This window comes from Streptomyces sp. NPDC008121 (assembly GCF_042957155.1).
Taxonomy (GTDB): Bacteria; Actinomycetota; Actinomycetes; order Streptomycetales; family Streptomycetaceae; genus Streptomyces.
This window is the reverse complement of record NZ_JBIBHT010000001.1, coordinates 710,667-768,337: the sequence shown is the minus strand read 5'-3', so window position 1 is coordinate 768,337 and position 57,671 is coordinate 710,667. Positions and strand designations below refer to the sequence as shown.

The following is a 57,671-nucleotide window of genomic DNA, read 5'->3' as shown; positions in this document are numbered from 1 at the left end:
CGGGTGCTGAACACCCTCAGCGGGGCGGGAGCTTCGCAGGGCAAGGTGGGTGCGGGCAAGATCGTGGACCTGCAGGTTGCGGGCCAGGGTGGGGTGCCGGCAACCGGCGTGTCCGCGATCGTCATGAACGTGACGGTCACGAACCCGACGGCCTCGACGTACGTGTCGGTCTACCCGTACGGGACCCCGCGTCCGGCGACCTCGAACCTCAACGTGGCCGCCAGCAGTACGGTCGCCAACCAAGTCATCGTCCCGGTCCGGGACGGCAAGGTGACGTTGTACAACCACTCTGGTGCAGTGGACCTCCTCGCCGACGTGGCGGGGTACTACACCGAGTAGGCCCTCAGTTGCCGATTGCTTAGGGGCGGCCCATCGTTCTTCCACGGTGGGCCGCCCCTTTGCCATAGGGCTAGGACGCTGTGTTCACAGCGTGGCAGTCGCGCACTGCCTGGTCGAAGCCGCCTGGGTTTGCAACCGGTCAGGGTTGACCTCGACCACGGTCATGCGCGCCCGGTGCCCGGCCGTCGGGCGAGTGTGCTCGGCGGAGGCCGCCCACATCGACGCCATCGCGCATGCTCACTCCGCCGACTTGCCGTTCTCGTCCAGCGGCACGAGCCGGCCCACATCTGCTTCCTGCCGGACGCTCAGGACGACGCCGCCGCCCTCCGTGACATCAGCGACCTGTTGCCGGACCCGAAGAAGCCGGCCAGCGCTGACGACAAGATCTTCTACGACATGCCCCTGCGGGCATCGCCTCAGCGTGGATGAGCCTCGTAGCCCTGGCGGCTGGCCGCCCATCGGACAGGCGGGCCGACGAATGGGCCGCCGAGTATGCCGCTCTTGCGGACCGCGCCCGTTCACACGCATCGCCTACCTGGCCAGGCTTTCCACCGGCGCCGTCCAGCTCGGGCGGCTGCCCTGCGGGCCAGAGTTCGTGATGACATGATCTGCGACACCGCGATCTTCGCCATTCATACGCGCCGGCGCGGAGCCTGACCGACGGGGGATAGCGGCTCATACAATCTGCCGTTCGTCCGTCAGCATGCTTCTTGTGCGGCCACTGGAAGCCTCGGTGTCCCCATGCCCCTTCCAGGCGGGCCATGCCACACCCCGAAACCGCGAGCCCCCTAAGTCTCCCGTCATCAGGACTCGCCCTGCCCCACCCGGCCTCCCCTCTGCCCGGTGGGGCCTTCCACGTTCCGCGGCTATTTCACTATCCGCCAGGATTCGCAACCCTCACTCGTGAACAGCCCATCACTCAGAGGCCGATCCGTATCGCGTGCTTCCACTTCCCCCGACCAGTCCCCCCCAACAGCGCCCCGAGCACCGGGCCGGAGCCCGCGCCCTGGTGCGCCCGAGGGAGGTCCGCGTCTCGGAAGCCGGGATGCCCTGTGCACCAGGTAGGGGATCCGGCCTGTGCATCTCGGCGGCTCAGCTTCTACGCCCACCCGGCTGAACCCGCCACCGTGCCGCTCTCGTAGGGTCGCCGGCAGCCCGCGCCGATATGGCGTGCGTGGGTGAGGCCTGGCGCCCAGATGCCCTCTGCGGGCAGTACCGTCGGGTCGCTACCCTCCCGTAGGCTGCGGCCGGCCTCGTCCAGGAGCAGGTGCTCGATGGCGTCCCCGACGGAGGACGAGGTGTCGCGGTCGGCTGACCGCTGCGCTCACGGTCTAGCCGAGATGCCCGACGAGGTGCGCAACGCTCACGGCCCAAAGGCGAGATCCCTGCCGCCGCTGGCCTTGATCAACCAGGCAAGGGAACCGCTGCCGAACGGCCAGCCGTCGGTGGTCACCTGAACCCAGGCGCCTCCCGATCTATCGGTTCCTGCATCCCACCACCACCAGCTGCGCTCGTCACCGGCCCCTTCCCCGGTTGGGTCGAAGCAGTGGAGCCAGTCCGACAGCGTCCACGGCCCCGCGCTGGCGGCTGCCCTTTCCCCCGGCGCCATCGCCTCCCACTGCCGCATCCATGCCTCGGCATCGAAGGGCTCGTCAGGTTCCGGCTCTACCGGCTCGGGTGCGCACCGCTGGATGAACCACGTCGGTAGCAGCTGCGGCCACCGTTCGAATGCAGGCCAGTCGTCTGTCCGTTCGACCACGCGCGTCAGCACCGTACGCGCATTGTCGATGACCTGGTCAGGATCCTCGGCAGTGAACCGGGCCCGTACCAGAAATGGCCGCTGCCGGCCGTCCTCAGTCCCCGGTCCGGACCGAAGGCGCCGTAGCTCACTCTCCACTATCTCCACGGCGAAGAAGTGTGCACCACCACGGGCCTTGCCACATCTGCATGTCAGCCCACCATAGATCCCGATCTTGATGGCGTGGCTCCAGCCAGGCCGGCTCCGTCAGATCGCCCCGCCCATGCCAGCGACAATGAGACGGCAGTCCGACAGCACTCTCTGTCATTGATCCTGAGTGGGCGCGCCGAGCCTCACCCCGCGAGGAGCCGGTTGCGCCACCACCCCTCTACGCCCAGAAAACTTACGGGGATTGTGAGTTTCGGACGCAGCACGCTCCGGCGGTCGAATTCGGCGTCGAGACGTGCGATGACCCGGCCGAGGTCGGCCCGCGCGCCGTGTGGAAGCCACAGCAGTACAGCCTGCAGAAGGTCTCTTGCCAGAATCGGATTGCAGCAGTCGCAGCCGACCTCGGGTTCCGGCAGCACACGGCCAGGCTGTCTCAGGTACCGCTGGCAGTCTGCAAGGGCCGTAGCGACAGCGCCAGGCCAGAGCCGGTCATCCTCTACCCGGCGGATGGCTGCACGGGTCAGCCCCGAGACTCCACGGATGCGACGGACCGGCGCACCTCGTCCTGGCTGCCGACGCGACGCGCGCAGCTCCTTCGGCCGCCTACGCGGCATGACCCTTTCTGGCGATCATCATGGCGACTATCGTGCCATGGACGGGCGCTCGACGCCGGGGCCGCCCGGCCGGTCCAGGCGCGATGGGTGATCCGGGGGGAGCCGGTCCAGCCGGTGGCGGGGTAGGGGCGGCCCGTCTTTCGTGGGCCAGGCCACAGACGGGCCGGTCGAACTCCGTGCTCTCGTCACGCAGAACGTCGAGGGCGTCGGCGATCGCCGTGCACTCATGCTTGCTTGGCTTACTCGCGTACAACCTTTCGGGCCGAGGGCTCGTCCAACTGTTCGCAAGTGACTGGCCAGAGCGAGGGAAACGCACGCATGACGCGTCGATGGGGACAGATGACGGCGGGGGTGGCGGCGGTTGTGCTGCTTGCCTCCCTGAGCACCACGGCGGCGCAAGCGGTGCCCGCGGCGGATCCGGTGGACGTACGGGTCTACGGGGGCGTCGACCGTTCGAACGTTGCCCCCGGCGCAAAGGTCGGCCTGCGGGCCACTGCTGGTACGCAGGGCAAGGGGACGATCCCGCACCTCGGCCTGACGATCACGCTGCCCGAGGGTGTCAGCTTCGACGGCAACATCGACGATGCGACCAGCGGCAGCTGCGTGGCGGTCGCCAACGGCCGGACCCTCACCTGCACGGGAGAGAAGAGCGGCCCGACGGAGTCGCTTTCGGTCTATGTGCGTGTGAAGTTCGCTGCGGACCTGGCACATGACACCGAGCTGGACTTCACGGTCACCGCGGACATCGGTGACACCGTCGATCCCCGGCCGGAGAACAACAGCGCGACGGCCAAGGCCGCCGTGCGGGCACCGGCGGACCTCGGGCTCACCTGGACCGGGCCGTCCGGGCCGGTCGCCCCCGGCGAGAAAGTGCCGACGAAGCTCGTCGTCACCAACCACGGCCCCGCTACCGTCACCTACTTCCCCCTCGTCATCGACCTGAACTGGGACCTCACCCGACCCGACGGTTACGACAAGAGCTGCTGGGCCGCCCCCTCCACCCTCACCTGTGACGCGGTGGGCGAGCTGAAGCCGGGCGAGAGCCGCACGTTCCCGTTCGTCTGGGAGTTCCCTCAGAAGACCCCGGGGGCGACTCACACCATCGGCGCCCGTCTCGGCAGGTCTGACACGCCCGATGCGAACGCGGCGAACGACGAGGCCGCACTCATCCTGAAGATCGGCACGGCCCCGGGCCCCAAGCCCACCAAGCCGACCCCGACCGCGAAGCCGAGCCCCGAGCCCACCGGGACGCCCACCCCGAGCGCCTCCGCTACGACGACCGCGGCTCCCGGTCCGACCACCCCCGTCGGGCCCGGCGGTTCCGGCGGGGCGCTGGCAGCGACCGGCGCGGACTCGGTCACCACGGCCGCGGGCGCGGCCGTCGCGCTGACCCTGGCCGGCGGAACGCTCCTGGTCGCCCGCCGACGCTTCCGGCACCGCATCTGAGCACCCCCCGCCGGACGGCCGAGGCCGTGCCGCCGTTGCCGGTGATTAAGCGACGCTTCCGGTACCCGGGGCGTCGTCGGCTCGATGACCGGTGGGTTCTCGAGGGCCTAGGGGCGGCGTGGCTCGCTTTGCCGACGACGAGAAGCAGTTGGGCCGAAGTTGCGCGCAGGCTCTGGCGCGGACGGGTAGGGGCCGGAGCCGGCGCCGCAGTATGTGTCCGGCTCCGGATTTCGCCCTCTCGCTTCCGCCGCCAGGGCCACCCGCATCTGTGGCCGCGTTCTTCAGACGATCGAACATCAGCCCCCGTAAAGCGGCGCGCTGACGTCGGCAGGCGGTTCAACCAACCCCCCATCCGGTCGGGCCGGATGGAAGGTCCAGTAGGTGCTAACACGGACCGTTCTCGCTGAGGGCCCCTCACACGCGGTCAAGGTGAATGGGCAGGGCTCCAGGGCGTCTGGAACGATGTGCCCGTTCATGTTGATGATGCAATGGTGGCAGTGAGCAGGAGCGGCGTGGAGTGGACGGGTGCGGTCAGCCAGCGTCTCCGGTGCTGTGTCTGCGGGGGGTCGACCGAGGGCGCCGATGACTACGTGCTTGTCGAACTGACGGCGCAGTTCTCTGACGCCCGCCAATGTCTGGGTGCGCATGCGAAGCACCTGAGCGCCGTCCTTGCGGAAGGGTTCTCCGTGGAGTTCACCAGATGTAGGGCTGCTGTCATGAGCTAGCGCGCTCTTGGTCCGCAGCCAGGGTGGAGGCCCTCATTTCGTTCTGAGCGTGTTGGGTACCGAGAAGGCGCTGTCACGGAGCAGGGCGAAAGGACGTCGGCCCGCGTCTGGCGAGGCGTAGCAGGGCCTGGGTATGGTGTGTTCACTGGGTGCCAGGAGCGCGAACCTTGGTCTTTCGCTCTGGCGTGTCATGGCCGCCGCCCCTGAGTCGCGGTTGATCTGGGCCAGTCCGATCAGCGCGCCCCGTAGGGTGGTCTGATGTTCGATCGCTTGGAGATCAAGGTGTCGCCGCCGGGACCCCGGTTCGCGGCTCAGGTGCGGTTCTGGGTCAACGGCGAGGACATCGTCGAAGAGGCAGTCGACGAGGGCGGCCGCGGGCCGTACGCCGCCGAGGTGCTGCCGGCGGGGCGGCCCAGCCCACTCCGGGCCACCGGAGAGGCCCGCCGCCTGGAGCTGGGGGAACCCGAGTGCGCTGGCGGGTGCTGCGGCTTCCTGACCGTGGTCGTGCAGCGGTTCGGCGAGATCGTGCAGTGGTCGGACTGGGAGGTCCCATCGCCGGCGCACATCCCCGCGCCGTGCCCCCGCCCGCCGGAGCTCCACTTCGACGCCGTTCAATACGACACCGAAGTGGCCCGTGCTGAGGCGGACCGCTGGTGGCGGGTGTACTCGTAAGCCCAGTGCCGCGCGCCCTGCCCGACTGGGGAAACCGAGCGCGGCGCCCCCTACGCCGACCGCGAGGCGCCGGCGATTCGCAGGCACGGCAGGGCGGAAACCGGCACTGCCAACGGGTGGGGCGGCTTCAGGTGCCGGTCTGGAGTAGGTGGTGGGCTTCCAGGGGCCGGTTTGGGCGTCAGTTGTGATCACTGGGCCTCGGTGTGCTCACGAGAGGGAGCGTCAGCGTATGGACCAGCGCGGCTTGGACCGCTGGCTCGCGCGTCAGGGACATGTAGGCGCTCCGGAAAGACGTTCGCTGTCTGCCGTCTAGTCTCGCCTCTTGAGGGGGGATTTTGGAAAAGCCGATCTTGCTTGAGTCCATCAGATACTCCGCCGTGTGCCAGGGGTGCGGTGCCGAGGCGGAGTGGTGCGGTGTTCAGGCGCTGGTGGGCGAGGCACTGCGGTGGGATGTTGAGTCGACGTGCCCGGCCTGCGGGTTTGCCCTGGCTGTGTGTGACGGTGACCTGCCGGAGGAACTGCGTGGCCGACTGCTCTCCGAGCACGGGCGGGCAAGGTTGCGGATAGCACCGCCGACGCGGAACGCCGCCATCATGCGGGTGCTGCGGGCGGAACTCGGCATCGGCCTGGACGGCGTCCAGGCCGTGCTGGAGCAGGTCTTGACCGGGCAGTACTCAGGAACCCTGCCTGAGATGGAGCTCCTGGCGCGGAAGCTGCGGGCATCGGGCATCGAAGCGGCCGCTTCACGGACGGTGGATTGAGTGCGCCTGCCGGGTGGAACGGCTGGGTTCGGCCAGGACGCCCGCCGCCCGCTACACGCTGCATGAGCACCCGGCCGTACGAGAGACCGCCGCCGCGCTCGCCCGCCGATGTGGACGCCGGCACCGGCCTGCGCGAGTGCCCGCTCCCGGAAGATGTGCGCGAGCTCGCCGGTGATGTCCCGATCGCGGGCGGGGCGGGCGCGTTCGCCGCGCCCGCCGAGGTGCCGGCGAACGACCCTGCGTCCAGCCCGGTCACGTCCTGGCGAGAAGGGCTACGGCTCATCGATGGCCTCGGCCGTGGACCGCAAGGCCTCATGTGCTGGGTGCAGCGCACCACACGTCGCGGCGGACGCGGAGAGCAACGGAGGGAGCGCAGCGGCGTTGAGATCGGTGACAGACCCCTGCGCTGAGAGGTCATCTCATGTGGTGACTGCCTGTGGGGAATCCGCGACGAAGCGGGCCATCTGCCGCAGGCGGTGCCAGTACTCAGGGTGGTCCACTTCATCGAGTACAGGTATGACCTGGTCCAAGCGGTCGATGCAGCGAAGCAGACCGCTTCGACCTCGCGCTTCAAGCTGGCCGCCGTTCTTGATCCAGATAAAGACGAAGCCTGCGGTGTCCGAGTCCAGCATCACCAGGTCGAAGCCGGCCCGGTCCGCGCCAGCCAATCGCGGAGGAAAGGGCAATTGCATGAACTCTTCGAACAGGCGTGCAACGGCCTCAAGTGCAGTCTCTTTGCTCACGCTCGCCATCATGGCGCAGCTTGCACATCGCATGGAGTCGTCGCGAGTCTGCAGTAGCAGATGAGAGCGCGGGCGAGGAGGTGCTCGGCTTTGCGTTCGTCGCGGCGGTGCAGCCGACGGCAGCCGGCGAGCCAGGCCATGGTTCGTTCGATGGCCCAGCGGCGTCGTCCGAGCCGCTGTGAGGTCTCGACGCCCTCGCGGGCGATACGGTGCCGGACGCGCCTCGCTGTGCCAGCCCCTGCCGCAGGTGGCGGTAGTCGTAGCCCTTCGCGGCGTGGAGTTTGCCGGGCTGGCGTCGGCCGCGGCGGGAGCGGGTCGGGGGTATGCCCTTCACCAGCGGTGCGCCGGTGCGCCCCACCGGCGCGTACGGCCGGGCGGAGGGGGTGCGAGTGTGGGCGAAGCCGGCCCGTACCGCAGATGTGCGACGATCCCGACGTGTCCATATCTGCCCCTCCGCCGTCCGATGCGCTGCGCTCGCCCATGCGTCCCGCTTCGGCGATGTCCGTCCTGGCGGCACTGCTGGATCGCTCATTGGATCAGATGGCGGAGGCTGCGGCAGACGTCCGGCTGTTCGACCGGGAAGCCATTCGCGCGGCGTCGGATGTGTGGGACAACAATCTGTTTCCACTGTTCTGGGCCGCAAGCACGTCCAACGCCGGTCGACGCGAGCGGCGGGCGAGGATCGTACTGGGGTGGATGGCCGGTCTCGGCGAGCGGCGGCGCGGATGGATGACGGAACAGGCCACGATCGCCGGGTACGACATCGAAGCGCTCCTACCACCGGCCAAGCCTCACACGCCAGGCCGCAACTATCTCGGACACGTCATGGCACCGCAATGCCGGCTGACGCGCCAGAACGTGGATGAGCTGGCCCCCGACTACGATCTGGCGATGGCGTCCGTCCGCCACCTGAGCGTAGAACGTGCCGGGACTCGCCTGACCGCCTTTCTCCAGCTGGTCGTTGACCGCAAGTTCGCCGTCGATGAGCCCGCGCCGCCTGCCCTGCTGGAGGTGTGGCTGGATGGCGTCACCGATATTGCCTTCGACCCTTCCGGCACACGGGGAGTGGTCCTGGACGCTGGAGTGCGGGAGATCGGAATGTCCCTGGGCCCGGGCGGCCGGCTCCGCGCCGCCGGTGGTGAGTATCGCCTGGACGACCGTTCATGGCACCTGTCGACCGCCGGTCGACGCGCGGACGCGGTCACTCCTCCTCGCACCAGCCAGTCGGGGCGCCCGCGTCGGCCGCCAGGTAAAGGCCTGGGCTCCGACGCGTACGCTGCCGCAGCACTTCTGCGCCACGCCATGCTCGAGCTCCGCTCGGTGCGCTATGCCCCCCGCGCGGATCGCGTCCCCGTGCTGAAGCTGTGCCGAGCTTTCTCCGGAGCGGGTGAAGCGATCCTGGCCGCCGGGGCGCAACGTGGCGCCCGCCGCCGTGATGCGGCTTTCCTCGACGTCATCCGGACCTGGGCCGACCAAGGCGGTCCGGACATCACCCGCTGGTTCTCGGCCACCCTCGGGGCGCAGGTAGGCCGCCCCGACATCGTCGAGACACCACCGGCTCCTGAACGAACACCTTCCTCCCTCGCCGACGGCCCACCCGTGTCCGCTACGCCTGCACAGGCGGTTCTCGTCATGGCTGCCTGGACGGCGGCACACATCGACTACGAGACAGAGCGTCCGGCCGCCGCGCAGCTCCAACTCGCCCTGCCACCCCGCGCCCACGAGGGCTCTTCAGGACCTTGGCGACTGCGCACTGTCGGCTGCACCGAGCCGAAGCCATTCCACCTCCACGCCGACGCGTTCCAGGGGCCTGGCCCGTTCGTCCAGACAGGGAAGCCCACTGCTGCCTGCAGCCTTGACCTTCACCAAGGCGCCCTGTTCATCGCGGCCGCAGACGGCTGGACTGCGTCAGTGAGCTGACCTCACCCAGCGCCGCCATCGCTCATCGGTCCGCGAGATCCACCGGCCTGACACCGACCCCCAGGACTACGCCCGGGCCGCCCTGCTTGCCGTGCGACCCACAAGCCAGGCAGACAGCGGCGCCATCTGACGCTCGCGGCACACAGCCCTCACCACCCGTACGATGCAGGGGGGTTGAGGTCTGCCCCGTCCTGCGCGGCCGGCCCATGAGCCGGGCCTGGACGAGCAGATCGTGCGGACGGTCGTCGGCGACTTCACCGGCCCGGCGGGTCTAGGGTGACGACCGCCTCAAAACCTTGAACAACACCGCCTTCCGCCCCCCCACCCGCTGCTCCCGGCGGGCCCGCCCGATTCTCTGGTACGGCACCTCACGCGATCCGCGTACCAGTGGTCTCGCCGGCCCGGACCGTGATCGACGGACACAGGTGACGAGCGAACGGCTCACGCCCCATCACGCCAAACGCAGCATGTCCGTTCGCCGCGTCGGGTCGTCCGACACGGCGGCGGCCCCGGATCTCCTGGTCGGAGATCCGGGGCCGCCGGGTGCGTGGCGTTCTCGACCCACGGCCACGCGGTGGGGGGTCTTGTCGGGCGGGCTATCCGGCGTCGCTGAACCGGGCTGCGGAAGCCCGCAGGAATCCGCCACCGGCCGCGGTGATCGACACCTTGGGGGCCTGGCCGGCCGCGAAGTCGTAGGTTCCGAGGTCGATCCAGCCGGTCCCCGCGGTGTTCTGGTTGACGGTCTTGGTCTGGTTGCCGGTCGCCGTGGTGATCGTGTAGGTGACCGACGTCGCGCTGGTGCCGCCCGGAAGGGCGACCTCGACCTTGTAGGTCGACGCGGCCGCCTTGGCCGGGGCCGTCCACACCACACGGGGCGCGGGCGATGCCGTGGGATCGGCGTAGACGCTGGGATACCCGTCCGTGGTGGTGAGGGCGCTGGTGGTCCAGGTACCGGTGGTGCTGAAGGGGCGGGTGCCGTCGGTGCCGGGAGTGGTGTCGGCGGGGGTGACGATGGCGCCGCAGGCGGTGGTGCCGCCGGTCCCCAGGGGAGTGGTGGCGGTGGACAGGATGGTTCCGGTGCCGGCCTGGACGGTGTAGGAGCCGCCGTTGGCGCCGAGGGCGAACTGGGTAGCGCTGCCCGCGACCTTGGTGGTCGTGGTGGTGCCGCAGGCGGTCCGGTTGACGTTGTAGAAGGCCGGTGCGGGGTCGGAGGCGGTCCAGGTCAGGGTCTTGCCGCCCTGCTCGTCGGTGATCTTGGCGTTGGTCGCGGGGGCCTGGGTGGTGGTGAGGGTGCCGGTCCAGGCGGTCGAGGTGCCGTCCGCGCCCACGGCCTTGACGGACACGGGGTAGTTGGTGCCGGGCTTGAGGTGGCTGACGGGGATCAGGTCGACGGCCGAGCGGTTGACCTGGAACGGGGTGCCGCCCGCGACGGAGACTTCGTAGCGGATGGTGCCGGGGGCCGGGGTGACGGCGATGGCGCCGGAGGTGGGCCCGCCGAGGGTGCCCGTGACCTGCAGTGCCGGAGCCTGGTCGGTCCGGGGAACGGTGCCCTCGACCTTCTCGCTCCAGGCGGTCGACGCGGTGCCGTCGGTGTTCAGACGCCGGATCTGCAGCGCGTACGTGTGTCCGGGCGTCAGGCCCTCCACACGGGTGCCGGGCCGGTTGGTGGTCTGGTAGTCCTTCACCTTCGTGCCGGACGCGGTGTCGGTCACCGTGACCTGGAACGTGCCGTTGCGCTGGGCGTTGGCGGCACTGCTGGTCTCGGTGAAACCGAGCACCAGGCCCTGGTCGACGGGCATGACCTTCACGGGGTTCGGACCGTAGGGAAGGGTGCCGTTCGGGGTGAGCTTGGCGGTGGCCGGGGCGCTGCTTCCGGCCGTGTTGTCGGTGGTGATGGAGAGCGTGTACTCGGTGCCGTTGGTCAGACCGGTGAGGTCGGCGAAGGGCTCGTACGTGGTCTTCGTCGCGGCGACGGTGCCGTCGGGCGCGGTGGCCTTGACGGTGTGCTTCAGGCCCTCGACGGGGTCACTGAAGCGGACGCGTGCGCTGCCGTCGGCGACGGCCGTGCCGGTGATCTCGGGCTTCGCCGGAGCCTTGAGGTCCTTGAAGGAGACGGCCTCCTGGAATCCGAGCGGGGACAGCAGGGAGACGCGGACCCGCGCGGCGTCGGCGCTGTGCTTCCAGGCCACCGGGACCTGCAGCGCGGGGTCGCCCGGCTCGATCTTCGGCAGGTCCACCACGGCGCCGCCGACGACCTTGCCGTCGGTGTCCGTGACCCTCACCGCCAGCTTGTAGCCGGACAGCGTCCACGACGGGCCGGCCGTGGCCAGCGGCCCGCGCGGAGTGACCGTCACCACCGTCTCATCGGTGCCGTTGTCGTTCTCCACCCCGGCCACCGCGATGCTCTTCACCGGCGCGTTCGCGGCCTGCACGGCCCCGTAGGAGGCCTTCGGACGGCCCCACACGTCCACGTCGCCGTATCCGCGCACCTTGTTCGGGCTGCTGTCGGCGTAGGTGCTGCGGTAGTCGTTGTAGGTCCACTGCGACCAGCCGAACAGGTAGTCCTTGTTCGCGAAGTACGACTGGGCCATGTCGCCGGTGGTGGTCTTCTGGTCGAGGCTCTCCTGGCTGGTGAGGTAACCGCCCTGGCTGGAGAACCTCATGTCGGTGCTGTACTCCGAGATGAACATCGGCTTCGTCGGGTAGAGCTTGTGGGCCCACTGCACTCCGCCGTCGAAGTTGCCGTACAGGTTGATGGCCGCGAAGTCCATGTACTGCATGCCGTCCTTGGCGCCGCAGTTGGTCTCACCCGTGGCGCACGGGACCTTTGACGGTTCGTTGATCTTGTTGTTCACCTGGGTGACGAATCGGCTGGGGTCGATGTTCTTCGAGAAGGCGGCCATCCGCCTGTCGTACGTCCTGCCTGCCTCGGTGTGCGAGGCGAGTTCGTTGCCGACGGACCAGGCGAAGATGCTGGGGTGGTTGAAGTCCTTCTGGACCTGCTCGGCCATCTGCTGCTTGATGTTGGGCAGGGCGGTCGTCAGGTTGGCGTTGTCACCCCAGACGGGGGTCTCGCCGATGATGAGCATGCCGATGCGGTCGGCGTAGTCCAGGACGGCGGGCGCCTGGGCGTAGTGCATGAGCCGGGTCACGCTCATGCCCGCGGACTTCATCATGTCCAGATCGTGACGGACCTGGGCGACGGGCTCGGTGCTGCCGTTCACCGGGTCGTCGGAGACGCGGTTGGCGCCGGCGACCTTGAGCTTCTTGCCGTTGAGCAGCATGTCGGTGCCGGCGATCTGGAGCCGGCGGATGCCGAAGGTGTCGCTGATCGCGTGGACGACCGTGCTGGGGGCGGAGCTGACGGCGAGGGAGGCGTTGAGGCGGTAGAGGTCGGGGTCGTCGAGTTGCCAGAGGGAGTAGGTGTCCGCGTCCAGGTCGGCGTGGAGGGTGACGGGTGCGGTCTGTCCGGCGGGGATGGTCGCGGTTCCGGTGAGGCCGGTCGCTCCGGGAACGTCCGCGCCGGTGGCGGCCGAGGTGATGGAACCCTTGACGGTGACCTGCTGGTCGCTCGTGCCGGTGTTGCGTACGAAGACCTTGCTCGTGACCGAGGCGGTGCCGTCGGTCAGGTTCGGCGTGGCGGTGATCTCCTGCCGCGTGACGGACAGAGACCGTGTGGTCGTGAGACTCACGTCCCGGGACAGACCGCCCCAGGGGTACCAGGCGCCGGTGGTGACGGTGTTGTCGGCCTTGACGACCACGGTGTTCGTGCCGGTGGTGTCGAGGGCGGAGGTCACGTCCATCTGGAATTCGGTGTAACCACCGGTGTGCGTGTCACTCTCGGACCAGACGAGGCCGGTGCCGTCCTTGCCGTTGTCCGCGTCGTGGGATGCGTCCTTGAGGGCCAGGCTCTTGACCGGCTTGCCGTTCACCCACACCTGGCAGGTCCGGTAGCAGGCGTCGAAGGTGAGCCAGTAGCGGGCGTAGGCCTCGCCGCGGTGCGCGACGGTGAAGGAGCGCTGGTACCAGGCGACGCCCCGGTAGTTGTTGTAGGCGTCCCGGGTGTCCCAGTTGCCGGGGACGGGCAGGCTGTCCCAGCCGGCGGTGTCGGTGCCGGGGGTGGAGAGCTTGACCGGGTCGACCGGGCTGGCGGCGTTCTCGGTCTTGAAGTTCCAGGTGCCGTTGAGGCTCTGGGAGGGGTTGCCGTGGGTGACCTGGTGGCCGGGCGCGTCCTGGTCGGGTGCCTGGAAGGTGCATCCCTTGGCGGTGGTGGGATGACCCGCCGGGGTGCCGGTGAGCGAACGGACCGTGACCGGCCCCACGGCTAGCCTGCTGTGGTACGAGCCCAGGGCGAAGGTGCCCCCGGCCGTGGGGGAGGTCTCCGCCGCGACGAGGCGTCCACCGAGGTAGACGGCCGTCACCCCGCCCGCGCGCACGATCCGCACGTCGAGCCAGTCGCCCGTGGTGACCGGTGAGTCCCCCGAGCACTCGACGGTGCCGGCCAGGGGCGCGGTGATCTGGACTCCCGCTCGTCCGTTGGGCTTCACTCCCGTGATCTGGGCGGCGAGGCTCGTCGTCGTCGGGTTGCCGGCGTCCTGCATGTCCATCACGAACGACACGGTGCCGTCCGGGCGGATCTCGTCGACACGGACCCTGGTCATCAGCTCGTACGCGCCGGGCAGGGTCAGGGCGCCGGAGGGGCGCAGGTAGCTCCCGCCCGTCGCCGACGTGGTGTCGACCGTCAGTGCGCCTGCCCGCGCCGTCCAGTCGGCGCCGCCGGCGGGCGTCCGGGTCTTCGTCCAGTGAACCAGGCCGCCGGAGAAGTCATCGCTGAACACCGTGTCGGCGGCGGTCTCCTGGGCCGCGAACGTGCCGGGCGGGGCCGCGGGTGCGGCGAACGCGGGCGGTGCCGCGAAACCGACGACCAATGCCGTCACCGCGGCGAACGCGCCGATCGTGGGACGTCTCATCGAAGAGAACAAGGCTAGACCTCCTTGACAGGAAAATGACTTCCGAGTGCGGGGATGCCCTCGGGTACTTGCTCATCCGGGTGATTCGATCCGCACACCAAATCGGTCGTGCAGCATTGGACGTTCAGAAGTCCTTGGATGAAACTCCTGTGAACATGGCGAGAAGAGTGTCCGTCGCCCGGACGCCCGTCAAGGGTCTATCGGGGCAATGCGCAGAGCCCGTCCGGCTCTCTCCGAGCGGTCGGGGGCGACGGTACGCAGAGAGGCCCTCCCGCCCTCCCGCTCGCGCCGAAGGGCACGGCTCGGCGGCCGCGGACTTCCCGGGGAAGACGGCGACCGCCGAGAGGGCATGGGGTGCCGTCCGGGTACGCGCCGGACACACGCGCGCACGTGTGCGCGGCCCACCGGCACCGGACCCGGAGATCAGCCCGGCGCCGGACCCGGAGATCAGTCCTTGAGCAGCTGGGTCGCCTGCTCGCGCGCCGTCCGCATGGCCTCCTTCGGCGAGGCCTGGCCGACGAGCGCCGCCTGCACCTGCTGGGCGACCGCGCTGATGATCTGGGCGTTCTTCGCGTACGCCCAGAACGGCCCGGGGGTCGCCGTGCTCGTGATGCGACGCGTCCACTGGGTGGTGAAGGAGTCCGCGGCGATCTCCCTGGCGGCGAGACCCTTGCTGGTGGCGGGGGGCAGGCTGACGGCCTTGAAGTACTCGGTCGTGGTGGCCACATCGGAGGTGGTCTTGAGCGCGAACCGGCCGGCCGCTTCCTGGCCGTCGCCCTTGATGACCACGATGACGTGGCCCCACAGCTGCGCCTGCGGCGAGTCGCCGGCCTGCAGCACGGGCCGGGAGAACGGCACCATCGCCGGACCCAGCTTCTTCGGGTCCTTCGCGTTCGCGAGCGTGGGGGCCTTGCCGACGACGGCGTCGTCGTAGAAACCGACGGTGCCGCGGCCGAACAGGGCACGGGCGCCGTTGCGGTCCACGTCCTTGGCGATGAGCTTCTCGTCGTACAGCTTCTTGTACCAGGTGACCGCCTCGATGGAGGCATCGTCGCCGATGAGGACCTTGCCGTCCTTGAGGATGGGGGATCCGAAGGTCTGCATCCACGGGAAGATGTCGCCGAGCTGCGCGATCGCGGTGGAGGCGGCGTACGGGGTGACGCCCTTCAGCTCCTTGAGTGCGCGCAGCGCGTCCTCGAACTGGGTGATCGTGGTGGGCGCGGTCTTGATCCCGGCCTCGTTCAGCAGGTCCTGGTTGCCGATGAGCCCGATCGCGCCGGTGGTCCACGGCAGGCCGTACAGCGTTCCCTTGTAGTGGCCGCTGGAGAGACCGGCGGGCGTGTATCCGCCCGACATCGCCAGGTCGCCGAGGTCGGCGAGGCTGCCGGTCTGGGCTATGGCGGCCAGCCAGGCGATGTCCAGCTGCACGGCGCCGGAGACCTGGCGTCCGTTGAGCTTGAGGCTCAGCTCCTGGAGGTACTGGTTGTACGGCATCGTGGTGGTGCTGATCTTCGAACCGTTGCTGGTCTCCCAGGACTTGATGAAGCGCTCGATGGTCGGCTTGTACGCCGGCTCGCTCAGCGACCACGAGGTGAAACCGAAGTCCTTGGCGGCGGTGTCGCCACCGTTCCCGGCGCCGCCTCCGGTGGCGCAGGCGGAGAGAACACTGGATCCGGCGATGCCGACGGCGCCGATGCCGGCGGCGCGCAGCACGCTGCGGCGGGAGAGGTCGGAGAGGGACATGGCGCCTCCAAGGCGAGTGGGTGGTACGACGGGTGGGATGAACGCGGCGGGTGAGGGCGGCGGGTGAGGGCGGCGGGTACGAGAGGGCTGTCGCTACTTCACGGAGCCCGCGGTGAGGCCGCCGACCAGGAAGCGCTGGAGAAACATGAAGGCGACGACGACCGGGAGGGAGACCACCAGCGACGCGGCCATCAACGTGGGCCAGGCGGTCTGGGTCTCGCCGATGTAGGTGTGCACCAGACCCGGCGGCAGGGTCATCGTGTTGTTGTCGGAGAGGCTGAGCGCGAAGACGAAGTCGTTCCAGCCGCGCACGAAGGCGAACAGTCCCGCGGCGGCCATGCCCGGTGCCGCGAGCGGTGCGATCACGGAGTGCAGCGTGCGCCAGCGTGAGGCGCCGTCGATGGCGGCGGCCTCCAGCAGCGCGTCGGGGATGGTGTCGAAGATGCCCTTCAGCATCCACACGCACAGGGGGAGCGTGAACGTGCTGAACGACAGCACGAGCGCGGTGTAGCTGCCCAACATCCCGAACTCGCGGAACAGCGCGTAGAGCGTGATCAGCAGCAGCGACTGGGGGAACATCTGCGAGGCGAGCACGAAGTTCATCAGCGACCGGCGGCCGCGGTAGCGGAACTTGGAGAACGAGTAACCCATGTAGGTCGAGATGACCACGCTGAGGAACGCCGTGGTCAGCGAGACGATGACGCTGTTCTTCAAATAGTGGAACAGCGGTCCGTCGTCCAGCACCGCCCGGAAGTTCTCGAAGGTGAGGGCGCTCGGCACGAAGTCCGGGGGGAACTGGAACACCCGGTCCGCCGGGCTGAGCGCCGTGACGAGCATCCAGTACAGAGGGAACAGCGCGAACACCCCGATCACCAGCAGCGCGGTCCAGGCCAGAGCCCGGGAGCGCACGAGGTCCGGGCGGATCCGGGGGCGGCGCGCGCCACGCGGGGGGAGGGACCGCTCCTCGGTACGGGTCGGCTCCAGGGTCGTCGTGGTCATGAGCGGTCCTCACGGTGAGACAGGAACAGGTAACCGCCCACGAGCGCGAGCAAGAGCAGCATCCACAGCCCGCCGAGGGCGCTGGCCCGGCCGAGGTCGAATCCCTGGAAGGCGTCCTGGAAGACGGCGACGGCGAAGGTCTGCGTGGAGTTGGCGGGGCCGCCTCCGGTGAGCACGTAAATGGTGTCGAAGTGCTGGAAGTTCCAGATGAACTCGAGTAGGAGGGCGAGCAGGCCGATCGAGCGCACGCTGGGCCAGGTGATCGAGCGGAAGCGCCGGAACATTCCCGCACCGTCGACGGCGGCGGCTTCGTAGAGCTCGCCGGGCACGGTCTGCAGGCCCGCCAGCATCATGACCATCATCCAGGGGAAGCTCGCCCAGGTTTTGGTCACGATCACCGCGAGCATGGCCGTCCCCGGCTCACCGAGCCAGGACACCGCCTCGTCCATCAGACCCGCCTTGATGAGCAATCCGTTGAGCAGTCCGTAGTTGGCGTTGAAGATCCACATCCACAGGAATGAGGTGACGACGCCCGGGATCACCCAGGGGAAGAGGAACAGGCCCCGCATGAACCCGCTGCCTTTCAGGCCCGCGTTGAGGGCGAGGGCGAGGGCGAAGCCGATTCCGAAGGCGGCGACGGTGGTCCCTCCGGCGAAGACGAGGGTGTGTTCGAGCGTCGGCCAGAAGTTCCGTTGCAGCACGTCGGCGAAGTTTGATAGGCCCACGAACTCCCGGCCGGGGAACCGGAGGTCCTGGCGGAAGAAACCCGTGGTCAGCGAGGCGAGTAGGGGATACAGGATGATTGTTGCGAACAGCGCCAGCCCTGGCAGGACGAGGAGCACCGCGAAGGTGCTGTCGGGCAGTCGGGGGCCGGTCCGCTTGGTCTGCCCCGTACGCAGGATGGTCAATGCGGCTTCCTCTCGGGAGGGGGGCGGCAGAGGGGCCGCTGTAGTGCGGCTGTCCGCCCGCAGCGTGTGCAGGTGGGGCGGGGCTGCTGCTTCCCAGGCGACACCGGTGTTCACTCTGAGCCCGGCGTGCAATATGCGGGATAATCAATCACATGTTGGTTGCTGTCAACCATGAGGGCGGAGCGCTCCTCATGCGGTGATCGTCGGGCCGCTGCCCTCCTGACGCCCTTCTCTACCTCATCACCACTGGCCAGAGGCCCTTTCGCTGGGTACGGGCCATACTTCGGGCGAGCGTGACTGACGTTCCCCTCCCCGGCTGCGTGCACTTCAATCTCATTCTCTGCGTGTGTATTCCATTCTCCAGGTTCGGAGTGCACACTGACCCCGCGACGGCTCAGCACGCCGTCGCACATCGCAAGGGAGCCGCTGAGAATGCGACAGGAAGAGTTCCACCACGACATCGCGGTCATCGGCGGCGGCCTCGCCGGCGTCTGTGCCGCCATCGCCGCCGCCCGGCTCGGGCAACGCGTCGCACTCGTGCACAACCGCCCGGTGCTGGGCGGCAACAGCAGCAGCGAAGTGCGCGTCTGGGTCTGCGGGGCCACCGCCCACGGAGTCCAGCGCTACGCTCGCGAGACGGGCATCATGGGCGAGCTCTACACCGAGAACCAGTACCGCAACCCCGAGGGCAACCCCTACTACTGGGACCAGGTGGTCCTGGACGCCGTACGCGCCGAACCGCTGATCGACCTGTTCCTCAACACCGACGTCCGGGAAGCGGAGGCGGACGGACCCGAGGACGACCGCGCCCTGCGTTCGGCGACGGGCTGGACGATGGGATCGGAGCGGCTGATCACGTTCCGCGCCCAGGTCTTCCTGGACTGCACCGGTGACGGACTGCTGGGCGAGCTGGCCGGGGCCCGCAGCCGCGTCGGACGCGAGTCGGCCGCCGACTTCGGCGAACCCTGGGCCCCCGAGGTGTCGGACGGAGCGCTGCTCGGCTCTACCATCCTCTTCTACACCAAGGACCTCGGCCGACCCGTCCCCTTCGTCCCGCCCTCGTACGCGAAGGACATCTCGCAGACCCCCATCCTGCGCAACCGCGTCCTGCGCACCGGCGACAACGGCTGCGACTACTGGTGGATCGAGTGGGGCGGTGCCATGGACACCGTCCACGACAACGAGGCCATCCGTGACGAGCTGCACGCCGTGATCATGGGCATCTGGGACCACATCAAGAACTCCGGTGAGTTCGACGCCGACAACCTCACCCTGGAATGGGTCGGCAGCGTCCCCGGGAAGCGCGAGTACCGCCGCTTCGTCGGCGACCACGTCCTCACCCAGCAGGACATCCTGGCCCAGCGCCGCTTCGCCGACCGGATCGCCTTCGGCGGCTGGTCGATCGACCTCCACCCCGTGGAAGGGATGTACGCCGAGGGTCCGGGCGCGGTGCAGCGCTACACGGACGGCGTCTTCCACATCCCGCTGCGCAGCCTCTACTCGGCGAACGTCGGCAACCTGCTCTTCGCCGGCCGGAACATCTCCGCCACTCACATCGCCTTCGGCGCCACCCGCGTGATGGCCACCTGCGCCACCCTCGGTGAGGCCGCCGGGACCGCCGCCGCGCTCTGCGTCCGGCACGGCCGGAGCCCACGGGATCTGGCCACCGAGACCCCTGGGCTCGTCGGGCAGGTCCTGCTCCGCCAGGACGGTTCCGTGATGGGCGTCGCCAACGAGGACCCCGACGACCTCGCCCGTACGGCCAGGGTCACCGCCTCCTCCCATCTCTCACGTCTCGCGGCGGAACCCGGCCCCGGCACCCCGGCCGAACCCTGCCCCCTCGACCGCGACTACGGCGTGCTCCTGCCCGTCGACCCCGCGCTGGACGGCGTGGAACTGCTCGTCTCCGCCGAGCGGGACACCGAGCTCACCGTCGAGCTGTGGAGCACGCGGCTGCCCGAGAACGCCGTGCCCCTCGACGTACTGAGCACCGTCCGGGTCCCCGTCACGGCCGGGGGACCGGCGTGGGTCACCGCCGCCCTGCACCACGCGCCCGAGGTTCCCGAGAACGTGGTCGTCGTCGTCCGCGCCGACCCGCATGCCTCGCTGCACCTGGTGCCGACGGGCACCGAGGGCGTGCTCGCCCTGCGCAGCCGCGTCGACGGGGACCCGGGCGTCGACGACGACATCCCCGAGGAGGAGGGGCAGGCGGTACTGGACTGGTCCGCGCGCGAGCTGCGACGCCGGTCCCTGTGCTTCCGGGTCCTTTCGGCCACGGACGCCTTCGCGCCCGGCAAGGGCGTCGGCGGCTACCAGCGTCCGTTCGGCGGTCCGCAGATGTGGGTGTCCGGCGACCCCGCTCCCGGCTCCCACCTCGTCCTGGAGTGGGACGCCCCGCGCGAACTGCGCACGGTCCACCTGGTCATGGACGACGACGTGGACACGTACCTCATCAACCTGCACCGGGACCGCGTGCCGGACGCGATCGCCCCGCAACTGCTGCGCGACTACCGGATCGAGGTACGGGACGCGACGGGAGAGTGGCGCACCGCGGTCACCGTGCGGGACAACCGGCGCCGCCACCGCGTCCACCGGCTGGACGACGGGGCCCCCGTGCGGACCGACGCGCTGCGGGTCACGGTGGACGCCACGCACGGGGCACCGCGCGCCCACCTCTTCACGGTCCGGGCCTACCAGGACTGACCCACCACGCGCGCCGTCGAGCGGTCAGCCGCGGTCAGCCGCGGGCCGTCGCGGACCGCTCCGGACAGTGGCCTACCAGGCCGGCCGGGTCCGGGAATGCCGGAACGCCCGGAGTGCGGGGTGCGCACTCCGGGCGTCCCTCACGCGGACACCGCGCGGTCAGTGCGCTCCCAGTGCCTGGCTGACCGCGTCCGCCGCCTCGATGACCTGGCCGACCAGTTCCGACTCCCCGGTCCCCGGCTTTCCGGCCGCGGAGAGGCTTCCGAGCAGAGAGGCGGGACCCCACAGGGAGATCGCGGCGACTACCGAACCCCGCGAGTCCAGGACGGGAGCCGCCAGCGAGGACCGGCCAAGCGCGCGTTCCTGTGCCTCGACGGCGTAGCCGGCTCGCCGCACCGCCTCGCACTCCTCGTCCAGCGCCTTGTGCGAGGTTACGGTGTACTCCGTGTGCGCCTCCAGCTCCGGACCGAGCAACGAACGGCGCTCGTCGCCCGTCATGCGGGAGACCAGGCACTTGCCCATCGCCGTCGCGTGCAGCGGGGCGGTACTGCCCGCCTGTGTGTACGCCTTGGGGGTGCGGCTGCCCTCGAAGTTGGCCAGGAAGACCAGATCGGCCCCGCGCAATATGCCGACGTTCGCGCCCAGCTCGGTGCGGGCCGCCAGTCCCTGCAGCACCATCCGGGAGGCCCGGTGGACGGGGTGGCCGTTCAGAGCCATGGTGGCGAGCGGCAGCGTGCCCAGTCCCAGTCGGTAGAGCCCGCTTATCGGATTCCGCTCCACCAGATCGAACTGCTCCAGGGTCGCCAGCAGCCGGGAGGTGGTGGACGGACCCAGCTCGGCGTCCACGGCGATGTCGGAGACACGGCGCTCCGTGCTGCCCGAGCCGAGGGCCCGCAGGACGGAGACGGCCCGCTCGACACTCTGATTGGTCCCCTGCTCGGCAGGCATGGCGAGGTCTCCTCATCTGCGTACGCACGGCGTTGCGAAGCCTGCTGCGTATCCTACATTCAGATCTTGCAACCAGCTTGCACCATACGGTTCATCTCTTCAATCTGCCCGCCGTCCGCTGCTTCCCCTCAGGGGACGGTGCAAGTGATCGCACCCTAGCCGCAGAACCGCGACGCGTCGACGCGCTCGTGTGAGGGGCTGGGTGCCCGGCAGGACCGAGGGCGGGAGGCGGCGGGGCGAGACTCGCGACGCGGCCGCCGCCGGGACGTACAACGGCCCGCTGGGCGCGGCGGAGCTCATACGAGGGCGTTGGTCAGCACCACCCCGCCAGCCGGTCGACCAGCTCCGCCCGGATCCGAGCGGTTTTGAGCGCCGCAGCGGAGCCCCTTCTGGGAACGGGCGGCGGAGCCTGCCGGCCCCCGGCAGCGTGATGGTGCGTGCGTACGGAGGTGGAGTCCACCGAGATGTCCCAGTGCGTAGCGGCCCGCCCTCAGATGCGCAGGCCGGGAGCCGAGGCCCGAGGCGTTCTGGGGGCGGCTCAGTGGCCGGAGTGGGCGATGACGTTGCCGTTGGAGCAGTTGTTGACGTGGTTTCCGACCCAGTCGCCGAGGACCGGGGCGACGGCTACCTCCTGGAGGCAGACGGCGGCGGCGGTGAAGTTCCAGGCGTTGGCGGCGTTGATGCCGCCGCCGAAGTTCGAGTCCTCGTCCGCGTGCGCAGGGGCGGCGATGGTGGCGGCGCACAGCGCCGCTCCGACTACGGTGATGATCTTCTTCATGGTGACGGTAACGAGGCCGGCGGCAGCAGGACACGCGACCGAGCCGTCCGGCTGAAGCATCTGGTGGCGCTGCTGGAACAGCCCGTACGCGTACCGGCGCTGGGGCACCGTGCCGAGGAACTGGACCCGCTGAGCGCCCACGCCGCAGCCGAGCACTAAGAGGACAGGCGCCGGCCACGCTCATGTTCGCCATCGGGCAGGTGAACTTCTTCATCGCCAAGCCGGTCCCCGGCCGTCCGTTCACCGATTCGTGAAACAAGGTGCCGCCGCTACGCGGAAGCGTGTGAGCGACACGAAGGTCGGCACCTGCTCCGATAACTCCACCCGGGCCGACTCCGGCCTGTGCTGAATACCCTCCGCGCCTGGTGCCCTCGCGCGCCAGGCGAGGATCGCCGCTCGCGTCAATGCTCGCGCGGCTGCCCGGGCGGCCCGGCCCCGGCTCGGCGAGAGGTGCAGTTGCTCTTACTGACAGCATCCAGCGCGCAGACGAACCGCAGGGTGGTAAGCGGGTCAGAACCCTCGACCTCGTCCGGTCGCCCGCAGATCCGTGCGACGTGGGGGGGCCACGTCCTCATACACGGCCCGCAGCGCTCCGGGGACGGGCGGCCACGACAACGCCGGTCAGCAGAACCAGGACCGCTACGAGAACACCCTCCACCCCGTGGTGGGCGTGTACGAGACCGCCCGCGAGCGCCCCGGCGGCCAGCACGACGACCGACGCCCCCCGCCGCATGCTGCCGGGCCCAGGTCGGTCCACCGCGAGTCCGGTCAGTGTCCGCGTCATCACGGTGGTGGCCAGGTCCGGCACGCCCAGACGGTGCACGACGGCGTTCTGCAGCCCCATCCCGCAGGCCAGCGGCACCAGGACCGCGTACCGTCCCCAGCCGGCTGCCTGACCGGCAAACGCGAGCCCGGCCAACAGGGCCTGAAACACGACCAGCGAAGCGAACAGCGCTCCAGGCTCGGTCTTCCGCCGCCACGCACCACCCGCCGCCGCCCCGGCCAGGAACCCGGCCAGCGCCACCGCCGACGCCGCCGCCGACAGCCCGGCCACTCCTGACAAGGCGAAGCCCAGGAAGACCACATTGCCCGTCATGTTGGCCACGAACACCCGTCCCAGCCCGAGGAAGCTGGCCGCGTCCACCAGACCGCTGACAAACGTCAGCACAAGCAGTGACGGAACGAACCGCTCGTAGAGGTGCCCGTTGGGAAACAGCCACCGTGCGACCGTCCCACCACCACTCACCGCGGCCCCTCCCCGCAGGCGCGCTTGACCCGGGAGCCGCCGGCTTCCTTCATGACTCGTGTTCGTTGCACTCACTCACTGGAGCAGAAGGTGAAGAGAGGCTCGACGCCACACGCCGCACGTGTGCTTACTCGATCGCCCGTCGCGAGGACGCCCTCGGGGGCCGTGCCCTCGGGGACCGCCGTGAAAAAGCGCAGGTTCAGCGACTGCGAGCCGCACCGCGATCATCCGCACGGACGCGACCCCAACCCGTGACACCCGACGCCAAGGAGGCGCAGGCGCGCCTGGGCGGACAGTTCACGCCGAGCCGTAACGTCCCGTGCCCGGGTGCGGTACCGTACGGGAAGCGTCGCGTGCCGGTGGCAGACTGTGTCAGGCATGGAGGCGCCGGACCGAAGGAGGTTGACGATGTACTCGTCCCACCCTTCGCTCTCGCGTGTCTGAGCGCGAGACGACCAGGCTCGTCGCCTGGAGCCAAGAACTCCGTCAGGTGCACCACCGACTGCGGGAAGCGCTGTCCGTGACCCGCGCCTCCCTCGCCGACGGCACCCCCGGTGAAGCGGCCACCCGCGAACTGCTGCTGTACTGCCACGGCTTCTGCACGGCTCTCGACGCCCACCACCAGGGCGAAGACCGCACCCTGTTCCCCGCCATCGCGGCCGCGCACCCCCAGTTGCGCCCGGTACTGCGCTCCCTTGAGCAGGACCACTCGATGATCGCCTACCTGCTCAACGGCCTCCGCGCCGCGGTCGACCGGGCCGCGCCGCCCGAGGAGCTCGACCAGCACTTCGAAGGCATCGCCGCGATCATGGAGAACCACTTCCGCTACGAGGAACGGCAACTGCTCACCGTGCTCGAGACCCTCGAGCTGGAAGCCGTACCCGGCGAGGTCCTGGGCCCGATATGAGCCGGTGAGCGGTGAATCCGCTTACGCCTCGTCAGCAGTGCCGGCACGCAGACAGTGGTCTGGGGCGACCCCCCACTGCCAACGGCGTCCCGCCCAGGGGCGACGGTCGAGCGCAGTGAAGCGGTCGCCGCAGGCTGCACCGGATGAACACTCCTTGTCATGATGGCTGCACTCGCGGTTGTGTCTGATCGCACAGAGTGTGGTCTGGCGAGGCGTGGCCGGTTCTGCGATGCTTTCGCCGAACAAGCGACGGCGGAACGAGGAAGCCGGTGAGATTCCGGCACGGTACCGCCACTGTGTAGGGGGAGCGACTCCGCCCATGGCCACCGCCCCATCAGGGGTGGGAAGGCCGGAGAAGCTGTGATCCCGAGTCAGGAGACTCACGCCGTCGCACCTCGATGTACGGGGCGGATTTCCCCAGGAGAGGCGGTGGCACTCGTGTGCCTGCGTATGTGTGAGGGCAGTTCCGCGCTGCCTGTGCTCCTCCGGAGCCGGCCTGCCCGGCGTGCCGCACGGGCTCGATCCCCCAGGTCCTGACGACCTCCTCCCTCAGCGGTTTCTTCCCGCACGCCGTATCAGGCGCACCGCCATGCCGGTGCGCCCTGGCCCACGCATGCCCTCAGGAGTCAACTTTGCCGTCCGTACGGTCCCTTGCGCCCGGTCGCCGTCAGGCTGCCGCAGCGGTCTTCCTGGCCGCCGCCCTCACACTCACCGCGTGCGGCGGCGCCTCCGGCCCGCCCGCCGATGCCAAAGCGGCAGCCGCCGGGAAGGGCTGTATCGAGGACTTCGACCCGGCCAAGGACTACTTCCCGGTCAAGTCCACGGTTAAGCACGCCGAGAACTTCACGCTCCGGTACGAGAAGAGCTACCAGGTCCTCACCGTCAAGGAGCCCTTCCCCAAGGGCAAGCCCGAGTCGTACGTCCTGGTCAAGTGCGGTGCGCCGAAGCCGGAGCTGACCGGTGAGCTGGCGTCCGCACAGCAGGTCACCGTCCCCGTCAAGAGCCTGTACTCCGCCTCCACCACCCATCTGCCGCTGCTCACCGAGACCGGCACCCTGGACGTGCTCACCGGTGTCGCGAGCGCCGTGGCCATCTCCTCCGCCGAGGTGCTCGAGCGGGTGCGGGCGGGCGAGGTCGTCGAGTACGCCAAGGACCGCACCCTCGACGCCGAAGCCGTCATCGGCGCCAAGCCGGACGTCCTGATGACCCAGGGCACCGACGACCCGCAGTACCCCAAGCTGCGCCAGGCCGGGATCGCCGTCGTCGCCAACGCCGAATGGCTGGAGCCGAGTCCGCTCGGCCGAGCCGAGTGGGTCAAGGCCATGGCCGCGCTCACCGGGGCGGAGCAGCGCGCCGGTGAGGTGTTCGACACCATCGAGGGCGACTACCGGAAGGTCGCGGCCAAGGGTGCGCAGGCCGTCGCGGCGGGCAGGCCCGTCGAGGTGCTGCCCGGAACGATGTACCAGGGCACCTGGTCCATGCCCGCCGGCGGCAGCTACGCCGCCCGGCTGATCAAGGACGCGGGCGGCACCTATCCGTGGGCGAGCGAGCGGGGCACCGGCGGCCTCCAGCTGAACTTCGAGGGCGTGCACGCCAAGGGCGGCCGGGCCCCGGTCTGGATCGCCGACCAGCAATGGAAGTCCACCGCCGACGCCGTGAAGGCCGACAGCCGGTACGGGCAGCTGAAGGCCCTCACCGGCGGTGCGGTCTGGACGAACACCAAGGCGGTCGGCCCCGGCGGCGGCAACGACTACTTCGAACGCGGTGTGCTGCGCCCGGACCTGGTCCTGGCCGACCTCTTCGCGCTGATGCACCCGGACCGGGCGAAGGGCCACACCTTCACCTTCTACGAGCTGGTGCCCAAGGCGTGACGACGCACCTGACCGCCGCGACGGCCGCCGCCCCGGACACCACGCCGACGATCCGAATGGCGCGGCGGCGCCTCGCCGTCGTCCTCGCCCTCGTCGCCGGTACCACCGCCCTGTTCGTCCTCACCCTCGCGACCGGCTCCCACCCGGTGCCGACCGGGGAGGTGGTGCGGATCCTGTTCGGCGGCACCGCCGACGACCCGCGGTGGACCGTCATCGTGGAAGAGGTCCGGCTGCCGCGAGCGCTGACCGCCACCGCCGCCGGTGCCGCCCTCGCCGTGGCGGGCGTGCAGATGCAGACGCTGTTCCGCAACGCGCTGGCCGATCCGTTCTCCCTCGGGGTGAGTTCGGGCGCCAGCATCGGCGTCGCCGCCGTGGTGGTCGGCACCGGCGGCGTCGCCGGCAGCTTCACCGGCGACCTGGCCGGTCTGGGACGCGTGGGTGTCGTCATCGCCGCCTCGCTCGGGGCCGCCGCCGTGATGGCGCTCGTCCTGCTCCTCTCGCGATGGGTGAAGTCGGCCGTCACCCTCCTCGTCATCGGCGTCATGATCGGTTCGGCGGCGACCGCGGTCGTCGGGGTGATGCTCGTCTACGCCCGGCCCGAGCGCGCCCAGCAGTTCGTCATGTGGGGCCTGGGCAGCTTCAGCGCCACGACCTGGCCCGACCTCCAGGTCATGCTGCCCGTCATCGGCGCGGGACTGCTGGCGGCGCTGCTGACCGCGAAACGACTCAACGCCCTGCTGCTCGGCGAGGACTACGCCCGCACCATGGGCCTGAACGTGCGACGCAGCCGCAATCTGGCGCTGGCCGGCACCTCGCTGCTGGCGGGCGCGGCCACCGCGTTCTGCGGCCCCGTCGCGTTCCTCGGCCTGGCCGTCCCGCACCTGACGCGGGTGGCGCTGGGGACCTCGGACCACCGGGCGCTCATGCCGGCGTCGATGCTCGCGGGTGCGTTCCTCGCACTGGCGTGCGCGTTGCTGAGCCAGCCGCCCGGCACGGACTCCGTGCTGCCGCTCAGCGCCGTCACCTCGCTGTTCGGCGCCCCTGTCGTCATCGCGTTCCTGATCCGCAGCCGTCGCGGCGTACAAGGAGTGGCCTCGTGACCGACACGATGACCGAACCCGTCAAGGACACGGTCGGCGGACCGGACCGCCCCGGCGGTCTCACCACCCAGGGCCTCGGCGTCGGCTACCGGACCCGGTCGCCGCGCGGGCGCGGAGCGAGCCGGGCCGTGCTGTCGGGGCTCGACCTGGAGGCGCGGGCCGGCGAGCTGACCGTGCTCCTCGGACCCAACGGCGCAGGAAAATCAACCCTGTTGCGCACCCTGAGCGGGCTCCTGCCCCCACTGGACGGCCGGATCCGCATCGGCGGGGCGGACCTGGCGCACCAGCCGCCGACCACTCTCGCCCGCCGGCTGGCGGTCGTCCTGACCGACCGGGTGGACGCCGGGCTGCTGTCCGTACGGGAACTGGCCGGGCTCGGCCGGCACCCGCACACCGGTTTCACCGGCCGTCTCACGGCCGTGGACCACGCGGCCGTCGAGTGGTCGCTGAAGGCGGTGGGCGCGCGGCATCTGGCGGACCGTCCGGCCGCCGAGCTCTCCGACGGCGAGCGTCAACGCGTGCTGACCGCCCGCGCTCTCGCCCAGGAACCCGAGGTGGTGCTCCTGGACGAGCCGACCGCGTTCCTGGACGTCCCCTCACGGGTCGCCCTCACCGTTCTGCTGCGCGACCTGGCCCGGGACAAGGGCCTGACCGTCGTGGTCAGCACCCACGACCTGGAGCTGGCGCTGCGGGTGGCCGACGCGGTCTGGCTCGTCGACCGCGACTCCCGCGTGCACGCCGGGGCGCCCGAGGACCTGATCCTCAACGGGGCCGTCGCCGCCGCCTTCGACGCCGACCACCTCGCCTTCGACCCGGTCTCGGGCACCTTCGGCCTGCGCCGCACCACACGCACCGTCGTGACGGTGGACGCGCCGGCCGAAGTGCTCCCGCTCCTCGAACGCGCCCTGGCACGGGAGGGGCTGGCCGTGGCGGCCCCGGGCGACCCGAGCGGCGACAGGAGAGTGAGGTGGGACGGAGCAGACCGGCTCACCCTCACCGGACCGGACGGCCAGACGGTCCAGGCGTGCGGCTTCCGCGAGCTGACACGAGCGGTACGGGCATGGTGACCGCGGCCCTCACCCCCGCCGTCTTGGCGCGGATCTCCACGATCGGCCCCTACTTCGCGGTGACTACCGGTCCTCGCCCCGGGGCCGGGACCGCCGATCCTCGCCCCGGGGCCGGGAGCACCGGTCCTCGCCCCGGGGCCGACGGCTTCCGGCCGATGACCGACTCTGTACGCCGTCCCGAGCGTGGTGGAGGAGTGCGTACGGACCCTCTCCGGTCGGCTGGGCACCGACCAGCTCAGGGTGGCCGCGTCCACCCTGCACCTGGGCACCGCCTCACGGCTCTGGTCGATCGCCCTGGCCTGCGCCGCGTTCACCGGCCGCGTCCCCGACCTGGGGCCGGACCGGCTGTGGTGGCGCGTGCCGTCCTCCGGCCCCCTCGACCTGTGGCTTCCCGACCTCGGGGAGGTGGACCGGGAACCGCGTCCGGCCCTGCACCACACCGTAGTCCTCCGGAATCTGGTCCCGTGGGCCGACGCGGTACGGCGGGCGTACGGAGTGTCCCCGCACACCCTGCGCGGCAACGCCGCCTCGGCGCTGATCGGAGCCCACCGCGTCCTGCTCGCCCGAGCGCCGCACCCTCTCGTTCCCGTCGTCCCCCTCGTCCGCGCACTGCTGGACAGCCCTCCACTGGCCGGGGCCGGCGCGCATCGCGCCACTCCCGCCGGGCCGCTCGCCTTCCAACGCCGCAGCTGCTGCCTCTACTACCGCGTTCCGGGCGCGGGTACCTGCGGCGACTGCGTCCTCGACCTCAAGGAGAAGATCACCCTCATGACCACCCCCGAGCCCACCGTCGTGGAAACCCCCGGCGGCGGCACCCAGCACGTCTGGCCCCTCCCGGTCGACGAGGCCACGCTGCTCGACCTCGTCACCACCGTCTTTACCGACCACTGGCAGCACATCCACTTCGGGCCCATCATCGAAGGCGCCGCCTGGGAGGTCGGCGCTCCGGGCGCCCCCACCGCCATCACCATGAACGACGGCTACGCCACCGTCGACTTCGGCGCCTGGCACTTCCACCTGTGCATCGGCGAGCACACCGCCTCCGGCCCCGACCTCGGCCGCATCCGCCGCTGCTCCCGCGCCGAGCTCTACCGCAGCATCGGCTCCGACGGCGCCCCCGTCAGCTGGGGAGCCCGTCTGTTCAACGGCCGCGACGAGCAGATGATGACCGTCCTGCTGCCGAACCCGTTCCTCACCGACCGCCAGGAACTGCTCGACACCCCCGACTTCACCCGGCTCGCCGCATGGGACGCCCTCCGCGACCGCTTCCTCGACCTCGCCCCCGACCCCTTGGACCGCACGGGCAAGGGGTTCCGGCACAGCGGCTGACTTTCCTGCACGGAACCGGGCAGCCACCCCGTTTGTCTGGTCTGTTCGTGTGCAACCTTTCCGCTCGTCGGCTCGTCCAACTGTTCGCAATTGATCGGTTAGAGCGAGGACACGTACGCGTGACGCGTCGATGGGAACGAATGACAGCGGGGGTGGGGGCGGGGGCGGCTCTGCTGCTCACCTGCCTGACCACCACCGCGGCACAGGCGGCGCCCGCGGCGGGTCCGGTGGACGTCGGCGCGTACGCCTCTCTCGACCGCGCGATCGTCGCCCCCGGCACGAAGGTCGGCCTCGTGGCCAGTGTCGGCACCGAGGGGAAGGGAACCATCCCGCACCTCGGCCTGACGCTCACCCTGCCCGAGGGCGTCACGTTCGACGGCCACATCGACGACGACAGAGGAAGCTGCGTCCCGGCAGCCGGGGGCCGGACCCTCACCTGCACGGCGGTGAAGAGCGGCCCGGCGGATTGGGTCGGGGTTCATCTCCGTGTCGCGTTCGCCGCGGACCTGGCGCCGGGCACGAAGCTGGAGTTCACGGCCACCGCGGACATCGGCGACACAGCCGATCCCAGAGCGGCCAACAACACCACGACGGAGAAGGCCACCGTGCAGGCCCCCGCGGACCTCGGGCTCACGTGGACCGGACCGTCCGGGCCGGTGCCCGCCGGCCAGGCCGTGCCGACCACGCTCGTCGTCACGAACCACGGCCCCGGCACCGCCACCGGCTTCCCCTTCCTGGTCGGCGCGGACGGGGACTCATCCCACCCTGGCGGCTACGACAAAAGCTGCTGGCCCGATCCCGCCTCACTCACCTGTGACCCGTCGGGCGACCTGAAGCCGGGCGAGAGCCGGTCGTTTCCCTTCGTCTGGGACCTCCCGAAGACGACCCCAGGGACGTCCCGGACCGTGGGGGCCCGGCTGCACTCCGAGAACGTGCCCGACCTGAACCCGGCGAACGACGCGGCCGACCTCACTCTGAAGTTCGGCACGGAGCCGGGGCCGAAGCCCACCACGCTGACTCCGACGTCGGCGGTCGCAGGCGCGGTCGTGGCACTGACCCTGGCCGGTGCCACGTTCGTGGCGGTACGTCGACGCACCCGGCACCGCGCCTGAATTCCGCCCCCGCCGGACGGCATGGAGCCCGTGCAAACGTGCGGCGCAGCGGCCGTTGCTCACCCGTCGGGGCATGGAGCACTGAGGCGTACACGGCTTTCCTCGTCAAGTTCATGAGCTGCCACGAGTTCGGGCCTGCACCCCGCGGACGGCTGGATCGTCTGGTGCACCGCCGACTTGGAGGGCCGCCCCTACGAGCTGACCGGACCTGAAGCCGTCAGCCCGCGCGGCCAGGCCGATAGCTCCAGGGTGTGCTGGCGCGGCCCCGGGTGCGGGGCACTGGGCGTCGTCCGGCACTCGGCGGGGACTCGCCCTGTGGCGGGCGGGGAGGGAGAGGCGCGGCCGGCCGGGCCGGGTCTTACGGCCGGGCGGAGGCAGTCCGCTTCCGGGGAGTTGCGAGGCTAGGGCCTTTCGTTCGGATGACGCCGGGCTCGCGGGCCCTGGCACCGCGCCTCGCTGCCTTGTCGTCGACGACGGTGGTGCTTGGCCCGCGTCACTCATCCGTGGGCCGTGTGGCCGGCGGGTGGGGGACGAGGGCGATGGGTACGTCGGCGAAGTGGAGGGTGGCGTGGGCGACGTGCCCCACGTAGCGGCTGCGGGGTTCGGCACGGCGGCCGACCACGAGGAGCTGAGCCGAGGCCGCCAGAGACACCAGCAACTCCGACGTGGGGCCCAGTTCGACGTGCTCGACGACGGTGACCTGGGGATAGTGCCGGCGCCAAGGGGCGAGGAGCTGCGTGAGGTCGTGACGGTGCGCTTCCTCCAGGCCGCCGTGTTCGTCCGAGCGGCGCAGCAGCCCGGGCTCGTAGGTGAACACGGTGGGCAGGTTCCAGGCACGTACCGCGCGCAGGGGGGCGTCGCGCAGGGCGGCGGCTTCGAAGGCGAAGGCCAGGACTGTCTCGGCTTCCGCTTCCCCGGGGATGCCCGCCACGATCTCGCCGTCCTGCGGGCCGCGCCTCGGGGTGCCGCCGCGGATCATGACGACCGGGCAGGCGGCCCGGCTCAGGACGCGGAGTCCGACCGATCCGAGGAGGAAGCCCGTCACCGGACCCGGTCGGCGGGAGCCGAGCACGATCATCCGCGCGTGGCGGCTGTGTTCGACGAGCAGCTCTGCCTCGGGCCGCTGGTCCAGGTCGGTGGTGACCTCGAGGTCGCCGAAGCGCTCGCGTACCCATGCCGTGGCGTCGTCGAGCAGCTGCCGTGCCGCCCGGTGCGCGTGCTCGATGTCGCCGGCGAGCAGACGGTACCGGCCGACCGGCGGAACGTAGCCGTGCAGCAGGACGAGGGAGGAGCCGCGCCGTCGTGCCTCTCGTGCCGCCCAGTCGGCCGCGAGGAGACTGTCGGGCGTACCGTCCACTCCGACGATGATGGGCTGCACGGTGTCTCCTTGCACGTGGAGCGCTGGTTTGCGCGGCGGGGCGACGGCTGCCTCTGCCGGGTACTCGGTGGGGCCGGCCTGCTTCCCGGCCGTGGAGCGGGCCTTGGCTCCCGCGGGCCTCGGCCTTGCGGGGGCCGGCCACGGCGGTCCTTCGAAAAGCCGGCACCCGGGACGCACCGGCGGCAGCCGTGTTCCCGGCCCCCGGGTGCGTCCGGCCGGCCTCTGGACGGGTGGTCGACGCCGCGCCTTGCCGCGGGTCAGTACCGCAGCAGGGCGGCCACGCCGTCCGTCGCCCGGGCCGGTGGCAGGATCTCGGTGAAGGAGGCGCCGCCCAGAGCGGCCGCGCGCAGCAGAAGCGGCGCGGCGGGTGCGCTGAACACCGTCGGGTCGTCACTCAGCGCTGCCGGGTCGGTGCCCAGCACCCGGGGGTTGTGGCGCGACGCGTAGAGGTCCGGGTCGCCGGAGCGGTCGGCGGCGAGCAGGAGCGTGTCCACCCGGCCCTCCGCCAGTGCCTCCTTGACCGCCGGGATCCCCTGCAAGGCCCGTCCTTCGGCCAGTTCGGCCTCCAGGGTGTCCAGGACGCTGCGGTGACGGGCCGTCATGGCCTTGCGCATCGCCTCGTCCACGCTCGCCCGCAAGGCGGTACGGGCCGAGGTATCGCTGCGGCCGCCCTCCACGTAGACCAGTTCCCCGGCCGGCGGCTGGTCCGACAGGTGCTCGCGCAGCAGTCCGATGGCCTTGGGGTCACCGGCGATCAGCACCACCGCCGCGTCCACCGCGGCCGCCGCCTCGCGCACGGCGTCCGCCGCCTGCCTGGTGTTCTCCGACCACACGTTCACCGACCGCCGGTGGAAGGACGCCTGTGCCTCGGCGCCCGCCTTGACCCGGCTGATGTGCAGCGTGCTGCCGTTGAAGGAACGCTCCATGGAAGGCTCGTGCGCGGCCGCCGGGTAGGCGGTCACGTCCCCTCCCTCCCGGTCGACCGCGACGACCACGTGGGGGAGCTGATGGTCTCGGTCGATCACCAGGCCCATCGGATCGGGTACCGGCAGCACCAGCGCGCGGTCGGCCGCGGGCGGCTCGGCCAGGGTGAAAGCTCCCAGGATCTGCCCGCCCGACGCGAACAGTGCCTCGCCTTGAGGCCCCGGCACCTCGGCGACACCTCCGATCACCCCGGCCAGGGCCTCGAGCGTCGCCGGGTCCGCGCCCTGCTCCTCCAGTGACCGGAGCGCCGCACGCCGGCGCAGCTCGATCTGTTTGTCGGCGTCGTGCGCCGAACGGCTCGTATCCAGGTGGACGGAGACGACAGGGCCCTCGCCCGCGTACAGAGGCTGCAGAAACGTCAGGTCCATAGGGCTCGGGCCGGACGGCCCTCCCACCTTTCCATGAGGTGCACAACGAGCAGCACCCTAATCCTCTATGTGACGATTTGAGCATGCCCGACACGCGGTGCTGCGGTCGGCGGGAACCGTCGTGATGTGGAGGACCCATGACCGACCAGCGCGAGACGACAGGCCCTGTCGTCGTCGGAGTGGACGGTTCGGAGGCCTCGAAGCAGGCGCTTCGCTGGGCCGTACGGCAGGCCGAGGCCACCGGCGGTGTGGTGCTCGCACTGATGGCCTGGGACCTCCCGCACGCGCACCTCGCACTCGGCTGGATGCCTCCGGCAACCGGCGAGGAAGCTGCCGTGGCGGAGCGAGCGCAGCAGGAACTCACCCAGATCGTGGAGGAAGTCGTCGGACCGCGGCCGCCGGTCGAGGTCCATGCCGAGGTGCGTCGCGGAACGCCGGCCAGCGTGCTGCTGAACGCGGCCCGCACCGCGTCCCTGCTCGTCGTCGGCAGCAGAGGACACGGCGCCTTCGCCGGTCTGCTGCTGGGATCGGTGGCACAACACTGCACACAGCACGCCGCATGCCCGGTCCTCGTCGTCCGCGGCGACGACGGGTGACAGCGCCCCGCGGCCCAGTGGGCGTGGGCGCGGCGGAGCGGACGCCGCATCGCTTCCCCCGTACGGAGTACGCCCGGCCCTCGCCTCCTCGCCCGCCCGCCCTGCATGCGATGCCCTGCCCGAGCCTCCCCGGACCGTGCCCGGACGGTCCGGCCCTCCGCCGCGACGAAGGAGAGTGAGCCCGATGGCCGGGGACCCGCAGGACGCGTCAGGCGACGAGTCGGCAGACGCCCCCTCCATGTCACTGCTCAACCTGCCGCTCAGTTCCGACCTGGACCGTCTCGGCGAGCAGATGCACGCCCTGGCCCGCGCGCAGCGGAGCCTCCAAGGCCTGCTCCAGGCGGTCCTCGGCATCAGCAGCGAACTGGAACTCCCGGCAGTACTGCGCCGGATCGTCCGCACGGCCATGGACCTCGTCGGCGCCCGCTACGGGGCCCTGGGAGTCCTGGACGACGAGGGCGCACTCCTCGCGGAGTTCGTCCCCCTCGGCCTGACCACGCAAGAGCTGGAGAATCTCGCCGGTGTGGAACTGCCCCGGGGACGCGGCCTGCTCGGGCACCTGATCCGCCACCCGGAGCCCCTCAGAGTCGAGAACATCGACGGACACCCGGAATCGGCCGGGTACCCGCCAGGACATCCACCGATGCGGTCCCTGCTCGGAGTCGCCATCTCCGTCCGCGGACGCGTCTACGGCAACCTGTACCTCTCCGAGCGAAAGGACGGAAAGCCCTTCGACCAGCACGACGAAGGCGTGATTCTCGCCCTCGCCGGGACCGCGGGCGTCGCGATCGAGAACGCGCGCCTGTACCACCAGGTCCGCAACAACGCCGAGCAGTTCCAGCGCCTCCTCCTGCCCCGGCTGCTGGACCTGCACCCCTTCGCGGCATGCACCGTCTACCGGCCGGCCACCGCCCCCGGGCACCTGGGCGGCGACTGGTACGACGCGCTGAAGCTGCCCGACGGCTCGTGCGTCGCCATCATCGGCGACGTGATCGGTCACGACATGCAGGCGGCGGCCGCCATGTCCCAGACCCGCAGCATGCTGCGGGCACTGGCATTCGACGCCGAGAAACCGCCCAGCGCCTCTCTGCGGCAACTGGACCGCATCATGGAGACGGCGGGCGGCTCCCTCGTCACCACGGCCTGCGTGGCGCGTATCCATCCGGCCGACCGGGGTTGGACTCTGCACTGGTCCAGCGCCGGCCACCCGCCGCCCCTCGTCGTGCTGCCCGACGAGACCGTGCGCTATCTGGACGCCGAGCCCGGCCTGCCGCTCGGGGTGGACGCCTCACTGCCACGTCCGAGCCACTCGTTCACACTGCCGGCCGACAGCACCGTCATTCTCTACACGGACGGACTCGTCGAGCGCCACGACGAGTCGCTGGACCGGGGACTGGAAGCGCTGGCCCTGATCGCCCGGCGACACGCCTGCGCCCCGGTCGACGAACTGTGCGCCGCCCTGGCCGACCACCATCCCAGCGACGGGCACGACGACATGGCGGTCCTCATCCTTCGCACGCCTCCCGCCGGGGATGAACGGGCACCGGAGCCGGAGAGAACAGAGCGGAAGGGGTACGGCGGACGAGCGCGCCCCACGGATCCCCTGGGCATCTCGGGCGAGTGCGCCCACCCCACCCACTCGTGGCTGCCGTAACCCCCGTGCTGAAGGAGCTCTCCCATGCCACGCTTCCCCACGGCACACGACTTCTCCACGGGCGGCCCCTCGCCAAGGGGAGGAAAGACCTTTGCCGGCGTCCTCCTGCAGGTGGAAGGCCTCCTCAACATCCTCAAGGGCATCGCCGGGATCGCCCGGGACGACGTGTACGGTCCGCTCGGCGACTATGTCTTCGAGTTCGACGTCACAGCGTGGGGATGGATCCTGCTCGTCCTCGGTGTCACCCTGCTCGTCACGGGCGGAGGCGTCCTGCGGGGCGCCCACGGGGCACAAGGAGCGGGTGTGTGCCTCGCCGTACTCGACATCCTGTTGAACTTCGCCTTGCTGCCCTACGTACCCCTGTGGGCGGTGATCTCGATGGCGATCGACCTGGCCGTGATCTGGGCCCTCAGCACCTACCGCAGCGCTCCGCCCACCTGACCACGGCACCGGTACGCCGGACGCGGTTCGCAGCGTCACCACGCCGCCGAGGAGTCCGCGATCTACCGGCCCTAAGCGCGGGGGAGGCCCCCCTCGCCGTCCGGAGCAGACCCGTATGCCCCGGTGCGGTCGCCGCGCGACTCCACCCGGGCGACGCTGTGACCGTGACGGATGCGCTCGCTTCCCACCCGCGCCGTGAGGTGCGGTGACGACCACCCCACGACGAAGGGTCAACAGGTCATGGTGGACATGCCTCGTGGAGCACAGCAGGAGACCAGAGCCGCCCAGGACGATGGCCGGACAGCCGGACCGATGAGGTACTTCGGTGTGCCGCTTCTCCTCAGCGGAGTGCTGAGCCTCCTTCAGGGCATCGCGGGCATCGCCAAGGACCGCCTTTTCGGCGTCCCACAGCATTACGAGTACCGGTTCGACCTCACCAGCTGGGGCTGGATCCATCTCGTCATCGGCGTTGCGCTGGTGATCGTCGGCGTGGCGATGCTGCGATCCGTGAGCTGGGGCCGCGCAGCGGGGTTGACGGCCGCCGCGATCAGTCTGATCACCCAGTTCATGTTCATCCCCTACTACCCCCTGTGGTCGATCAGTGTGATGGCGCTCGATCTGATCATTCTGTGGGGCCTGGCACGGATCGCCATCGCCTGAACAAGAAGCGCAGCCGGCCCTCCCCGTCGGCCCCCAAGTGGTCAGCACGGGTCACGAAAACCCGGAGAACGCTCCCCGGACACGCGACTCGCCGTAGGGTAAGGAAACAGCCCTTGACCTGCAAAAAACGCAGGCAGGGAGCCTACGTCCAGGAGTGCCTCGATGATGCGCACCGTGTTCAAGTCCAAGATCTAGCTATTTGGTGTTGTCGCAGGTCAGGGGCCGCTGCCCCTACCCGTACTCGATGCGCTTCCGCGATGCGCTGGGCAAGCAGCGGGAGGAGTCCGGTTACGGGACGCAGGATGACGCGATTGAGCGCCTCACACAGCTCTACGCGGAGAAGGAGACCACGGCGCCGTCGGTGGCGGCGGCCCGCCGTGAGCTGGGTCAGCTGACGGTCGAGGAGTACGCGAAGCAGTGGCGGCCCCGGCAGCGCAGGATGACGGACTACTCCACGGGAGAGCATGTCGACAGCTCGATCGACGTGCACATCGTCCCGCGCCTGGGGGCAAGGAAGCTGAATTCGGTCACCCCGAATGGCGGACGACCCGGTGAAGGGGGTCCAGGAGTCGGAGTACGAGCGTGAGCAGGTCACCATTCCTTCGCTCGCCTATGTGAAGCAGGCTTTGGCAGTTGCCGATGCGGACCTTGCGCTGGAGATCGTGATGATGGCGGGTTGCGGGCTTCGCAATAGCCCTGCTGCGAGGTCCCGGTAGCTGCAACACGGAGCCGACGGAGCGGCGCCGCGTGAAGCGACTCTTCGAGAACCTCCCGCCAGAGCAAGGCGTGGGGATGTACGGCTTCCGGCACTACTTCGCCTCGAACGCCCTCGGTAACGGCATCCCGATCACCGACGTGGCGGAGTGGATGGGCCACAAGTCCATCGAGGAGACGTACCGCACCTACCGTCACCTGATGCCCGGCAGCATCACCAAGGCCGCCCGGATCCTCGACGCCGGACTCTGGGAGGCGGCCTGATTCCCGGTTGCTTACGAGTCTTAGGGTCGGTCTTTCGTGACCGGAGTGTGGAACTGCGTTGGCGATGGCCAGCACCCGGTTGTTCCCGGCACCAGCTTATGGGGATGGACGGCGAGCGCGTCCGGAGGAGGGGGAAGCACGGCGGGGCGGGAAGCGAGTGCACCCTTAGCGCGTCGTTCGGTGGACGGCGGCCTTGGATGGCCGCCCCTTCGTACGATCACGTTCTGTTCCACATTCCTTTGCGGGGCCGGGCGGTTGTCGTCGCATGCGCGGGGATGTTCGAGAGGAGGCGCGGTCGGTGCATTCATGGCTCTCCGAGCGCCGCCGGTCCGCGGTGAGTACGGTCGTCGGGGCCTGTGTCGCCGTGCTCCTCGGCATGCTGGGAATTCTCGCGCCGGGGTCGGTGTCCGCCTCGAGTGCCGACTTGGGCGTGGTGGCGCTGTTCGCCTACCTGCTCTGCTACCTGGTGGTCACGCTGAGAGCCTTCTCGAACGCGCCGCCGGAACGGATCCGCGTCTGGGCCCGGCGGGAGGCGCGGGGCACCCTGCTGCAGCGCTACCTTCTGGGGACCGCGCCGGGCCGGCGTGTCGGTCCTCATCGCGTCGGCGGCACTCGTGGTGTCGGCGGTGTGGCGTCCCGGGCATCTGGGTTCCGCCTTCCCGGCGGGCGCGCGGGTTCTGATGGCGCTCGGTCTCGTCGTCGTCGCCTGGATCTGCGTACTGGTCGCCTTCGCGGTCGCGTTCCATGCCGACAACCTCGTGGAGGACGAGGCGGCGCTGGACTTCCCGGGTGGGGAGACGGCGGCTTGGGCTGACTACGTGTACTTCGCCCTGTCGGTCATGACGACGTTCGGGACGACTGACATCACGGTGATGTCGCGGGAGATGCGCCGGACGGTGGCGGCCAACGCGACCATCGCGTTCGTCTTCAACACGGTGATCGTGGCCGGCATGGTCGCGGCGCTGGACGGTGGGCAGGGAGGCTGACGGGTTCCGCCGGTCTCCGGGCTACGGTGGGGCGGTGGCGGTTCGTCCGCGCGTGCGGAGCGAGCTGCCACCGCCCCATGCCGCTCAGGGAGTGAGCACGAGGCGGATCGGGTCCCCGATCTTCTTCTCCAGGCGGGCGACGGCCTCCGCGGCTTCCGCCAGCGGGACGTGGGCGCTGACGGAGGGGCCGAGGTCGATCCGTCCGGCGGCCGCCAGTCCGACGAGTTGTTCCACGTGCTCCGGCTCGGAGCCGTAGTGTCCGCGGACCTGGTTGACGTTGAAGCAGAAGCCGATGCTGTCGGCGATCGCGACCGGCTCCGGGGTGAGTCCGGCGAGGACGAGCGAACCGAAGGGACCGAGGACCGACGCGGCCTGGGCGCGGGCGGCGCCCACGCCGGCGAAGTCGAACGCGACGTCGAGGCCGCGCCCGGCCGTCGCCTCCCGCACCGCCTCCGCGAAGTCCGGGGCGAGAGGGTCGAGGGCGACGTCCGCGCCGAAGAGGAGGGCCCGCTCGCGGGCCGAGGGCAGCGGGTCGATCGCGAGGATCGGGGCCGCGCCGACCATCCGGGCGAGCCGCACGGCGTGGGCGCCGAGGCCGCCCGCGCCCCAGATGCCGACCGACTGGGCGGGGCGGACCGCGCCGGTGCCCACGATCGCGGCGTACGGGGTGGAGACCGCGTCGGGGATGATCGCGGCCTGGTCGAAGGGCAGGACGTCCGGGATGGGCAGCAGCGTGCCCTCGCGGGCGATCGCGTACTGCGCCCAGCCGCCGTCGTAGTCGAGGCCGCGGGTGATCGGCCGGTGGCACGTCATCCGTCGCAGGCAGCCGCCGCAGTCGCCGCACGCCTCGCCGGCCTGGAGGACCACGCGCTGTCCGGGCGTCCAGTCGCCCTTCACGTCCGGGCCGAGGGTGTGGACGACTCCGGCGACCTCGTGGCCGAGGGTGACGGCGCCCGCCTTCGTGACGGCCTCGGTGGGGAAGAAGGGGCTCAGGCTGCCGTCGATCAGATGGATGTCGGACAGGCAGACGCCGGCGGCCCGCACCTCCACGAGGATCTCGCCCGGGCCGGGGACCGGGACCGGGACCTCTTCGACGGCGAAGGTACGGGTGTCCAGGCGCAGCCGCCCGGCCAGCATGGTGTTCATGCGGAGACCTCGATGTGTTCGGTGGAGGAAGCGCGTGCGTAGCTCAGGCGCTCGACATGGTCGACTGACCATGTCGATTAACCGTGTCTACTGACGGTGTCATCTGTCAAGCCGCTCCCGCCGGACGTTCGCGGAGTGCTCCGAGTTCCGTCCTGCGACTGTGTCGTTCAGTACAGTCATGCGACATGTTCACCTGACAAAGTCGCGTGTATGTTGGTTGGTGACTGCTGGAGTGCAACGAAAGGCACGCTCATGACTCAGGTGTCCGTAGGCGCGGCGCGGGCGATCCCCGAGCGCCCCCCGCTGCCCCTCGTAGGCCACGCGTTCAACGTTCCGGCGGGCGCGGACTTCCTGGCCTACCTGCTGAAGGAGTTCAGGGAATTCGGGCCCGTGTACCGGCTGCGGCTCTTCGGGAGGGACACCGTCATGGTCGGCGGTCTGGACCTCGTGACCGAGCTGTCGGACGAGACCCGCTTCCGCAAGCACGTGCACGCCGACCTGGTCGAGGTCCGGGCCCTGGCCGGGGACGGTCTGTTCACCGCCTACAACCACGAGCCGAACTGGCGCAAGGCCCACGACATCCTGATGCCCGCGTTCTCACTCGGCTCGATGCGCAGCTACCACGCCCCCATGCTTCAGGTCGCCCGGTCGCTGATCGGCAAGTGGGACCGGCTGGCCGGGGTGCAGTCGGTGGACGTGCCCGACGAGATGACCCGGCTGACCTTCGACACGATCGGCCTGTGCGGCTTCGGCTACGACTTCGAGTCCTTCCGCCGCGGCGACCTGCACCCGTTCGTCGAGGCGATGTCCCGGGCTCTCGTCTTCGCCCAGGAGAAGGGCGAGTCCATCCCGGGCTCCGAGCTGTTCAAGAGGAAGAAGGTCGAGCAGTTCCGCGCGGACATCGACCTGATGACGGAGCTCGTCGACGACGTGATCAGGGAGCGCCGCGCCTCCGGCGACACCAGCACGGACGACCTGATGGGGCTGATGCTGCACACGAAGGACCCCGTCACCGGCGAGCCGCTGGACGACGTCAACATCCGGCACCAGGTGATCACCTTCCTGATCGCCGGCCACGAGACCACCAGCAGCGCGCTCTCCTTCGCCCTGTACTACCTGACCAAGCACCCGGAGGTCCTCGCCCGGGCCCAGGCCGAGGTGGACGCCCTGTGGGGCGACATCGAGTCCCCGGATCCCCAGTACGGCGACATCGGCAAGCTCACGTACATCCGCCAGGTGCTCAACGAGAGCCTGCGGCTGTGGCCGACGGCGCCCGCGTACGCCGTCGAGCCGATCGAGGACACCGTCATCGGCGGCAAGTACCCCGTACGCAAGGGCGAGTCGCTGATGGTGATCGCCTCGGCGCTGCACCGCGACGCGGCCTGGGGAGAGAACGTCGAGCTGTTCGACCCCGAGCGCTTCACTCCCGAGCGGGAGGCGGCCCGTTCGGTCCACGCCTTCAAGCCGTTCGGCAGCGGTGAGCGGGCCTGCATCGGGCGCCAGTTCGCGCTGCACGAGGCCACCCTGCTGCTCGGCCTGCTGGTGCACCGCTACCGCCTGATCGACCACACCGACTACCAGATGAAGATCAAGTCGACGCTGACGATCAAGCCCGACGGGTTCAGCCTGAGGCTCGCCCGCCGCACCAGCGACGAACGGCGCCTGCCCGTCGCCGCGGCGGTGGACGCCGCCGCGGGCCGGACCACGGCCGTGACGCGCCGGGCGAGCGGGACCGCGCTGACGCTGCTCCACGGCTCCAACCTCGGCACCTGCGCCGGCATCGCCCGCGACCTCGGCACGGACGGCGAGGAGCACGGCTTCGCCTCGGCCGTCTCCCCCCTCGACGCGTACACGGAGAGGCTGGCCGGCTCCAAGGGCCCCGTCGTCATTGTCGCCGCCTCCTACAACGGCCGGCCGACGGACGACGCCGCCGAGTTCGTCGCCTCCCTGGAGAACCTCACCCCCGGTTCGCTCACCGGGCTGCGGTACGCCGTCCTCGGTGTCGGCGACCGCAACTGGGCCGCCACCTACCAGCGGATCCCCACCTTGATCGACGAGCGCCTGGCCGCTGCCGGCGCCGTCCCGCTCCTGGAGCGCGGCAGCGCCGACGCCTCCGGCGACTTCGGCGGAGCGGTCGACCAGTGGACGGAAGACCTGTGGAAGGCGCTCCTGGAGGAGTACGGCGAGGCGGTCGCCGGCGAAGCCGCCGCCCCTGCACCTGAGGTGGAGGGGGAAGGGCTCTACGAGCTGGAGGACACCTCGGAGTCGGTCCTCGGAGGTCTCGCCGAGCGCCACGGCGTCCAGCCGATGGAGGTCATCGAAGCGTACGAACTCGTCGACACCGACCACGAACTGGGCCGCTCCAAGCGGTTCCTGCGGCTCCGGCTGCCCGAGGGCGTCACTTACCGCACCGCCGACCACCTGGCCGTCCTGCCCAGCAACCCCGAGGACCTCGTCCGGCGCGTCGCCGACCGTTTCGGCCTCGACCTGGACCGCACCATCCGGCTGCGCGCCCGCCGCCGGAGCCGGGGCGCCCTTCCCGTCGACCGGCCCCTGACCCTGCGCCGCCTGCTCACCGACTTCGTCGAGCTCCAGGACGCGGCCACCCAGGAGCAGATCGCCGTGCTCGCCGAGCACACCGACTGCCCGCCCGAGAAGCAGCCGCTCACCGCCCTCGCCACCGCCGATCCCGAGACCTTCCGGGAGCAGGTGACCGTCGCGGGGCTCAGCGTCCTGGACCTCCTGGAGCGCTACCGCGCGTGCGAGCTGCCCTTCGAGCGCTTCCTGGAACTGCTGCCGGTCCTGCGTCCCCGGCACTACTCGATCTCGTCGTCCGCCGCGGCCCGGCCCGGCGAGGCCGACCTGATGGTGTCGCTGCTCGCAGCGCCCCACAGGGCGGGCGAGGGCACCTTCCGGGGCATCGCCTCGCACTTCCTGCAGACCGTGAACGCGGGCGACGTGATCCAGGCCCGGGTCCTGCCGTGCAGCGAGTCCTTCCGTCTCCCCGAGGACACCTCCGTACCGGTGATCCTGGTCAGCGCGGGCACCGGACTCGCGCCCTTCCGCGGAGCCGTCCTGGACCGCCACCACACGGGCTCGACCGGCACCCTGCTCTGCTACTTCGGCTGCGACCACCCCGACGTGGACTTCCTGCACCGGGAGGAGTTCGAGGCGGCCGAGGCGGACGGCGCCGTCAGCATGCGTCCCACCTTCATGCACGCGCCCGAGAACGGAGCCCGTTTCGTCCAGGAGCGCATCGCCCGCGAGAGCGAGGAGGTGTGGTCGGTCCTGGAAGCCGGTGGGCGCGTCTACATCTGCGGCGACGGCCGTCGCATGGCCCCCGCCGTACGGGAGGCATTCATGGCGATCTACCGCGAGCGCACCGGTGAGAGCGACGAGCGGGCCGTGGCCTGGCTCGCCGCGCTCGTAGGATCCGGCCGCTACGTCGAGGACGTCTGGGCCGGCTGATCCTCACGCAGAAACGCTGGTGGGCGCACCTTCCGGGTGCGCCCACCACCGTTTTCGCGTCACGTCAGGCCATCGGTACGTCAGGCAGGTCGAGGTTCCCCTTGGCCAGCGCCACGGTGGCGCCCACGAGCGCCCTGAGCCCCGTCCGCTCGGTGGCCTCGTCCGGCAGGCACTGGAGGACCTGCATGGTGAGTCCGTCGAAGCCGGAGAGGAAGAACCGGGCCACCGTCTCCGGAGACTCGGCCAGTTCCTGCCCCGCCCTTTCGGCCGTCTCCGCGATCACCTGCGCGGTCACCTCTATGACCCGCCGGTAGTGGCTCTGCCGGGCCTCGTTGAGACCGGGCACGCGCAGCGCGAACATGGTCAGCTCGCTGAGCAACTGGTGGTGCGACGTCGGCTCGCGCACCGTGCCCCACAGGGCCCCCGCCAGCGCGCTGAAGGTCTCCTCGAAGCCCGCGTCCTCCGGCGCCGCCCGCCGCACCTGCGTCACCAGCTCGTCGGTGATCTGGTCCATGACGGCTCGGTACAGGTCCTCCTTCGTACCGAAGGTGTAGTGGACGGTGGCCTGCGCGACACCGAGCTCCGCGGCGATGGCGCGGGTGCTCCCCGCGGCGACGCCCTCCCGGGTCATGAGGTCGATGGCCGCCTTGATCAACTGAGGGCGGCGCTCCGCCGCGGAAACATGAGCCATACGCCCACTATATCGACTTAGTCGATCGATCAAGTCGGCCCGGATCAGGCGTTACGTCACTTCGGCGATCGACGCGCTGTCAGCGGGAAGGGCCTGCTCGGCCCAGATGACCTTGCCCTCGCGACCGTGCCGCGTCCCCCAGCGCTCCGCGCACTGGGCCACGAGGAGCAGGCCGCGGCCGCCTTCGTCGAAGATGCGGGCACGGCGCAGATGTGGGGCGGTGCTGCTGGCGTCGGAGACCTCGCAGGTGAGCGTCGACTGGAGGATCAGCCGCAGCTGGACGGGGCTCTTGCCGTAGCGGATCGCGTTCGTCACCAGTTCGCTGACGACCAGCTCCGTGGTGAAGGAAAGATCGTCCAGCCCCCAGGTCGCCAGGACGTCGGAGGCGAAGCGGCGGGCCCCGGACACGGCTGCCGGATCGGACGGGAGGTCCATCGTGGCGACGTGGTCCGGGTCGAGGGCATGGGTCCGGGAGACGAGCAGGGCGACGTCGTCGGCGGGACGGCCGGGCAGCAGTGCGGCCAGGAGTCGGTCGCAGATCTCCTCCAGCGAGTCCGGAGCCGAGGTGAGGATGTCGTGCAGTGTGGAGAGTCCTTGGTCCACGTCACGCGTGCGGCCGGCGATCAGCCCGTCGGTGTGCAGGACCAGCAGGCTGTCCTCCGGCAGCTCGAACTCCGCGGTTTCGAAGGGGAGTCCACCCAGGCCGAGAGGCGGTCCGATCGGTACCTCCGGCAAGGCCTCGCTGATCTTCGCGGGGGTTACGACGGTCGGCGGGACATGGCCGGCACTGGCCAGGGAGCACCGGCGGGAGACGGGGTCGTAGATCGCGTACAGGCACGTGGCGCTGGTCTCGCCCTCGTCCGCCGACTCCTCGCGCTGCATGCGGATGACCACGTCGTCCAGATGCGTGAGGAGTTCATCGGGCATGAGGTCGATGTCGGCGAAGGCGCGGACGGCCGTGCGGAGCCGGCCCATGGTGGCGGCGGCGTGCAGGCCGCGACCGACCACGTCGCCGACGACCAGCGCCACACGGGCCCCGGACAAGGGAATGACGTCGTACCAGTCGCCGCCCACGCCGGCGCGGGATCCGGCTGGCAGGTAACGCGAGGCCGTTTCGACGGCCGACTGTTGCACCGTGTGCCGCGGCAGCAGGGTCCGCTGGAGGGCGAGCGCGGTGGAACGCTCATGGGTGTACCGGCGGGCGTTGTCGATGGACACCGCCGCCCTGGAGGCGATCTCCTGCGCCAGCAGGAGATCGTCGTCGTCGAAGGGGGCCGAGGTGCGATGGCGTACGAACTGCACCAGGCCGAGGATCTCCCCGCGGGCGTGCAAAGGCACGAGGAGTACGGAGTGAAGCCCGAGGTCGCGCAGCACTCGGCCGTGGGACTCCGACGGCGCCACCCACGTGGGCATCTCGGTCCCCGCGATGTGGTGCAGGACGGACCGTCCGGTGGTCAGCGCGCGAACCGGTTCCGAGTCGTCGGGGTAGGTGTGGGTTCCACCGACGCGGAGCGGGGACTCCGGACAGTCGTCGAGGACGGAGCGCTGGGCGACGCGGCGCTGCGTCAGGGCCTCCGGCGGACCGGTGCCGGTCTCGTCGAGTGCGGAGTCGAAGAGGTCGACGGTGACGAGGTCGGCGAAGTCCTCGGTGCAGACCTCCGTCAGCTCCTCCGCGGTGCGGAAGATGTCGAGCGTGGTCCCGATCCGCTTGCTCGCCCTGTCGGTGAGGGCGAGCCGACGCTGCAGCAGACGGTCGCGTTCCCCCTGGTAGGCGGCGACGACCTCTTCCGAGGAACGGTCCACGTAGTCGAAACCGATCGCGACCAGCCTCACCGTGGCGAGGTTGATCATGTGCCAGTCGTCGGTGAGGCTGGGAGCTTCGGCCTGGAGCTGTTCGAGCAGGCTGAGATGGCCGAGGCGGTAGGCACGGAGGAGCCGGCTCACCGGGATCCCCCGACGGGCGTAGAGGCGGGCGATGTCCAAGGCGGCCGGAGGAGCTTCCGGCGCGCTCGCGCCGGGGCGGGCCCCCAGGAGATCAAGGAGGGCGGTGACGTGCTGGGCCGTCTCCTCCAGGGTCAGGACCTCGATGTCCGCGTTCTCCCACAGCTCGGGGAACTCGCCGTTCAGGCGCTGGAGCAGCAGGCCGGCCAGCTTCTTCACCTCAGGTCTGAGGTGGCCGGCCAGCTGACCAAGGAACGCATCGACCTCGGTTCCCATAGTGCGAATGTACGGGAAAGCCATGGTGTGCGCTCCTCGGACAGTTGCGGCAGCCTCTGGTCGGCTCGGTTCTCAGAGGCCGAGGTGGTCGCCCAGGTCGGCGTAGTCGACCTGCCACAGGCCGGGAGAGCCCGTGGGGTACTGGGAGCGGAAGCCGAGCATGCGCTGGACACGCGGCGAGAGCGTCTTGGCGAGCTCCCTGTCGACCAGGAAGGGGTACGCCTCCTCACCGGTGAGGAAGCCCGCGTTGAACGCGAAGGCGAGGCCGCGCCGGTACTCGTCGCCGGTCCGGTTCGCTCCGCCGCCGTGCGCGGTCTTGCCGCTGAAGAGAAGGACGTCCCCGGCGTTCATGACGGCGGGGATCGTCTGCTCGGGCGTCCCGCGGTCCTCGAAGTCGCTCCAGTGGTTGCTTCCGGGGATGACGCGGGTGGCGCCGTTCTCCTCCGTGAAGTCGGTCAGGGCGACCAGGAAGTTGATGGTGACTTCCGGCCCGCTGGGCCCCATGCCGATGAACGGGAACCAGTTCTCCAGGTCACGGTGGAGCATCTGCGCCTTGTTGCCGGGGCCGATCTCGATCACCTGGGCGGTGGTCATCCAGTACGTGCCCGACTCCTGGAGGAAGACCAGGTCGCTGATCTCGTGGACCAGGGGATGGTCGATGACCTCGCTGCGGAACGTGGCGCTGTGCGTCACCAGGTTCGTGAGGCGCTTGGTGTTGCTGCCGTGGAACGCGGCCACGATCTCGTCCTCGTGGAGGGACCCCGGGGCGAGCGCCCGCAGCGGCTGCTCGATCTCGGCGTTGAAGCGGACGATCTGCTCCTGCGTCAGGAAGCCCTCGATGATGACGCCGCCGTCACGCGTAACGATCTCGAGGATCTCCTCCGCAGGCGTGTCGTTCGCCACGGACGCCAGCGCCTGGGTCTTCTTCTGGGTCGTCATGCGTGTCCTCTTCCTCGATCCGAAGCGCGGTTGACCGGCCGTTCGATCAGCTGCGGACGTTCCGTCGTCCGGGACTCCCGCGCGGCGTCCTCGCGACGATCAGATGGGTCCGGTGGTCAGGCGTTTCCGCGTTGTTCCTGTGGTGGTCGTCTCACTGTCGCCAGCCGGTACCGCAGGCGAGAACGACAGCGGGCACCTGCTTCGCCCGGGCCCGGTGCACGATGCACCGTCCGGTCACGGGCACGGCGGAGCTATCCGCTCACGGCGTCCTTGCCGGAGTCGATGCGAGATCCGGGGGCGCTACGGGCAGAAGCGGGTCCCGGCGTCGTGTGCCGGGGGTGTGCGGTCCGCTCCCAGGGACGCGTGCTGCCGAGCCATCCGAGGAGGAAGGCCGCCGGTACGGAGACCAGTCCGGGGGTGTGGAGCGGGAACAGGTTGAAGTCCTGCTCCGGCAGCAGCGCGTATCTCGTCCCGGACACAGCGGGGGAGGCGAGGGTCAGGAGGGTGCACAGGGACAGCCCTCCGTAGACGAGCCACAGCAGCCCGTGGCGGTTGAAGCCGGTCCAGAGGAACGAGTAGACGACCGCGGGGAACACGCACGTGGCCGCGAGGCTCAGCGAGAAGGCGAGAAGGAACTCGATGGGATAGCGGTGTACGGCGGTGGTGAGGAGAAGGCTCACGACGCAGAGCACGACGACGGACAGCCGCAGGACCGCCGGCTCTCCGATCCCGATCCGGGTACGGCCCTTCCGCCCGAGCAGGTCGCGGGTCACGGAGACGGCGGCGGCGAAGGTCACGCTCGCCACGGCCGTGAGCACGGCGAGGAAGGCGACACAGGCCACGAGGGTGATGAGCACGACCCGGCCGGTGGAGTGGTGGGGGAGGACCTCCGACGCCAGGAGGATCGGGGCCCCCTGCCCCTTCGCGTCGACCGCTCCGATCCGTCCGCTGCCCACCACCGCGGCCGCGGCGAAGCCGGTCGTGATCAGCAGCAGGTAGAAGAGGCCGGTCAGCCCGACGGCGACGCTCAGTGAGCGCCGGGCGGCGGGCACGTCCCGGCTGGCGCTGACGCGCAGGAGCAGGTGGGGCATCATCGCGGTTCCGAGGATGACGACAATGTGGTCACTGAGCGTGCCGAGCGGTCCGCCTCCGCGGAGTGCTCCCACAGTCCGGGGCTGAGGTATCCGCTCGGTGACACGCTCGTGTTCATGGCCGCCGACAGCAGGGATCCGGGACTCCAGTCGAAGAAGCGGAGCGCCAGCAGGGTCACCGTGGCGAGCGTCACCAAGGCCACGGGCACTTTGGCGACCTGCACGAAACTGGTGCCGCGCAGATCGGCCACCCCTGCGAAGCACGTGACCAGGAATCCCATCAGCACCGTGCACACCACCTGAGCCCGCTCGCTCGGCATGCCGATCAGAAGGGCGGTGGTGATGCCGCCGGCCCGTAGTTGCACCATGAGCAGGGGCACGGCGATGCACAGTGTCACCACGGCGCCGGCGATCCGTACTCCCGGCCCCTCGGCGCGCAGGGAGAACAGCTCGCCCAGGGTGTAGCGGCGGGTCGCGCGAATCCTGGAGGCGAGGAGCAGGAAGACGCCGAGTGCGAGGGCGCTGTCGACGGCGGTCGAGACTCCGTCGTAGCCGAAGAGGGCGATCGCTCCCGGCAGCGAGACCAGGATGATGACCGTGATCTGTTCCCCCGCCATCGCGACGCCGTTGAAGACGGGCGGGAGAGACCGGCCGGCGACGTAGAGGCGTTCCGGGTCGTCGTCCTGCGTGGCGAGCGTGAAGATCCACAGGAGACAGAGGCCGATGAAGACGAGGAAGGCGCTGATGACCGCGCCCCTCGCGGCGGTGCCGATGAGATCGGGCGAGCCGACGCTCAGGAGGTGCGTCGTCACCACGCGCCCCCGGCCGAACGGGAGGCGGCAGTCGTCGCCGAGGCCGGTTCGAAGGAGGCCGCGGCCCGGTTCTCGTACCACCAGGTCCCGCCGACGAGGACGACCAGCTGGGTGAATGCCCACGTGATGGCGAGGGTGAGACGGCCGTACACGGAGATCTCTCCGAGAGTCGTAGAGCAGGAGAGCAGGACGCCGACGGCGAGCGGCAGCGCGTTGACGGTGACCAGCATCCGTGTGTCACGGGGGGAATGCCGGGAGGAATCGGAGGGCACGGGACCTCTCTCTGGAAGGACAGGGAAGACGGACTCGGTCGGTGCGAGGGGGCGGGGGACGGTCGCAGCCGTCGAGGACGGGCGAGGGAGCCGGGCAGCCGTGTTCCGTACCGGTCGGAAGCCATGCCGGCGACCGCCGAGGTCAGACGGTGGCGCGACGTCCGCGGAGGAGGTCGCGCCGGCTCTACGGCGAACGGCGGCCTCGGCGTGACGTCAGAGCACGACGGCCCGCCCGCGGTGAGGCTGGTGAAGCGCCTCGCACCGCGGGCGTCGGGCGTCAGCGGCGGCTGGTCGCGGTCAGGCCGGCGTAGTGCCCGGCCCGCTCCAGGAGCCGGGGGACGCCTGTTTCGAGCGACGGTCCGAAGACCGTGTCATGAGGACGTTCGCCCCGCTGCCAGCGGGTGTAGATGGCCTCGCAGAAGATCGCCGCCTTCCAGAGGGCGAGGGCCTGGTACCAGGGGAGCGGGGTGAGATCGAGGGCCGTGCGGCGCTGGTAGCGCTCTGCCAGTTGGCGCTGGGTGAGGTAGCCGGGTGAACGGGTCACCTTGGTGAGTTCGAGCGGGGTGGCAGGGCTGCCGGCCTCGGACCAGGTGGCGGTGAGGTACCCCAGGTCCGCGAGCGGGTCGCCGAGCGTGGCCATCTCCCAGTCGAGGATCGCGAGGACCTCGGCCGGGGCCCGCGGGGCGAACATGAGGTTGCCCATGCGGTAGTCGCCGTGTACCACCGAGGCCGCCTGGCTCGTCGGCAGGTTGCGCGCCAGCCAGTCCGCGATGCGCTCCACCGCGGGCAGGCTGCGGGTGGTGTTGACCTCCCACAGGCCGCGGAACCGCTCGACCTGCCGCCGGAGGTAACCCTCGGGCAGGCCCAGGGAGGCGAGCTCCCCCCGGGTGACGTCGATGCCGTGCAGAGTGACAAGGGTGTCGACGACCGCCTCGCTGGTGGCCCGGCGCTGTTCGGCGGGGGAGAGGTGGGGCGGGATCGTGTCGGTGACGATCGTGCCGTCGAGCCGGCCCATGAGGTAGAACGGCACGCCCAGGAGCGACTCGTCCTCGCAGACGGCGAGGATCTCCGGGACCGGTACCCCGTGCCCGTGGAGGATGTTCTGGATGCGGGCCTCGCGGACCATGTCGTGCGTCGACTTCGGCAGTGGCGGGCGCGGGCCGCGGCGCAGGACGACGGACTCGCCTCCGCGTTCGATCAGGTAGGTGACGTTGGAGTGGCCGTCGCCGATGCGTTGCCACGCGATCGGCCCGCTGCCGATGCCGTGTGCGTCGAGGAAGCCGGTGACCGCGTCGAGGACCAGGAGGGGAGGGCTGCCGAGGTGACGGGCCTTCTCCCAGCTTGCGACGACTTCCACGCCGTCGGGGACGGTGTGCATCACGCGCCCCCGTCCCGGCCGGCGACGGCGTCGCCCAGGTATCGCTCACCGGCCTGGACGGTGGCCCGCCGACCGGCCGAGGCACGGCGTGCGATGGCCCACCGGTGGGTCTCGTTGGAGCCGTCGTAGATGCGGAACGGACGCACCTCGTTCAGGTACTGGGCGAGGGGGAGTCTGTCGGAGACGCCGTCGCCGCCGCAGATCTGGATGGCGCGGTCGATCACCCGGTAGATCGCCTCCGAGCAGTGGACCTTCGCGACCGAGGACATCGCCGAGCCCGCCTTCGGGGCGCTGTGCAGCAGGGCCGCGGCCTTGGTGATGATGGCGTCGGAGGTCTCGATGTCGATCACGGACTCGGCGATCAGGTGCTGGGCCAGGCCGAGGGAGTCGATCGGACCGCCGAACAGCTCTCTCTTCGCGGCCCGGTCCAACGCGATGTCGTGCGCCCGGCGCGCCAGTCCCAGCCACCGCATGCAGTGCGTGAGCCGCGCGGGGCCGAGCCGTACCTGCGCGTACCGGAAGCCGAGTCCGACCTCACCGAGGACCGCGTCGTCGGGGACGAAACAGTCCTCCAGGTGCAGGTGCGGGTGGCCGCCGTCGATGGCGCGGTCGACGGTGTGGATCGCCTCGCCGATCCGGATCCCGGGGTTCGTCAGGTCGACGAGGAACATGGTGGCCCCCTCGGGGGAGCCGTCGACGGCCGGGGTGCGCGCCATGACGATGCAGAACGCGGCACCGACGGCTCCGCTGGTGAACCGCTTGTGGCCGTCGATGATCCAGCCGCCGTCGGTGCGTACGGCGGTGGTCCGCAGGGCCGCCGGGTCGGATCCCGCTCCCGGATGGGGCTCGGTCATGCCGAAGCACGACCGGACGTCGCCGGCCGCCAGAGGCGCGAGGTAGTGCTTCTTCTGCTCCTCGGTGGCGATGAGGTTGAGCATGTGCATGTTGCCCTCGTCGGGGGCCATGCAGTTGAGCGCGCTGGGGCCGATCGGAGAGTAGCCGGCCTCCTGGAGAACCGGCGACCAGTGCTCGATGGGCAGGCCCTGCCCGCCGTACTCCTTCGGCACGAGCGGCGCGAAGACACCGGCCTCCTTCGCGGCGGCCTGCAGCCGGTCGCGGGTGGCCTGGTCGAGACGTCCGCCGGGGGCGGGTTCGGCGTCGATGACGGTCTCGCGGATGAACCGGCGCGTGCGCTCCGCGAGTTCCGCCACCTCGGGCGGCAGAGGGGTGAACGTCATGGCAATCCTTTCGGGGGTGGCGCGGTCGTTACGCGGTGCCGCCGGCGACCGCGAGGCCGCCGTCGACGGTGAGAACGCGCCCGGTGACCCAGGAGGCGTCCTGCGAGGCCAGGAAGGCCACGGCGGAGGCGACGTCCGACGGCTCGCCCAGGCGGCGCAGCGGGTAGTCGGCGGCGACCTCGGCCTCCTTGCCCTCGTACAGGGCTTCGGCGAACCGGGTCTTCACCACGGCGGGGGCCACCGCGTTGACGCGGATCTCCGGGCCGAGTTCGGCGGCCAGGGTCCGGGTCAGATGGGACACCGCCGCCTTGCTCACGCCGTAGATGCCGATGCCGGGTGACGGGGTGTCACCGGTGACGGAGGAGAGGTTCACGACGGCGCCCCGACGTTCGGTGAAACCGAGCTTCGGGTGGGCCACGGCGTCCTGCACCCAGGCGAGGGTGGCGAGGACGTTGACCTCCAGGACCTTGCGGGCGACATCGAGGTCCAGACCGATGACGGGGCCGTAGGCAGGGTTGATGCCCGCGTTGTTCACGAGGACGTCGAGCCCGCCGAACTCCCGCGCGACGGTGTCCAGGACCTCGCGGCGGTGGTCGGGATCGTCCGCCCTGCCGGCGACGGTGACGACACTGCCCGGAGGGAGGGAGGCCGCCGCCTCTTCGAGGGGGCCGGCCTTGCGCGCGGTCAGACACACGCGCGCCCCTTCGGCGACGAGCCGTTCGGCGACGGCGAGACCGATGCCCCGGCTCGCTCCCGTCACGACGGCGGTGCGGCCCGAGAAGCGGCCGGTGTGGTTCTCGCTCATGGATCAGTCCTTCGGGAGGCGCGCCGGCCCGGTGTCGTCCGTGTCGCGGAGTTCGGCGCGCCGGATCTTGCCGCTCTGGGTCTTGGGCAGGTCGGCGAGGAAATGGATCGTGCGGGGACACTTGTAGGCCGCCAGGCGGTCTCGGGAGAAGGCGATCAGCTCCTCCGCGGATGCGGTCAGACCCTCTTTCAGCGAGACGTAGGCGACGACGGTCTCGCCGCGGTAGTCGTCCGGCCGACCGACGACCGCGGCTTCGAGGACCGAGGGGTGTTCGTAGAGGGCGTCCTCGACCTCGCGCGGCCAGACCTTGTACCCGGACACGTTGATCTGGTCCTTGAGCCGGTCCACCAGGTAGACCCAGCCCTCCTCGTCGATCACCGCGACGTCACCGGTACGCAGCCGGCCCTCCGGCATCGTCCGACGAGTGGCCTCGGGCTTGCCCCAGTACCCGGGCACCACCTGCGGCCCGCTCAACTCCAGCTCACCCTGCTCACCGGGGGGTATCGGGTCGCCGTGCAGTCCCACGACGCGGGCGGTGATACGCGGCAGCGGCTTGCCGACGGACAGCGTCCCGCTCGGCAGGTGCACCGGTGCCCGCTCACCCGGCGGTACGGCGATGACGGCGGACGTCGTCTCGGTCATCCCGTAGCCGTTGTGGAGGTAGACGCCGAACCGCTCCCGGAACCGCTCGACGGTCGCCGGCGGGATCGGCGCGCCCCCGGAGTACAGGGCCTTCACCGACGCGAAGTGCTCCGGTCCGGCCTGCGGCAGCTGGAAGATCGCGTTGTACGCGGTGATCGAGCCGATCGTGTAGGTCACCCCGTACTCGGCGAAGGCGTCCAGGGCGACCTCGGGGTGGAACCGGCCCGCCAGGACGAGCGTGGTGTCGGTGAGCAGGGAGATCGTCGCGTTGACCACCGCCCCGGTGATGTGGAACAGCGGGGCCATGGCGAACACGACGTCCCCGTCGCCCACACCCATCCACGACGCGCAGGTCCCCACCACGCTCAGGACGTTGCCGTGGGTGTTCATGGCACCCTTCGGCGGGCCCGTCGTCCCCGAGGTGTACGTCAGGAACGCGACGTCGTCGCGGGTCGGCTCCACGGGCGAGGGGCCGCGGCCCGCGAACTCGCCGATCAGGGCCACCAGGTCGCCGTCCGGCGCGGGTGCCAGACGTTCCGTCGTCGCGAAGACCCGCGGATCGTTCCGCGACTGGTAGTCCAGCGCCGACGTGCTGATCAGCCACCGCACTGAACTCCCCGCCAGCGTGCCGAGCGTCTCGTGGACGTCCTCGTCCGCGCAGACGACGCCGACCGCCCCGGAGTCCTCGATGATCCGGCGGAGTTCCCGGCCCCGGTACATCGGGTTGAGTCCCAGGGCCGTGGCCCCCAGCTTCCACAGGGCCAGCAGCACCAGCGCGTACTGCGGAACGTTCTGCAGGTACACCCCGACGCGGTCGCCCCGGCCGGTCCCGCGGGCCTCGAACGCGGCGGCCAGGGCGTCCGACGCCGCGTCCACCTCCCGCGCCGACAGGGCACCGTCGAAGAAGCGGAGCGCGGTGCCCTCCGGGTTCTTCGCCACGCGTGCCCTCCAGGCGGCCACGAGCGAGCCGGGTGTCGTGTCCGGCCCCGTACCGGACCCGTCGGGGGACGTGTCCCGCCGCCCGCCGTCATCCACTGTCATCTGCCGTCCTTCCCATCCGTGTCCACGCGCTCGGCGCGCCGGTCACGTGAGTTTGCGCTTGAGGATCTTTCCGGTGGAGGTCATCGGCAGCGTCTGCACGACCTCGACGACGCGCGGGTACTTGTAGGCGGCCATCTGCTCCTTGCCCCAGGCGACCAGCTCGTCGGGGTGGGCCTCGGCGCCGCGCTCGAGGATGACGAACGCCTTGATCTCCTCGCCGTGACTCTCGTGCGGCACGCCGACGACTGCGGCCAGGCTGATCGCCGGGTGCGTCATCAGGACCTCCTCGATCTCGCGCGGGTACACGTTGAAGCCACCGCGGATGATCAGGTCCTTCGCCCGGTCGACGATGTAGTAGAAGCCGTCCTTGTCCCTGCGGGCCAGGTCGCCGGTGCGGAACCAGCCGTCCCTGACGGCTTCGGCGGTGGCCTCGGGACGGCCGTGGTAGCCCTTCATCACGTTGTGGCCCTTGACCGCGATCTCGCCGACGGCGCTGCCCGTGCCGTCGTCCTCGACCTCCGACCAGTCCGCCTCGACGAGCTTGACCTCGACGCCCCAGATCGGCACGCCGATCGACCCGGGACGGGGCTCCCGCGCCGGATCGCTGAAGGTCACCACCGGCGAGGTCTCGGAGAGGCCGTAGCCCTCCAGGACCTGGACGCCCAGTCGCTCCCTGACCTGCTTGATGAGTTCCGCGGGGAGCGCGGCACCGCCGGAGACGCCGACGCGCAGGTTCCTCGCGATCCTCTCGACATCGACGTCCTCGGTGAGCGCCTGCAACAGGCCCCACCACATGGTGGGGACACCCGCGAAGACGGTGATGTCCTCCCGCTGCATCAGGGACACCGCCTGCCAGGCGTCGAACCGCGGCAGCAGCACCAGCGTGCTCGCCGTCGAGAAGCCGGCGTTCATCTGGACGGTCGCGCCGAAGGAGTGGAACAGCGGCAGCACGACGAGATGGGTGTCCAGGGCCGGCCGGTTCTCCAAGAGTTGGTTGACCGCGAGGGCGTTGAGCACCAGGTTGGCGTGGCTGAGTTCGGCGCCCTTCGCCTGCCCCGTCGTACCGCTCGTGTAGAGCAACACGGCCGGGTCGTCACCGGACGTCCCGATGCTGTCGAACGTCGCCGCGGTGCCCCGCAGCGCGGCGCCCATGGTCTCGACGCCCTCGATCGGGCTCTCCGCCGCGGGGTCGGCGGTGATGAGGAAGAAGTGCTCGCAGCCCGGGGTCTCGGTGAACCCGGCGTGCCCCTCCGCACCCATCGGCAGGCCCTCGCCGCCCTCGAAGCAGAAGTACGCCTTCGCCTCCGAGTCGGCGAGGTGGTAGGCGACCTCCCGGCCCTTGAGCAGGATGTTGAGGGGTACGACGACGGCGCCGGCCTTGAGGATCCCGTAGTAGACGATGGGGAACCAGGGCACGTTCGGACAACTGAGCGCGACCTTGTCGCCGGGCCAGACGCCGCGGTCGACCAGGAGGTTGGCGACCTGATTGGCGGCGGCGTCGATCTGGGCGTAGGTGAGACGCGTCGTGCCGAGGACGACCGCGTCCCGGTCAGGGTGCGTGCGGGCGGAGTCCTCGAGCAGGACCGAGAGGTTCAGCATGGTGCCATTTCCGGAAAGGTGGACCGGGCCAGGCCGCGGAGGACAGAACACGCGGCCTGGCTCGGAGCGGGTGGGGGTTACGCGAGACTCGATGCGGGTGTCACAACTTCCGCAGGAGCCGGTCGAGGGCCTCGGCCGTCGCCTCGATGTCGGCGGTGGTGTGTGCCGTGCTGAGGAAGACCTTGCCGGACGGCATGAAAAGGAAGCCCTGACGCAGCATCCCTTCGAGGATCACCGCCCAGAGCCCGCTCGTTCCGTGAAGCCCCGTGGCGCCCCCGGCGGGGACGTACTGGAGGAGCGAGCCGACCCGGTTGAAGCTGCCGAAATCGGGCGACGAACCGAGAACGGCGCCGACGAGGGCTTCGAACTCGGACGAGGTCCGTTCGAGTTGCTCGTAGACCGCGGGATCGGCCAGGACGCGCATCGTCGCCGTGACGGCCGCCAGTGCGATCGGGTTGGCGTTGAAGGTTCCGGCGTGAACGACCCCGGACGTCACCTGATCTATCAGATCGGACCGGCCTACGACGGCGCTCTGGGTGAGGCCGCCGGCCATCGCCTTCCCGAAGACGGACAGGTCGGGAAGGACGCCGTACTTCTCGGCCGCCCCGCCCCGGGCGATCCGGAACCCGGCGATCACCTCGTCGAAGACGAGGACGACGCCGTGCCGGTCGCAGAGGGTCCGCAGCGTCGACAGGAACTGCGGTGAGGGTGCTTCGACGCCCGCGTTGCTCATCACCGGGTCGACGAGCACGGCCGCGATGTCGCGCTCGACGGCCTTGCTCAGCAAGCGCTCGGCCAGCCGCACGTCGTTGAAGCGCGCCACGACCAGGTCGTCGAGGACGCTGGCCGACTGTCCCGCCCCACCGGGGGTGGCGGGGCGATCGCAGTCGTTCTCGGACATCCCGGCGTACACGGTGTCGTGCCAGCCGTGGTAGCTCTTGGCGAACTTGAGGACGCGGCGCCGCCCGGTGGCGGCGCGCGCGAGGCGCAGCGCCACCTGCACCGCCTCGGTCCCCGTGTTGCTCCACAGCAGCCGCTCGCCGTGCGGCACGGCCTCGAGGACCGCTTCCGCCGCGAGGTACTCCAGCGGGTGGCCGGTGCCGACGACCTGCATCTTCTGCGCGACCTCGGACACCGCTGACAGCACGCGCGGGTCGCTGTGACCGAGGACGAGCGGACCCCAGGCCATCACGTAGTCGACGTACCGGTCGCCGTCCAGGTCCCAGACATGTGCGCCCCGCGCCTCGCGCACGAAGAGCGGATGGGGTGGCATTGCGGCGCGCAGGCCCGACCCCACGCCCCCGCCGACGCTGCGGCGGGCTCGCTCGAAGGCCGAGCGGGATGATTCCAGGGCCATGAGATCGCCCCTGCCTTTCAGTACGTGATCACCGAGCGGATGCCGATGCCGCGCTTCATCTGGTCGAACGCCTCGTTGACGTCCTGCAGACCGATCACGCTCGTCACCAGGGAGTCGAGATCG

At 70.3% G+C, this 57,671-nt stretch carries 45 protein-coding genes, 2 pseudogenes and 1 riboswitch (2 of these 48 cut by a window edge); of the genes and pseudogenes, 20 read left to right on the top strand and 27 right to left on the bottom strand.

Translation table 11 applies throughout. From position 1 onward, the window contains the following. Positions 1–339: the 3' portion of a FlgD immunoglobulin-like domain containing protein gene (locus ACFZBD_RS03325; RefSeq protein WP_391134502.1), read on the top strand. 3,003 nt of this gene lie to the left of the window's left edge; the window shows 339 of its 3,342 coding nt (coding positions 3,004–3,342); the start codon falls outside the window, past its left edge; its stop codon occupies positions 337–339. A 1,363-nt stretch (positions 340–1,702) separates the two neighbouring features. Here the strand turns inward: ACFZBD_RS03325 and ACFZBD_RS03320 are convergent. After that, a complete protein-coding gene (locus ACFZBD_RS03320) occupies positions 1,703–2,245 on the bottom strand; it encodes a hypothetical protein (RefSeq protein WP_391134499.1) in 543 nt (180 codons plus the stop codon). A gap of 185 nt (positions 2,246–2,430) precedes the next feature. Continuing rightward, on the bottom strand, positions 2,431–2,664 hold the full coding sequence (locus ACFZBD_RS03315; RefSeq protein ID WP_391134496.1) for a hypothetical protein: 234 nt from the start codon (positions 2,662–2,664) through the stop codon (positions 2,431–2,433). A 513-nt stretch (positions 2,665–3,177) separates the two neighbouring features. Here ACFZBD_RS03315 and ACFZBD_RS03310 point away from each other — a divergent pair. The 3 genes from ACFZBD_RS03310 to ACFZBD_RS03300 all read left to right on the top strand — a co-directional run bounded on the left by ACFZBD_RS03310 (position 3,178) and on the right by ACFZBD_RS03300 (position 6,463). Next, the gene (locus ACFZBD_RS03310) at positions 3,178–4,305 is read left to right on the top strand and encodes a hypothetical protein (protein ID WP_391134493.1); all 1,128 of its coding nucleotides are present in this window, start codon (positions 3,178–3,180) and stop codon (positions 4,303–4,305) included. Between the two features lie 983 nt (positions 4,306–5,288). Then, positions 5,289–5,702, top strand: coding sequence for a hypothetical protein (locus ACFZBD_RS03305; protein WP_391134490.1), 414 nt, complete (start codon positions 5,289–5,291; stop codon positions 5,700–5,702). A 335-nt stretch (positions 5,703–6,037) separates the two neighbouring features. Next, the gene (locus ACFZBD_RS03300) at positions 6,038–6,463 is read left to right on the top strand and encodes a hypothetical protein (protein WP_391134487.1); all 426 of its coding nucleotides are present in this window, start codon (positions 6,038–6,040) and stop codon (positions 6,461–6,463) included. 419 nt (positions 6,464–6,882) lie between these two features. On the opposite strand, the gene ACFZBD_RS03295 is transcribed toward ACFZBD_RS03300, so the two are convergent. Continuing rightward, positions 6,883–7,206, bottom strand: a complete 324-nt coding sequence (locus tag ACFZBD_RS03295) for a hypothetical protein (protein WP_391134484.1) — start codon at positions 7,204–7,206, stop codon at positions 6,883–6,885. An 8-nt stretch (positions 7,207–7,214) separates the two neighbouring features. Next, a pseudogene (locus ACFZBD_RS03290) lies at positions 7,215–7,546 on the bottom strand (hypothetical protein); the annotation flags it as partial. 95 nt (positions 7,547–7,641) lie between these two features. Here ACFZBD_RS03290 and ACFZBD_RS03285 point away from each other — a divergent pair. Then, entirely contained in the window at positions 7,642–9,126 is a 1,485-nt protein-coding gene (locus ACFZBD_RS03285) for a hypothetical protein (RefSeq protein WP_391134481.1), read from the top strand. Between the two features lie 596 nt (positions 9,127–9,722). On the opposite strand, the gene ACFZBD_RS03280 is transcribed toward ACFZBD_RS03285, so the two are convergent. The 4 genes from ACFZBD_RS03280 to ACFZBD_RS03265 all read right to left on the bottom strand — a co-directional run bounded on the left by ACFZBD_RS03280 (position 9,723) and on the right by ACFZBD_RS03265 (position 17,746). Beyond that, a complete protein-coding gene (locus ACFZBD_RS03280; protein ID WP_391134478.1) occupies positions 9,723–14,096 on the bottom strand; it encodes a glycoside hydrolase family 2 TIM barrel-domain containing protein in 4,374 nt (1,457 codons plus the stop codon). Positions 14,097–14,543: 447 nt separating this feature from the next. Beyond that, a complete protein-coding gene (locus ACFZBD_RS03275; protein WP_391134475.1) occupies positions 14,544–15,839 on the bottom strand; it encodes an extracellular solute-binding protein in 1,296 nt (431 codons plus the stop codon). A gap of 93 nt (positions 15,840–15,932) precedes the next feature. After that, positions 15,933–16,838: an ABC transporter permease subunit gene (locus ACFZBD_RS03270; protein ID WP_391134472.1), complete on the bottom strand. Its 906-nt coding sequence runs from the start codon at positions 16,836–16,838 to the stop codon at positions 15,933–15,935. Beyond that, positions 16,835–17,746: an ABC transporter permease subunit gene (locus tag ACFZBD_RS03265; RefSeq protein ID WP_391134469.1), complete on the bottom strand. Its 912-nt coding sequence runs from the start codon at positions 17,744–17,746 to the stop codon at positions 16,835–16,837. The genes ACFZBD_RS03270 and ACFZBD_RS03265 overlap by 4 nt, the downstream gene beginning before the upstream one ends. A gap of 432 nt (positions 17,747–18,178) precedes the next feature. Between ACFZBD_RS03265 and ACFZBD_RS03260 the strand changes: the two genes are divergently transcribed. Then, entirely contained in the window at positions 18,179–20,449 is a 2,271-nt protein-coding gene (locus tag ACFZBD_RS03260; RefSeq protein ID WP_391134466.1) for an FAD-dependent oxidoreductase, read from the top strand. Positions 20,450–20,608: 159 nt separating this feature from the next. Here ACFZBD_RS03260 and ACFZBD_RS03255 read toward each other — a convergent pair whose 3' ends face one another. The 3 genes from ACFZBD_RS03255 to ACFZBD_RS03245 all read right to left on the bottom strand — a co-directional run bounded on the left by ACFZBD_RS03255 (position 20,609) and on the right by ACFZBD_RS03245 (position 23,421). Further along, on the bottom strand, positions 20,609–21,397 hold the full coding sequence (locus ACFZBD_RS03255) for an IclR family transcriptional regulator C-terminal domain-containing protein (protein ID WP_391134463.1): 789 nt from the start codon (positions 21,395–21,397) through the stop codon (positions 20,609–20,611). A gap of 538 nt (positions 21,398–21,935) precedes the next feature. Next, on the bottom strand, positions 21,936–22,175 hold the full coding sequence (locus ACFZBD_RS03250; protein ID WP_391135905.1) for a hypothetical protein: 240 nt from the start codon (positions 22,173–22,175) through the stop codon (positions 21,936–21,938). 571 nt (positions 22,176–22,746) lie between these two features. Then, positions 22,747–23,421: a DUF1275 family protein gene (locus ACFZBD_RS03245; RefSeq protein ID WP_391134460.1), complete on the bottom strand. Its 675-nt coding sequence runs from the start codon at positions 23,419–23,421 to the stop codon at positions 22,747–22,749. A 436-nt stretch (positions 23,422–23,857) separates the two neighbouring features. Between ACFZBD_RS03245 and ACFZBD_RS03240 the strand changes: the two genes are divergently transcribed. The 6 genes from ACFZBD_RS03240 to ACFZBD_RS03215 all read left to right on the top strand — a co-directional run bounded on the left by ACFZBD_RS03240 (position 23,858) and on the right by ACFZBD_RS03215 (position 30,807). Beyond that, positions 23,858–24,328 (top strand): hemerythrin domain-containing protein, encoded by a 471-nt coding sequence (locus ACFZBD_RS03240; RefSeq protein ID WP_391134457.1) that lies wholly within the window; start codon positions 23,858–23,860, stop codon positions 24,326–24,328. 195 nt (positions 24,329–24,523) lie between these two features. Continuing rightward, positions 24,524–24,731: riboswitch (cobalamin riboswitch) on the top strand. Between the two features lie 229 nt (positions 24,732–24,960). Beyond that, entirely contained in the window at positions 24,961–26,199 is a 1,239-nt protein-coding gene (locus ACFZBD_RS03235) for an ABC transporter substrate-binding protein (protein ID WP_391134454.1), read from the top strand. Continuing rightward, a complete protein-coding gene (locus ACFZBD_RS03230) occupies positions 26,196–27,299 on the top strand; it encodes an iron chelate uptake ABC transporter family permease subunit (protein WP_391134451.1) in 1,104 nt (367 codons plus the stop codon). The genes ACFZBD_RS03235 and ACFZBD_RS03230 overlap by 4 nt, the downstream gene beginning before the upstream one ends. After that, positions 27,296–28,366, top strand: a complete 1,071-nt coding sequence (locus tag ACFZBD_RS03225) for an ATP-binding cassette domain-containing protein (RefSeq protein WP_391134448.1) — start codon at positions 27,296–27,298, stop codon at positions 28,364–28,366. Before ACFZBD_RS03230 ends, ACFZBD_RS03225 begins: the two co-directional genes overlap by 4 nt. Positions 28,367–28,549: 183 nt before the next feature. Next, positions 28,550–29,695: a (2Fe-2S)-binding protein gene (locus ACFZBD_RS03220; RefSeq protein ID WP_391134445.1), complete on the top strand. Its 1,146-nt coding sequence runs from the start codon at positions 28,550–28,552 to the stop codon at positions 29,693–29,695. Positions 29,696–29,835: 140 nt separating this feature from the next. After that, positions 29,836–30,807, top strand: a complete 972-nt coding sequence (locus tag ACFZBD_RS03215; protein WP_391134442.1) for a hypothetical protein — start codon at positions 29,836–29,838, stop codon at positions 30,805–30,807. Positions 30,808–31,300: 493 nt separating this feature from the next. Here ACFZBD_RS03215 and ACFZBD_RS03210 read toward each other — a convergent pair whose 3' ends face one another. Then, positions 31,301–32,185, bottom strand: a complete 885-nt coding sequence (locus ACFZBD_RS03210) for a universal stress protein (protein ID WP_391134439.1) — start codon at positions 32,183–32,185, stop codon at positions 31,301–31,303. A 257-nt stretch (positions 32,186–32,442) separates the two neighbouring features. Next, positions 32,443–33,537 (bottom strand): Vms1/Ankzf1 family peptidyl-tRNA hydrolase, encoded by a 1,095-nt coding sequence (locus tag ACFZBD_RS03205; RefSeq protein WP_391134436.1) that lies wholly within the window; start codon positions 33,535–33,537, stop codon positions 32,443–32,445. A gap of 137 nt (positions 33,538–33,674) precedes the next feature. Here ACFZBD_RS03205 and ACFZBD_RS03200 point away from each other — a divergent pair, with 137 nt between their 5' ends. From ACFZBD_RS03200 to ACFZBD_RS03170, 7 genes and pseudogenes are all read left to right on the top strand, one after another. Then, positions 33,675–34,133 carry a universal stress protein gene (locus ACFZBD_RS03200; RefSeq protein ID WP_391134433.1) on the top strand — a complete coding sequence of 153 codons (459 nt, stop codon included), beginning with the start codon at positions 33,675–33,677 and terminating at the stop codon, positions 34,131–34,133. A gap of 184 nt (positions 34,134–34,317) precedes the next feature. After that, positions 34,318–35,787 carry a SpoIIE family protein phosphatase gene (locus tag ACFZBD_RS03195; RefSeq protein ID WP_391134429.1) on the top strand — a complete coding sequence of 490 codons (1,470 nt, stop codon included), beginning with the start codon at positions 34,318–34,320 and terminating at the stop codon, positions 35,785–35,787. A 24-nt stretch (positions 35,788–35,811) separates the two neighbouring features. Next, positions 35,812–36,228, top strand: coding sequence for a hypothetical protein (locus ACFZBD_RS03190; RefSeq protein ID WP_391134425.1), 417 nt, complete (start codon positions 35,812–35,814; stop codon positions 36,226–36,228). Positions 36,229–36,555: 327 nt separating this feature from the next. Further along, positions 36,556–36,888 (top strand): hypothetical protein, encoded by a 333-nt coding sequence (locus ACFZBD_RS03185; protein WP_391134422.1) that lies wholly within the window; start codon positions 36,556–36,558, stop codon positions 36,886–36,888. A 244-nt stretch (positions 36,889–37,132) separates the two neighbouring features. Next, positions 37,133–37,474, top strand: a complete 342-nt coding sequence (locus ACFZBD_RS03180; RefSeq protein ID WP_391134419.1) for a hypothetical protein — start codon at positions 37,133–37,135, stop codon at positions 37,472–37,474. 161 nt (positions 37,475–37,635) lie between these two features. Then, positions 37,636–37,866, top strand: a complete 231-nt coding sequence (locus ACFZBD_RS03175) for a tyrosine-type recombinase/integrase (RefSeq protein WP_391134416.1) — start codon at positions 37,636–37,638, stop codon at positions 37,864–37,866. A 265-nt stretch (positions 37,867–38,131) separates the two neighbouring features. After that, a pseudogene (locus ACFZBD_RS03170) lies at positions 38,132–38,852 on the top strand (DUF1345 domain-containing protein). Positions 38,853–38,936: 84 nt separating this feature from the next. Here ACFZBD_RS03170 and ACFZBD_RS03165 read toward each other — a convergent pair. Next, positions 38,937–39,998: an alcohol dehydrogenase catalytic domain-containing protein gene (locus ACFZBD_RS03165; RefSeq protein ID WP_391134413.1), complete on the bottom strand. Its 1,062-nt coding sequence runs from the start codon at positions 39,996–39,998 to the stop codon at positions 38,937–38,939. Between the two features lie 252 nt (positions 39,999–40,250). On the opposite strand from ACFZBD_RS03165, the gene ACFZBD_RS03160 reads away from it, so the two are divergent. After that, on the top strand, positions 40,251–43,466 hold the full coding sequence (locus ACFZBD_RS03160) for a cytochrome P450 (RefSeq protein WP_391134410.1): 3,216 nt from the start codon (positions 40,251–40,253) through the stop codon (positions 43,464–43,466). A 64-nt stretch (positions 43,467–43,530) separates the two neighbouring features. On the opposite strand, the gene ACFZBD_RS03155 is transcribed toward ACFZBD_RS03160, so the two are convergent. The 13 genes from ACFZBD_RS03155 to ACFZBD_RS03095 form a co-directional block, all read right to left on the bottom strand. Next, positions 43,531–44,157 (bottom strand): TetR family transcriptional regulator, encoded by a 627-nt coding sequence (locus ACFZBD_RS03155; RefSeq protein ID WP_391134407.1) that lies wholly within the window; start codon positions 44,155–44,157, stop codon positions 43,531–43,533. A gap of 51 nt (positions 44,158–44,208) precedes the next feature. Continuing rightward, a complete protein-coding gene (locus tag ACFZBD_RS03150) occupies positions 44,209–46,398 on the bottom strand; it encodes a SpoIIE family protein phosphatase (protein ID WP_391134404.1) in 2,190 nt (729 codons plus the stop codon). A 48-nt stretch (positions 46,399–46,446) separates the two neighbouring features. Then, complete coding sequence (locus tag ACFZBD_RS03145) at positions 46,447–47,313, bottom strand: phytanoyl-CoA dioxygenase family protein (RefSeq protein ID WP_391134401.1); 867 nt, start codon at positions 47,311–47,313, stop codon at positions 46,447–46,449. A gap of 251 nt (positions 47,314–47,564) precedes the next feature. Beyond that, positions 47,565–48,407, bottom strand: a complete 843-nt coding sequence (locus tag ACFZBD_RS03140) for a hypothetical protein (RefSeq protein WP_391134398.1) — start codon at positions 48,405–48,407, stop codon at positions 47,565–47,567. Further along, entirely contained in the window at positions 48,404–49,216 is an 813-nt protein-coding gene (locus tag ACFZBD_RS03135) for a hypothetical protein (RefSeq protein WP_391134395.1), read from the bottom strand. The genes ACFZBD_RS03140 and ACFZBD_RS03135 overlap by 4 nt, the downstream gene beginning before the upstream one ends. Continuing rightward, positions 49,213–49,488, bottom strand: coding sequence for a hypothetical protein (locus ACFZBD_RS03130; protein WP_391134392.1), 276 nt, complete (start codon positions 49,486–49,488; stop codon positions 49,213–49,215). The genes ACFZBD_RS03135 and ACFZBD_RS03130 overlap by 4 nt, the downstream gene beginning before the upstream one ends. 277 nt (positions 49,489–49,765) lie before the next feature. Continuing rightward, positions 49,766–50,866, bottom strand: coding sequence for a phosphotransferase (locus tag ACFZBD_RS03125; RefSeq protein WP_391135902.1), 1,101 nt, complete (start codon positions 50,864–50,866; stop codon positions 49,766–49,768). Further along, positions 50,866–52,104, bottom strand: coding sequence for an acyl-CoA dehydrogenase family protein (locus ACFZBD_RS03120; RefSeq protein ID WP_391134389.1), 1,239 nt, complete (start codon positions 52,102–52,104; stop codon positions 50,866–50,868). The genes ACFZBD_RS03125 and ACFZBD_RS03120 overlap by 1 nt, the downstream gene beginning before the upstream one ends. A 28-nt stretch (positions 52,105–52,132) precedes the next feature. Next, complete coding sequence (locus tag ACFZBD_RS03115) at positions 52,133–52,909, bottom strand: glucose 1-dehydrogenase (RefSeq protein WP_391134386.1); 777 nt, start codon at positions 52,907–52,909, stop codon at positions 52,133–52,135. Between the two features lie 3 nt (positions 52,910–52,912). After that, positions 52,913–54,592, bottom strand: coding sequence for an AMP-binding protein (locus ACFZBD_RS03110; RefSeq protein WP_391134384.1), 1,680 nt, complete (start codon positions 54,590–54,592; stop codon positions 52,913–52,915). Between the two features lie 42 nt (positions 54,593–54,634). Further along, positions 54,635–56,191: an AMP-binding protein gene (locus ACFZBD_RS03105; RefSeq protein ID WP_391134381.1), complete on the bottom strand. Its 1,557-nt coding sequence runs from the start codon at positions 56,189–56,191 to the stop codon at positions 54,635–54,637. A 100-nt stretch (positions 56,192–56,291) separates the two neighbouring features. Further along, entirely contained in the window at positions 56,292–57,548 is a 1,257-nt protein-coding gene (locus tag ACFZBD_RS03100; protein WP_391134378.1) for an aminotransferase class III-fold pyridoxal phosphate-dependent enzyme, read from the bottom strand. Between the two features lie 17 nt (positions 57,549–57,565). Then, positions 57,566–57,671, bottom strand: the 3' end of a protein-coding gene (locus tag ACFZBD_RS03095; RefSeq protein ID WP_338491736.1) for a Zn-dependent alcohol dehydrogenase. 1,010 nt of this gene lie beyond the right edge of the window; 106 of the gene's 1,116 nt are visible here — the last part of the coding sequence; the start codon falls outside the window, past its right edge — the gene reads right to left on this strand; its stop codon occupies positions 57,566–57,568.

Coding starts and splice junctions, on each gene's coding strand:
- ACFZBD_RS03310 (WP_391134493.1), top strand. CDS start 3,178: ATGACGCGTCGATGGGGACAGATGACGGCGGGGGTGGCGGCGGTTGTG.
- ACFZBD_RS03305 (WP_391134490.1), top strand. CDS start 5,289: ATGTTCGATCGCTTGGAGATCAAGGTGTCGCCGCCGGGACCCCGGTTC.
- ACFZBD_RS03280 (WP_391134478.1), bottom strand. CDS start 14,096: ATGAGACGTCCCACGATCGGCGCGTTCGCCGCGGTGACGGCATTGGTC.
- ACFZBD_RS03275 (WP_391134475.1), bottom strand. CDS start 15,839: ATGTCCCTCTCCGACCTCTCCCGCCGCAGCGTGCTGCGCGCCGCCGGC.
- ACFZBD_RS03270 (WP_391134472.1), bottom strand. CDS start 16,838: ATGACCACGACGACCCTGGAGCCGACCCGTACCGAGGAGCGGTCCCTC.
- ACFZBD_RS03260 (WP_391134466.1), top strand. CDS start 18,179: ATGCGACAGGAAGAGTTCCACCACGACATCGCGGTCATCGGCGGCGGC.
- ACFZBD_RS03255 (WP_391134463.1), bottom strand. CDS start 21,397: ATGCCTGCCGAGCAGGGGACCAATCAGAGTGTCGAGCGGGCCGTCTCC.
- ACFZBD_RS03250 (WP_391135905.1), bottom strand. CDS start 22,175: ATGAAGAAGATCATCACCGTAGTCGGAGCGGCGCTGTGCGCCGCCACC.
- ACFZBD_RS03215 (WP_391134442.1), top strand. CDS start 29,836: ATGACAGCGGGGGTGGGGGCGGGGGCGGCTCTGCTGCTCACCTGCCTG.
- ACFZBD_RS03205 (WP_391134436.1), bottom strand. CDS start 33,537: ATGGACCTGACGTTTCTGCAGCCTCTGTACGCGGGCGAGGGCCCTGTC.
- ACFZBD_RS03200 (WP_391134433.1), top strand. CDS start 33,675: ATGACCGACCAGCGCGAGACGACAGGCCCTGTCGTCGTCGGAGTGGAC.
- ACFZBD_RS03195 (WP_391134429.1), top strand. CDS start 34,318: ATGGCCGGGGACCCGCAGGACGCGTCAGGCGACGAGTCGGCAGACGCC.
- ACFZBD_RS03190 (WP_391134425.1), top strand. CDS start 35,812: ATGCCACGCTTCCCCACGGCACACGACTTCTCCACGGGCGGCCCCTCG.
- ACFZBD_RS03180 (WP_391134419.1), top strand. CDS start 37,133: ATGCGCTTCCGCGATGCGCTGGGCAAGCAGCGGGAGGAGTCCGGTTAC.
- ACFZBD_RS03165 (WP_391134413.1), bottom strand. CDS start 39,998: ATGAACACCATGCTGGCCGGGCGGCTGCGCCTGGACACCCGTACCTTC.
- ACFZBD_RS03160 (WP_391134410.1), top strand. CDS start 40,251: ATGACTCAGGTGTCCGTAGGCGCGGCGCGGGCGATCCCCGAGCGCCCC.
- ACFZBD_RS03155 (WP_391134407.1), bottom strand. CDS start 44,157: ATGGCTCATGTTTCCGCGGCGGAGCGCCGCCCTCAGTTGATCAAGGCG.
- ACFZBD_RS03150 (WP_391134404.1), bottom strand. CDS start 46,398: ATGGCTTTCCCGTACATTCGCACTATGGGAACCGAGGTCGATGCGTTC.
- ACFZBD_RS03145 (WP_391134401.1), bottom strand. CDS start 47,313: ATGACGACCCAGAAGAAGACCCAGGCGCTGGCGTCCGTGGCGAACGAC.
- ACFZBD_RS03140 (WP_391134398.1), bottom strand. CDS start 48,407: ATGATGCCCCACCTGCTCCTGCGCGTCAGCGCCAGCCGGGACGTGCCC.
- ACFZBD_RS03125 (WP_391135902.1), bottom strand. CDS start 50,866: ATGCACACCGTCCCCGACGGCGTGGAAGTCGTCGCAAGCTGGGAGAAG.
- ACFZBD_RS03120 (WP_391134389.1), bottom strand. CDS start 52,104: ATGACGTTCACCCCTCTGCCGCCCGAGGTGGCGGAACTCGCGGAGCGC.
- ACFZBD_RS03115 (WP_391134386.1), bottom strand. CDS start 52,909: ATGAGCGAGAACCACACCGGCCGCTTCTCGGGCCGCACCGCCGTCGTG.
- ACFZBD_RS03110 (WP_391134384.1), bottom strand. CDS start 54,592: ATGACAGTGGATGACGGCGGGCGGCGGGACACGTCCCCCGACGGGTCC.
- ACFZBD_RS03105 (WP_391134381.1), bottom strand. CDS start 56,191: ATGCTGAACCTCTCGGTCCTGCTCGAGGACTCCGCCCGCACGCACCCT.
- ACFZBD_RS03100 (WP_391134378.1), bottom strand. CDS start 57,548: ATGGCCCTGGAATCATCCCGCTCGGCCTTCGAGCGAGCCCGCCGCAGC.